We start from the raw sequence: 54,684 nt of genomic DNA, 5'->3' as shown, positions 1-54,684 counted from the left end.
CCCGGGAAGTGGGGGAGGGGGCCCTTCTAGATCCCCGCAGCCACCACGTCGAAGGCCGCACCGAGCGCGTCGAGCAGGGAGACCGACTCGTCGGCCAGCCACTGCCCGTAGGCCGACAGCGCGACCCCGAGCATGGTCCAGGCGATAGTCTGGGGGAACAGGTCAGTGGTCTTGGCGCCGCTGCGCGCCGCCACGAAGTCGGCGATGACCTCCCGCCAGCCCGCATACATGGTCATCGAATAGGCCTGCAGCTCATCGGTTTCCAGAATCACGCGCATGCGCTCTCGGTGGTGCAGCTGCTCGGCGGCGTCGAAGGTGTTGAACGCCAGCAGTGCTGCGCGCAGCGCAGGCCCCAGGGGTGCTGAGGTGTCGACGTCGGCGAGCAGATCGCGGAAATGCCGCAGATGGGTGTCGAAATCCCCCCACAGGATCGCGCTCTTGGACGCGTAGTACCGGAACAGGGTGCGGCGGGCGATGCCCGCCGCGGCCGCGACGTCGTCGACGCTGACGGCGTCGAAGCCGCGGGCGCTGAACAGCTCGATCGCGACCTCCGCGATGTGGTCGCGCGTGGTGGAACGCCGGCGCCCGACGCGGGGAGCGCCGGGTTGATCGTCGTGCATGTCCACCTCCTTTCGGCCGATCTCTAGCGTTTAGGCACCCGATGCCATATTGTGTTCCGCACAGACCCGAGGTGTCGAGTCTCACACAACGAAAGGTGAACACCATGGAACAGGATCAGCAGGTCGCTGCCGGCGAGGCCCTCGTCACGGAGAGCCTGGTCGAAGAGGTCTCCATCGACGGCATGTGCGGCGTCTACTGACATGACGAACTCGCCGGCCGCGATCGCTGACGGCATCGACCGCTCCAGCCGGTTCGATGTCGATCGCGGCTGGCGGCTTCACCCCCAGGTCGCGGTGCGCCCGGAACCCTTCGGTGCGCTGCTCTACCACTTCGGCACCCGCAAGCTGTCCTTTCTGAAGAACCGGACGGTGCTTGAACTGGTCCAGTCCCTGGACGCCCATCCCGACGTGCGCAGCGCGTGCCGCGCCGTCGGTATCGACGATTCGGCCCAACAGCCGTACCTGCACGCCCTTGCGGTACTGGCCGAATCGAAAATGCTTGAACCCCAACCCAAGACTTCGGAGGACCGGTGACGTCAGTCGCGCCCGTGCCCAGACTCGTCGACCAGTTCGAACGCGGTCTGGATGCACCGATCTGCTTGACGTGGGAGCTGACCTACGCCTGCAACCTCGCCTGTGTGCACTGCCTGTCCTCGTCGGGCAAGCGGGATCCCCGCGAGCTGTCCACGCAGCAGTGCAAGGACATCATCGACGAGCTCGAACGCATGCAGGTGTTCTACGTCAACATCGGTGGCGGTGAGCCCACGGTCCGCTCGGACTTCTGGGAACTCGTCGACTACGCCACCGAGCACCACGTCGGCGTCAAGTTCTCCACCAACGGCGTGCGCATCACGCCCGAGGTCGCGGCCAAGCTCGCGGCCAGCGACTATGTCGACGTCCAGATCTCCCTCGACGGCGCCACCGCCGAGGTCAACGACGCGGTGCGCGGCCCGGGGTCGTTCGCGATGGCCATCCGTGCCCTCGAGAACCTCGCCGCCGCAGGGTTTTCCGATGCCAAGATCTCGGTGGTGGTCACCCGGCACAACATCGACCAGCTCGACGAGTTCAAGGCCCTGGCCGACCGGTACGGCGCCACCCTGCGCATCACGCGCCTGCGCCCCTCCGGTCGCGGCGCCGACGTCTGGGACGAACTGCACCCCACCCCCGCGCAGCAGGTCCAGCTCTACGACTGGCTGGTCGCGCACGGGGAGCGCGTCCTGACCGGTGACTCGTTCTTCCACCTGTCCGGCCTCGGTGAGCCCGGGGCCCTGGCGGGCCTGAACCTGTGCGGTGCGGGCCGGGTGGTGTGCCTGATCGACCCGGTCGGTGACGTCTACGCCTGCCCGTTCGCCATCCACGACCGCTTCCTGGCCGGAAACGTGGTGTCCGACGGCGGTTTTGACACCGTCTGGAAGCACGCGCCGCTGTTCCGCGAACTGCGTGAGCCGCAGTCGGCCGGGGCGTGCTCAAGCTGCGGCCACTTCGACGCCTGCCGCGGTGGCTGCATGGCCGCAAAGTTCTTCACGGGCCTGCCGATGGACGGCCCCGATCCGGAGTGCGTCCAGGGTTACGGCGAATCGGCGCTCTCGGCCGACCGCACCGTGCCCAAATCCAGCGTCGACCATTCCCGCACCGGGAACCGGAAGACGCCTGCGGGGCCCATCCCGCTGACGCTGCTCACTGTCCCGCCCAAGAAATTCTGCAACGAAAGTCCCCTCTGATCTCATGGCACGCGATACCTGGTTCGAGACCGTCGCCATCGCCCAGCAACGGGCGAAGAAACGGCTGCCCAAGTCCGTCTACTCGTCGCTGATCTCCGCGAGCGAGAAGGGTCTGACGGTCACCGACAACGTCGAGTCCTTCGGCGAGCTCGGCTTCGCCCCACATGTGGTGGGCGCGTCCGAGAAGCGCGATATGGCGACAACTGTGATGGGGCAGGATATCTCGCTGCCCGTCATCATCTCTCCGACGGGCGTGCAGGCCGTCGACCCGGAGGGGGAGGTCGCTGTCGCTCGGGCAGCGGCCGCGCGTGGTACGGCGATGGGACTGTCGTCGTTCGCCAGCAAGCCGATCGAGGACGTCGTCGCGGTCAACGGCAAGATCTTCTTCCAGATCTACTGGCTCGGCAGCCGTGATGCCATCCTGGCCCGGGCGCAGCGCGCCAAGGACGCCGGGGCCGTCGGGCTGATCGTCACCACCGACTGGAGCTTCTCGCACGGGCGTGACTGGGGCAGCCCCAAGATCCCCGAGGCCATGAACCTCAAGACCATGATCAAGATGTCGCCGGAGGCCATCACCAAGCCGCGCTGGCTGTGGGCGTTCGGCAAACATCTGGCCCCGCCCAACCTGCGGGTGCCGAACCAGGCCGCCAAGGGCGAACCCGGACCGCCGTTCTTCCAGGCGTACGGCGAGTGGATGGGGACCCCGCCGCCGACCTGGGACGACATCGCCTGGCTTCGCGAGCAGTGGGGTGGACCGTTCATGCTCAAGGGCATCGTGCGTGTCGATGACGCCAAACGTGCTGTCGATGCCGGTGTTTCGGCGATCTCGGTGTCCAACCACGGCGGTAACAACCTCGACGGGACGCCGGCGGCCATTCGCTGCCTGCCCGCCGTGGCCGAGGCCGTCGGCGACGAGGTCGAGGTTCTGCTCGACGGCGGTATCCGACGGGGCAGTGACGTGGTCAAGGCCGTGGCGCTCGGAGCGCGCGCGGTCATGATCGGCCGTGCCTACCTGTGGGGCCTGGCCGCCGAAGGGCAGGCCGGTGTCGAGAATGTGCTCGACATCATGCGAGGCGGCATCGACTCGGCGCTCATGGGCCTGGGCAAGTCGTCGATCCACGACCTGACCCCCGACGACATCCTGATCCCGGAGGGGTTCACCCGGGCACTGGGAGTTCCCCGCTCCTGACGCCTGCCTGTTACTGACGTGGCGGACGTGGCGGAGGTGACCGCCGCCCGGGCGGGTCTTCCTGCGGATTGTGGGCTGATCGTTCGCGACGGCGAACAATTGGGGCACGGCAGATGAATTCGGCCTACCATCGGCGAGTGGTCTCGCCTTCGGAGCTGGGGCCCTCGACGTCGAGGGACCTCGTCACTGCCTCACCAGTGGTGGTGATCCCGGTGGGCTCGACCGAGCAGCACGGGCCGCACCTGCCGCTGGACACCGACACCCGCATCGCGACGGCCGTGGCGACCGCGGCCACCCGGGTGGTGTCGGAGGGGACGGCCCAGGACGGTCGAGACGGGGCCGAGACGGGCCCCCGGTACCTCGTGGCGCCGGCCGTCCCCTACGGCGCCAGTGGCGAACATGAGGGGTTCCCCGGCACGGTCTCGATCGGCACCGAGGCCCTGCGGCACCTCCTGGTCGAGTTCGGCCGGTCGGCCACCCACTGGGCCGCGCGGCTGGTGTTCGTCAACGGGCACGGTGGCAACGTCGAGGCGCTGCGGGAGGCGGTGCGTCTGCTCAGGTCAGAGGGCCGCGACGCCGCCTGGTCGTCGTGTACGGTCCGCGGCGGCGACGCGCACGCCGGGCACGCAGAAACGTCTGTATTGCTACATATTTCGCCATCCGAGGTGAGATTCGAGCATTCCCGCCCGGGCAACTGCGCCCCGCTGGTAGACCTGATGCCCAGCATGCGCCGAGGGGGAGTCGCCGCAGTGAGTGAGGTGGGAATCTTGGGGGACCCGACCACAGCAACCGCGGAGGAGGGACGGCGACTGTTCGCCGAGATGGTCGCCGACTGTGCGCAGCGGCTGCGCCGATGGACCCCACGGGACGACGGGATGCTGGTGTGACCCCGCCCCGGCTGCCCGACGGCTTCGCGGTGCAGGTCGACCGGCGGGTGCGGGTGCTCGGGCAGGGGGCGGCCCTGCTCGGCGGTACGCCGACCCGACTGCTGAGGCTGGCCCCCGCGGCGCAGGACATGCTCGAAGGTGGCCGACTCGAGGTGCGCGACGCCGTCAGCGCCCAGTTGGCCCGGACCCTGCTGGACGCGACGGTGGCCCATCCCCGCCCGGCCACCGGGCCCTCGCACCGTGACGTCACCGTGGTCATCCCGGTGCGGGACAACATAACCGGGCTCACCCGGTTGCTCGGCGCGCTCCGCGGGCTGCGGGTCGTGGTCGTCGACGACGGTTCGGCGACACCGGTCAGCGCGGCCGACATCGCGGGTGCGCACTGCGACGTCTCAATCCTTCGGCACCCCGTGAGCCGGGGACCCGCGGCGGCCCGCAACACGGGTCTGCTGGCCTGCTCCACGGACTTCGTGGCCTTCCTGGACTCCGATGTGGTGCCGCGCCGCGGATGGCTCGAAGCGCTGCTCGGCCACTTCTGCGACCCCAGCGTGGCGCTGGTGGCGCCGCGCATCGTGGGCCTGAACGTCGAGGAGAACCTGGTGGCCCGCTACGAGGCGGTCCGGTCCTCGCTGGACCTCGGACACCGGGAGGCTCCGGTGCTGCCGTACGGGACGGTTTCCTATGTCCCGAGTGCCGCGATCATCTGCCGGCGCGCGACGGTGCTCGACATCGGCGGCTTCGATGAGGCCCTGCTGTCCGGCGAGGACGTCGACCTGTGCTGGCGGCTGGTCGAATCGGGGGCGAGGCTGCGCTACGAGCCGGTGGCGCAGGTCGCCCATGACCATCGCACTGACGTGCGGGACTGGTTGGTGCGCAAAGCATTCTATGGAGGCTCGGCGGCCCCGCTGTCCACCAGGCACCCGGACAAGACCGCTCCGATGGTGATCTCGGGATGGATGCTGTTGGCCTGGGTGCTGCTGGGAATGGGATCACGGGTGGGTGTACTGGCTTCGCTGGGCGCCGCCGCGATCTCGGGTCGCCGCATCTCCCGCAGCCTGCGCGGGCCCGAGGCCAACCCCCGCGACGTGGCCTACGTGGCGGCCCGCGGCCTGGGGGCGGCCGCCATGCAGTTGGCCGCGGCGGTCTGCAGGCATTACTGGCCGGTGTCCCTGGTCCTGGCGGTGGTCTCACAACGGTGCCGTCGGGCCGTGCTGGCGGCCGCGATCATCGACGGCGCCGTCGACTGGCTGAACCGACGCCGGCACGTCGGTGAGGACAGCAGGCCGTTGGGCCTGGTGTCGTATGTGCTGATGAAGCGACTCGACGACCTGGCCTATGGCGCGGGCCTGTGGTGCGGTGCGGTCCAGGAACGGACCCTGACGCCACTCATGCCGCAGATCAAGGCGTGAATGCCACAGCCGCCGCACACAGCGATGTCCTGATCGTCGGTGCGGGAAGCGCGGGATCGGTGCTCGCCGAGCGTCTTTCGTCGGATCCGCAGTGTGCCGTCACCGTGGTGGAGACCGGACCCGGGCCTGGCGAGCCTGGGGTGCAGGCGCTCACCGACAGCGGCACGCTGCTGCCCATCGGCTCCGACAGCGAACTGGTGACCCGCTACGCCTCAGCCCTGACGCACGATCCGCCCCGGACCGCCCACCTCGTGCGGGGGAGCACCGTCGGTGGGTCGGGCGCGATCAACGGTGGATACTTCTGTCGTGCGGTGCCCGCCGACATCGCCGAGTGGGGCCTGCCCGGGTGGGACTGGCCCACGGTGCTCGCGCATTACCGGGCCGTGGAGACCGATCTGGACTTCGACGGGCCGCTGCACGGCGACAGCGGACCCATTCATGTCCAGCGGACCTCCGAATATGTCGGGGCCACAGCGCTTTTCCTCGAGGCATGTGAGCGTGCGGGGGTGGCGTGGCTGCCGGACCTCAACGGCGTCGAGAGCGGAGGGCTGCCCTCCGGGGTGGGGCGGGTACCCCTGAACATCGTCAAGGGCAGGCGGGTGGGGCCGGGCGCGGCTTTCCTGGTGCCCGCCATGAGTCGGCCGAACCTCACGGTGCTGACCCGGGCCCGTGTGCTGCGGATCCGGTTCCACCGAGGTCGCGCTGTCGGCGTGGACGTGACCCGGTCCCACGGCCCAGACGGCCCCGACGGCGTGACCACCCTGACGGCTGACCGGATTGTGCTGAGCAGTGGTGCCATCGGCACCGCGCATCTGCTGATGCTCTCGGGGATCGGACCGGAGTCGGTGCTGCGCGGTGCGGGCGTGCCCGTGGTGCAACCGCTTCCGGTCGGTACGCACTGTGTCGACCACCCGGAGTGGGTGCTGCCCACGAACTGGTCGGTGATACCCGACCGGCCGGTGCTGGAGGTTGTCCTAAGTGTCGCCGACGACCTCGAGATCAGGCCCTACACAGGTGGTTTCGTGGCGATGGTGGGCGGAGGCGGTGCTGACCACCCGGACTGGCCGCACCTGGGCGTGGCGCTGATGAAGCCCCAGTCGTACACCAGCGTGGCCCTGGTGTCCGCAGATCCGAGGACACCGCCGGACATCGAGCACCACTACGACCGGGTCGCCGACGACGTCGCGCGCCTGGAGTACGGCACCGATGTGGTCCGCGACATCATCGGCACGGCAGCCGAAGTCGGTGAGCACTCCTGGTCCACCTCGCAGCACCTGGGAGGCAGCGCGCCGATGGGGCGCGCTGACGACCCGCGCGCCGTGCTGGACGAGCAGTGTCGGGTGCGTGGTGTCGAGGCGTTGTGGGTGATCGACGGTTCGGTCCTGCCGTCGGCGCTCAGTCGGGGACCGCACGCCACCACCGTGATGCTGGCCCACCGGGCCGCGGAGTTCGTCAGTCCCGGCGGGTGAGCCTGCGCAGCAGGGCGAGTTGGCGGCCGTCGCGTCCCGGTGCCCACAGTCCGATGAGCACCGCCGCCACCGCGATCAGGACGGCCAGCGAGGTCAGTGACGCGTGGACGCCGTCGACGAACGCGGCCCGGCTCAGATCGAGCAGCACCTGACCCTGCGGGCCGAGTCGCTCCGCGGCGCCCATCGCTTCGCCCAGTGACCGTCCTGCCGCCTCCTGGATCGGTACGGGGAATGTGTTCAACTGCGATGCAATGGATCTGGTGTACTGCGAGGCGAGCATCGAACCGGCCAGCGCGATGCCGAGGGCCGCCCCGATCTCGCGGGTCGCATCGTTGACCGCCGAGGCGACGCCCTGCTTCGCATCGGGCACCGAAGTCATGATGGCCGAGGTGGTGGGAGCCACGCACAGTCCGATGCCGCAGCTGATGATCAGCAGCGGCACCGCCAGATGCCAGTAGGGCGAGTCGGTTTCGAGAATCCGCATGCACAGGTAGCCGGCCGCGACGAGCATCAGGCCGATGAACACCGCAAGCCGCAGCCCCAGCCGGGGCAGGATTCGGTGCGAGAGCCCCGACAGGGCCAGCATGGGCACGCCCAGTGGCGAGATGGCGACCGCCGTCCCCAGCGCGCTGTAGCCCATCACCATCTGCATCTGCTGGACTATCACGAAGAAGAACCCGAACAACGCGAGGAACAGCACAGTGACCGACGCCGCCCCGGTCGCGAAGGCCTCGTCGGCGAACAGTCGGACATCGAGCAGGGGATGGCGCCGGTGCCGTTCGACGGCGGCGAAGGCGCCGGCCAGCAGCGCGCCGCCGGCCAGGCAGCCGTAGACCAGCGGATGGTCCCAACCGCGGATCGGCGCCTCGAGGATGCCGAACACGAAGGTCGCCACCGCCGCACCGATCAGCAGCGCACCGATCCAGTCCAGCGGTTTCGGATCCTCGTCGCGAGAGGTCGGCATGGTGGCGGTGAGCACCGCGAGGGCGGCCGCGCAGATCGCGAACGTCCAGAAGATCGCCGGCCACTCCCAGTAGCGCAGCAGCAGGCCCGAGCCGAGCATGCCGATGAGACCGCCCACGCCGGAGACGCCCGCCCAGATCGAGACCGCTTTGGTGCGCTGGTCTGCGGGATGCGAGGTGGTGATCAGCGACAGGGTGGCCGGCATGATCAGGGCCGCGCCGACGCCGGCGGCGGCGCGTGCCAGGATCAGCGCGTTGGCCGTGGTCCACAGCAGCGGGGCCACCGACGCCAGCGCGAACAGCACCAGGCCGGCGATCAGCGCGCCTCGGCGGCCGAAGCGGTCGCCGAGGGCGCCCGCCGGCAGCAGCAGACAGGCCAGCACCAGCGTGTAGCTGTCGACGATCCAGGTGAGCTGAGTCTGGCTGGCGGCCGTCTCGAGGGCGATGTCGGGAAGGGCCGTGTTGAGCGCCACCATGGACGACATCACCAGCGACAGCGCGCAGCAGGCCAGGAACACCGTCCACACCCTGGCCCGCATGGACATGGTGCTGGGCCGTGCCTCGGTATCCTGATCGGGCTGAGTGGAGGTGAGCACTCCCATGACGGCACCTTCCCTCGGCATGCCGGATACTTTCGAGACTAACAGTCTCGTCTGCGGCCGTCGTCCCCCGATGGGGTCAGGGAAGGGGAGTCATGGCGCAGGGACGGACCGACCCGCGGCCGGCGCGCTCGCGTGCGCGTCTCCTCGAGGCCGCGACCACGCTGCTGCGCTCAGGCGGGCCCAGTGCGGTGACCGTCGACGCCGTACTGCGCGGGGCCAACGTCGCCAGGGCCACGCTGTACCGGCATTTCCCCAGCGGAACCGACCTGCTGGCCGCGGCGTTCCAGGGCTTGATTCCGCCCCCGCCGATGCCGCCCGATGAGGGCACGCTGCGCGAGCGCCTGGTGGCGTTGATGGAGGCGTGGGCCCAGCACATCGCTGATGCGCCCGCGCTGCTGACCGCGATGAACTGGTTGGCGCTGGGCCGTGATCTCGACGAGGTGCCCGAGGCGGGCGACAGCCCCGAAGTGCGCACGCTGCGCGAGCGCATCGCCCAGCAGTACGCCGCCCCGTTCGACGCGGTGTTCGACAGTCCGCAGGCCATGGCCGAACTCGGCGATTTCGACCGCACCACGGCCATGGCGCTGCTGCTGGGCCCGCTGGTCACGGCCAAGCTCAGCACGCTGGTCGAGGCCGATTACCACGAGTGCGTCCGGGTCGCCGTCGAGGGCTTCCTGCACGTCTACGGCGCCAAGCCCGCGACCGGCGCCGTGACCGAGATCAGCGCAGCGAGTACCGAATCGGCAGGTGCTTGAGCCCGCCGACGAAGATCGTCTGGGAGAACTCGGGCTCGCCGGCCAGTTCGATCGACTCCAGGCGCGGCACGAGTTCGGTGAACAGGCTGTTCATCTCCATCCGTGCGAGCGCGGCCCCGAGGCAGAAGTGCACACCGTAGCCGAATGACAGATGCCGGTTGGGGTCGCGGCCGACGTCGAACGCGAACGGATTGTCGAAGATCTCCTCGTCGCGATTGGCCGAGACATACGACAGGTACACCGCTTCGCCCTTGGCGATCGGCACGCCGCGGACCTCGGTGTCGGCCGTGGCGGTGCGCATGAACTCCTTGACCGGAGTGGACCAGCGGATCATCTCCTCGACCGCCGTCGGCATCAGGCCCATGTCGGCCCTCAGGCGCGCCAACTGATCCTGGTTCTCGATCAGTGCGCACATGCCGCCCGAGATCGCGTCCTTGGTGGTGTCGTGGCCGGCGCTGGCGACGATGACGTAATAGGACAGCGTGTCCATGTCGGACATCAGCTCACCGTTGATCCGGCCGTTGGCGATCGCCGATGCCAGGTCGTCGGTCGGGTTGGCCCGACGCGATGCCGTCAGTGCCGAGAAGTAGTTGAAGAAGTCCAGCAGCACGGCCATCAGGTCCTCGGTGGTGCCCTCACCCCTCTTGTGCTCGGCGTCCTCGCCGCCGAACATCTCCTGGGTCAGCTTGAGCATCCGCGGGAAGTCCTCTTCGGGCAGGCCGAGCAGGGACAGGATCACATACAGCGGAAAGTTGATCGCGATCTCGGTGACGAAATCGCACTCCGGTCCGATCTCGGCCATCCGGTCGACATAGCGTTTGGCCAATTCGTCGACCCGCACCTTGAGGTCTCGCATGGCCTTGGGGCGGAACCAGTCCGCGCCGATCTTGCGGATGTCGCGGTGATGCGGGTCATCCATATGGATCAGGGTGCGCAGACCGATTCCGGCCTCCTGGTCGCGCTTGATCACATCCTCAGCCTCGGCGGGCAGCAGAAGCGGGCGCGGTTCGCTGATCCACAGGTCGTTGTCCCGCTCGATGTCCATGATGTCGGCGTGCTTGGTGACACCCCAGAACGGCCGATAGGGCGCGACGTCGACCCAGGTGACGGGCTGGTTGGCGCGCAGCCAGGTCAGCGCGGTGTGCAGGCGATCGTTGTCGGCGTAGGCGGTGGGATCTGCCAACACCCGTCCCTGCTCACTGGTCTGGTGGGCTGTCGTCGGCGTGCTCAAGGTCGAACTCCTCGGTCCGTGCGGGAAACTTGACGGGCGTCAAGATCAGTGTCGGTCATGGTCTGGCGAAGGGAAAGGATTCTGCGAGATCTGGGGACTTTGGTCCCTGTGGTCAACGACGTGGGCCAGCGCGGTCGATCCGGGCTATCGCAGCGCGTAGCGGATCGGCAGATGCTTGAGGCCCCCGACGAACGTGGTCGCCGACAGTTCCGGGCGACCCGTGAGTTCGATCGACTGCAGGCGCGGCAGCAGTTCGGTGAACAGGCTGTTCATCTCCATCCGGGCCAGTGCGGCCCCGAGGCAGAAGTGCACGCCGTAACCGAATGCCAAGTGCTTGTTGGGATCTCGGCTGACATCGAACTGAAACGGCCGGTCGAAGACGTCCTCGTCGCGGTTGCCCGAAACGTAGGCGAGGTAGACCGACTCACCCTTGGCGATCGGCACGCCGCGGACTTCGGTGTCCTCGGCGGCCGTGCGCATGAACTCCTTGACCGGGGTCGACCAGCGGATCATCTCCTCCACCGCCGTCGGCATCAGGTCCGGGTTGTTCTGCAGGCGCGCCAGTTCGCCCGGGTTCTCGATGAGGGCGAGGAGACCACCCGAGATCGCATCCTTGGTGGTGTCATGTCCGGCGCTGGCGACGATGACGTAATAGGACAGCGTGTCCATGTCGGACATCGGTTCGCCGTCGATGAGGCCGTTGGCGATCGCCGAGGCGAGGTCCTCGGTCGGGTTCTGGCGCCGGGAGGCCGTCAGCGCGGAGAAGTAGTTGAAGAAGTCGGTCAGCACCGCGAGCTGTTCCTCGGGCGTGGTGCCGCGCTTGTACTCGTCGTCATCGCCGCCGAACATCTCCTGCGTCAGCATGTGCATGCGGCCGAAGTCGTCCTCGGGCAGGCCGAGCAGCGACAGGATCACATACAGCGGGAAGTTCACCGCGATCTCGGTGACGAAATCGCACTCGGGGCCGATGTCGCCCATGCGGTCGACGTAACGCTTGGCGAGTTCGTCGACGCGGACCTTCAGATCCCGCATGGCCTTCGGGCGGAACCAGTCGGCGCCGATCGCGCGCACCTTGCGGTGGTGCGGATCGTCCATGTGGATGAGCGTGCGCAGGCCCAGGCCGGCCTCGAGTTGGGCCTTGGCGAGATCGTCGGCGTCGGCGGTGACCAGCAGCGGGCGCGGCTCAGACAGCCACACATCGTTGGCGCGCTCGATGGCCATGATGTCGGCGTGCTTGGTGATCGCCCAGAACGGGCGGTACGGCCACTGGTCCACCCATGCCACCGGCGCGTTCGCCCGCAGATGGGCGAGCGCGCCGTGGAGGCGGTCGTCGTCCGCGTAGGCCGTCGGATCGGCGAGGACCTTGGCGGCCTCCTGCGATTCCTCGTTCCGGGTCGGTGTGCTCACAGGACTCCTCACACAACGCTCTCCACGCAGACACTGCGCTTGACGGGTGTCAAGCGCAGTGTATGTGATCGGGGTTACGGAGCGGGGCAGGGGGCGGGACGCGTCACACCGTCGTTCAGCGCACCGAGTAGCGGATCGGCAGGTACTTGAGGCCACCGACGAACGTGGTCGCCATGAACCGGGGGTCCCCGGCCAGCTCGACCGAGTCCAGACGCGGGATCAGCTCAGTGAAGAAGCTGTTGATCTCCATCCGGGCCAGGGCGGCGCCCAGGCAGAAGTGCACGCCGTAGCCGAACGACAGGTGCTTGTTCGGGTCGCGGCCGACGTCGAACTTGTGCGGATTGTCGAAGATGTCCTCGTCGCGGTTGGCCGAGACGTAGGACAGCAGGACCGACTCACCCTCCTTGATCGGCACGCCGCGCACCTCGGTGTCGGCCGTGGCGGTCCGCATGAACTCCTTGACCGGCGCGGACCAGCGGATGATCTCCTCGGTGGCCAGCGGCATCAGGCTCATGTCGGCCTTGAGGCGCGCCAGCTGATCCGGGTTCTCGGCCAGAGCCAGCAGGCCGCCCGAGATCGCGGCGCTGGTGGTGTCGTGGCCGGCGCTGGCGACGATCACGTAGTACGACAGACAGTCGATCTCGTTGAGGTACTCGCCGTTCAGCTTGGCGTTGGCGATCGCCGACGCCAGGTCGTCGGTGGGGTTGGCCCGACGGTCGGCGGTCAGCTTGGTGAAGTAGTTGAAGAAGTCGAGGATGACCGCGCTGAGCTCCTCCGCGGACTTCCCGCCTCGGCCCAGATCCTCGTCGTCGTTGCCGAACATCTCCTGCGTCAGCTTGAGCATCCGGTCGAAGTCCGACTCCGGCAGGCCCAGCAGCGACAGGATCACGTACAGCGGGTAGTTGACCGCGACCTCCTGAACGAAGTCGCACTCCGGACCCTTCTCGACCAGCCTGTCCACGTAGACCTTGGCCAGCTCATCGACGCGCTCCTTGAGCGCACGCATCGCCTTCGGGCGGAACCAGTCGGCACCGATCTTGCGGACGTCGCGGTGATGCGGGTCGTCCATGTGGATCAGGCTGCGGATGCCACCGCCGGCGGCCAGGTTGGCCCTGGCGACGTCGTCCTTCTCCTTGGTGATCAGCATCGGCCGCGGCGCGTTGATCCAGAGCTCGTTGTCGCGCTCGATCGCCATGACGTCGGCGTGCTTGGTGATCGCCCAGAAGGGGTAGTAGCCGGGCACGTCGACGTAGGCCACCGGCGTCTCCCTGCGCAGCTGGGCCAGTGCGGCGTACAGCCGCGCCTCCTCGGCATACGCTCTCGGCTCGGCCAGGACATTGGCGGCGTCGTTGATGACCGGGATGCTCATTGTTCGGACCTCACTCGGGCTGAAACTTGACGGGTGTCAAGTGTAGGTGATCGCGGCCACTCGAGAAATCCGGGAGGCCGTGCTCTGGTTCGGTACGCTCGGTAGCCGTGTCCAGGCGACCATTCGCCCAGGTGGTGGGCGTTCTCGCCGCCATCGTCATGGCGGTCGCGGCGGGCGCCGGATGCTCCAGTCGGACCGACGCGCAGCGCGCCGCTCCCGATCCGGGTCTCGACTCGGGTGTCGTGCACACCCTGACCGGGCCCGTCCGCGGCCTCGTGGCCGCCGATTACCGTCTCTTCCAAGGGATTCCGTATGCCGCGCCACCGACGGGCGGCCTGCGGTGGGCGCCGCCGCAGCCGCCCCAGCCGTGGACTGGCCTCCGCGACGCCAGTACGCCCGGGCCGCGCTGCATCCAGGACACCGCGCTGGACCCGGGGAGCGGACGGCGGGACTCCGAGGACTGCCTGACGGTGAACGTGTGGACTCCGGCCGGGGCTGCCGACCGCCCCGTCATGGTGTGGATCCACGGGGGTGGATTCGCGAACGGCAGCGGCGCCATGTACGACGCGAGCCGACTGGTCGAGCGGGGCGACATCGTGGTCGTGACGTTCAACTACCGCCTTGGGGCGCTCGGGTTCCTCGCGCATCCCTCGCTCGGGCACGGCAACTACGGCCTGCTCGACCAGCAGGCCGCACTGCGTTGGGTGCGCGACAACATCTCGCGGTTCGGCGGCGATCCGGCCAAGGTCACGATCGCGGGGGAGTCGGCGGGCGCGATGTCGGTCTGCGACCACCTGGTCGCCCGCGAGTCCGCGGGCCTGTTCCGGGGCGCGATCCTGCAGAGCGGCCCGTGTCAGGCCCAGGCCGAACTGTCCGAGGCGCGCGACGTCAGCCTGCGCTATGCGGCCGAGGTGGGCTGCCCAGATCCGGCGACCGCCGCGGTCTGCCTGCGCGGTCTGCCGGCCACGGCGCTGGAGGGGTCGCCGGCCTTCTTCTCCATCGGGGCCGACGGCCTGAGCGGACCCGTGACGGGCACGCCGGAACTGCCCACCGATCCGGCCGCCGCCCTCGACGCGACGTCATCGCCGCGCGTGCCGATCCTGATCGGGACCACGCGCGATGAGTTCACCCTGTTCGCCGCGCTGAAGTTCCTGCGGTCGGGCCATGCGCCGACGGCCGCGGAGTACCCGAAGGAACTGTCGGAGACCTTCGGCGCCGACGCGGCGGGCATCGCGCAGCGGTATCCGCTCGAGCGGTACGGCGGCAGCGTCGAACTGGCCTACTCGGCCGCGGTCACCGACGGTGTGTTCGCGTGTCCGGCCGACCGGATGAGCGCCGCGATCGCACCCCATTCCCCGGTCTACGCCTACGAGTTCAACGACCGGACCGCACCGACGCCGCCCCCGCTGCGCGAGGTGCCGTTTCCGGTCGGGGCGAGCCATTCGCTCGAACTGCGGTACCTGTTCGACGTCGTCGGCGCCCCCGCCCTCAACGCCGACCAGCAGCGCCTGTCCGACGAGATGATCGGGTACTGGACCGAGTTCGTGCGGACCGGCGAGCCGGGCGGAGGCTGGCCCGCGTACGGCACCGACCCCGCGTGGATGTCACTGAAACTCGGCGGAAGTGAGGCCTTCACCTCATTCCGCGATGAACATCAGTGCGACTTCTGGGCGGGGCGGCCCGGCTGAGCGCGACCCAGCGAGGGGTCAGGCGCGTGAGACCCAGGTCGTGATGTCGGCGTGCACGACCTCCTGACCGCCCCGGTCGGTGATGCTGACACCCACCACGACCTCGGTGCCCTCGGTGATCGCCGCGAAGTCCGGCGGTTCGAGGCGGGCCGTCGCCCGCAGCGACGTTGTGGCCTTGGCGAGGTAGGTGACCGTCATCCCCTTCGGGATCCACCGATGTGTAGTGGGCACGGTGGCCTCCATGAGCATGCCCATCGCAACCTCGGCGGCGTTGCACGAGGCGATCGCGTGCACGGTGCGCAGGTGGTTGTGGACGAAGAACCATTTGGGGATCGTCACCTGTGCGCACCCCGGTTCCATGCGGTCGATGCGTGGCAGCACCGAGGCGAAATAGGGCACCCGCACCATGGCCGCGGCGGAGAACAGGAGCCTGCCCGCCGGCCGGGGTGAGAGCCGCTGCCACATCCGGTAGGTGCTGGTGGGACTCGTCATGACGGCATCTTACTGAGCAGTAAGATCGGACCGGATCCGGGATCGGGCAGGGATTTGGAGCAGGCCGGGATCTAGGGCATACTGTTCGGGTTGCCTTGAGCCGGATCGGTGCCCTCTGTGGCCCACCGACGCGAGGCATACGGCCTGCGTCCGTACGGACGCGTCCGGCCCCATTCTCGATCGCGATCAGTGAATGCATTGTCGCGGGCGGGAGAGCGTAAGGCGACACGCCCGACCGCGGGGGCCGGTGAACCAGAGACAGGTAAAGAGCGGCGGCACGCGAGCGCGAAGTCTGCGCCTGGGTGCGACGGTTGAACCCGACTGGGTCCCGACATGGGATCCAGTCACTGACAGTGAGGTAGGAGAAGCGTGGCGGGACAGAAGATCCGCATCAGGCTCAAGGCCTACGACCACGAGGCGATTGACGCCTCGGCGCGCAAGATCGTCGAGACGGTCACCCGTACGGGCGCCAGTGTGGTCGGACCGGTGCCGCTGCCGACCGAGAAGAACGTGTATTGCGTCATTCGGTCTCCGCATAAGTACAAGGACTCGCGGGAGCACTTCGAGATGCGGACGCACAAGCGGTTGATCGACATCCTCGACCCGACGCCGAAGACCGTTGACGCTCTCATGCGCATCGATCTGCCGGCCAGCGTCGACGTGAACATCCAGTAGGAGTCCTGAGACACATGGCACGCAAAGGCATTCTGGGCACCAAGCTGGGCATGACGCAGGTGTTCGATGAGAACAACAAGGTCGTTCCCGTGACGGTCGTCAAGGCCGGGCCCAACGTTGTGACGCGCATCCGCACCACGGAGCGCGACGGATACAGCGCAGTGCAGCTCGCCTACGGCGAGATCAGCCCGCGCAAGGTGAACAAGCCGGTCACCGGTCAGTTCAACGCGGCGGGAGTCAACCCGCGCCGGCATCTCGCCGAGCTGCGTCTTGACGACGAGGCCGCCGCCGCTGAGTACGAGGTGGGCCAGGAGCTGACCGCCGAGATCTTCGCCGACGGCGCGTACGTCGACGTGACCGGCACCAGCAAGGGCAAGGGCTTCGCAGGCACCATGAAGCGCCACGGCTTCCGTGGCCAGGGCGCCAGCCACGGCACGCAGGCGGTGCACCGCCGGCCCGGCTCGATCGGTGGCTGCGCCACCCCGGGTCGTGTCTTCAAGGGCACCCGCATGTCGGGCCGCATGGGCAGCGACAAGGTCACCACGCAGAACCTGAAGGTGCACAAGGTCGACGCAGAGAACGGCGTGCTGTTGATCAAGGGCGCCATCCCCGGCCGCAACGGCGGACTCGTCATGGTTCGCACCGCGATCAAACGAGGTGAGAAGTAGTCATGGCAAAAATTGACGTTTTGACGCCGGCAGGCAAGAAGGACGGAGCCGTCGAGCTTCCGGCCGAACTGTTCGACGTTGAGCCCAACATCGCGCTGATGCACCAGGTGGTGACGGCTCAGCTCGCGGCCGCCCGCCAGGGCACGCACTCGACCAAGACCCGCGGTGAGGTCCGGGGCGGCGGCAAGAAGCCGTATCGCCAGAAGGGCACCGGCCGCGCGCGTCAGGGTTCGACCCGCGCTCCGCAGTTCACCGGTGGTGGCGTGGTGCACGGCCCGAAGCCGCGCGACTACAGCCAGCGCACCCCCAAGAAGATGATCGCCGCCGCCCTGCGCGGGGCGCTCTCGGACCGGGCCCGCAACGAGCGCATCCACGCGGTCACGGAACTGGTCAGCGGCCAGACCCCGTCGACCAAGAGCGCACGGACGTTCCTGGAGTCCCTGACCGATCGCAAGAAGGTGCTCGTCGTCATCGGCCGCGCCGATGAGGTCAGCGCCAAGAGCGTGAACAACCTGCCGGGCGTTCACGTGATCGCGCCCGACCAGCTGAACACCTACGACGTGCTCAACGCCGACGACGTGGTGTTCTCGGTGGAGGCGCTGACGGCCTACATCGAGGCCAACACCGCCAACAAAGCCACCGAGGAGGTTTCGGCCTGATGGCAACCGTGACTGACCCCCGCGACATCATCCTGGCTCCGGTCATCTCCGAGAAGTCCTACGGATTGATCGAGAACAACGTGTACACGTTTGTGGTGCACCCGGATTCGAACAAGACGCAGATCAAGATCGCCATCGAGAAGATCTTCAGCGTCAAGGTCGACTCCGTGAACACCGCCAATCGCCAGGGCAAGCGCAAGCGCACCCGCACCGGGTACGGACAGCGCAAGGCCACCAAGCGCGCCATCGTCAAGCTGGCCGAGGGCAGCAAGCCGATCGACCTCTTCGGAGCGCCGGCGTAATCGCCGGGTAAGGGATTAACTGACATGGGAATTCGCAAGTACAAGCCGACGACCCCCGGTCGCCGCGGTGCCAGCGTCTCCGATTTCGCCGAGATCACTCGCGACCATCCGGAGAAGTCGCTGGTTCGCCCGCTGCACGGCAAGGGTGGACGTAACGCCCACGGCCGCATCACCACTCGCCACAAGGGTGGTGGCCACAAGCGCGCCTACCGCGTGATCGACTTCCGTCGCCACGACAAGGACGGCGTCAACGCCAAGGTCGCGCACATCGAGTACGACCCCAACCGCACCGCGAACATCGCGCTGCTGCACTACCTGGACGGCGAGAAGCGCTACATCATCGCGCCCCAGGGCCTCAAGCAGGGCGACGTGATCGAGCAGGGGCCGAACGCCGACATCAAGCCGGGCAACAACCTGCCGCTGCGCAACATCCCCGCGGGCACCGTGATCCACGCTGTGGAACTGCGCCCCGGCGGTGGAGCCAAGCTGGCCCGTTCGGCCGGCGTCAGCATCCAGCTGCTCGGCAAGGAGGGCACCTACGCCTCGCTGCGTATGCCGTCCGGTGAGATCCGCCGTGTCGACGTCCGCTGCCGCGCCACTGTCGGCGAGGTCGGCAACGCCGAGCAGGCGAACATCAACTGGGGCAAGGCCGGCCGTATGCGCTGGAAGGGCAAGCGGCCCACCGTTCGTGGTGTCGTGATGAACCCGGTCGACCACCCGCACGGCGGTGGTGAGGGTAAGACCTCCGGCGGTCGCCATCCGGTCAGCCCGTGGGGCAAGCCCGAGGGCCGCACCCGCAAGCCGAACAAGCCGAGCGACAAGCTCATCGTCCGCCGCCGGCGCACCGGCAAGAAGCGCTAGGCCGGGAAGGAATAAACGATGCCACGCAGCCTCAAGAAGGGCCCGTTCGTCGACGACCATCTGCTCAAGAAGGTCGACGTGCAGAACGAGAAGAACACCAAGCAGGTCATCAAGACCTGGTCCCGTCGGTCGACCATCATCCCCGACTTCATCGGTCACACCTTCGCCGTCCACGACGGTCGCAAGCATGTTCCGGTGTTCGTCACCGAGGCGATGGTGGGACACAAGCTGGGCGAGTTCGCCCCGACGCGGACGTTCAAGGGTCACATCAAGGACGACCGGAAGAGTAAGCGCCGCTGATGACTACCACGACTGAATACCCGTCCGCCACGGCCAAGGCGAAGTTCGTGCGCGTGTCCGCGAGCAAGGCTCGCCGCGTCATCGACCTGGTCCGCGGCAAGTCGGTCGCCGAGGCGCTCGACATCCTCCGGTGGGCGCCGCAGGCGGCCAGTGAGCCGGTGGCCAAGGTCATCGCGAGTGCGGCGGCCAACGCGCAGAACAACGACGGCCTGGATCCGGCCACCCTCGTGGTGGCCACGGTCTACGCCGACGAGGGCCCGACCGCCAAGCGCATCCGTCCGCGTGCCCAGGGGCGTGCGTACCGGATCCGCAAGCGCACGAGCCACATCACCGTGATCGTCGAGAGCCGTCCGGACCGCAAGGCCGGCGCCTCGGCCAGCAGCGCGCGTTCGCGTCGGGCGCAGGCCAGCAAGGCCGCGACCGCCAAGAAGGCTCCTGCCAAGGCTGACACCAAGACCAAGGCTTCTGCAGAAGCGAAGGAGGGCTCGGAGTAGTGGGCCAGAAAATCAACCCCCACGGCTTCCGCCTCGGTATCACCACCGACTGGAAGTCCCGGTGGTACGCCGACAAGCAGTACGCGGACTACGTCAAGGAAGACGTCGCCATCCGCAAGCTGCTGGCCACGGGCCTGGAGCGGGCCGGCATCGCCGACGTGGAGATCGAGCGCACGCGTGACCGCGTGCGAGTCGACATCCACACCGCGCGTCCCGGCATCGTGATCGGTCGCCGCGGCACCGAGGCCGACCGCATCCGCGCCGACCTGGAGAAGCTGACCGGCAAGCAGGTCCAGCTGAACATCCTCGAGGTGAAGAACCCCGAGGCCCAGGCGCAGCTGGTGGCCCAGGGCGTCGCCGAGCAGCTGAGCAACCGTGTGGCGTTCCGCCGCGCGATGCGCAAGGCGATCCAGTCGGCGATGCGTCAGCCCAACGTCAAGGGCATCCGGGTGCAGTGCTCGGGCCGCCTCGGCGGTGCTGAGATGAGCCGCTCGGAGTTCTACCGCGAGGGTCGCGTTCCGCTGCACACGCTGCGGGCCGACATCGACTACGGCCTGTACGAGGCCAAGACCACCTTCGGTCGCATCGGCGTGAAGGTGTGGATCTACAAGGGTGACGTCGTCGGCGGCAAGCGCGAGCTGCCCGCCGCCGCGCCGGCCGGATCCGATCGTCCGCGTCGTGAGCGTCCGTCGGGCAGCCGTCCGCGGCGCAGCGGTGCCTCGGGCACCACGGCGACGAGCACCGACGCAGGCCGCGCCGCCACCGAAGAGGCGCCCGCGGCGGCTGAGGCTGCCTCTGGCGCAGCTGAGAATACGGAGAGCTGATAATGCTGATTCCTCGTAAGGTCAAGCACCGCAAGCAGCATCACCCGAAGCAGCGTGGAATCGCCAGCGGCGGAACCACGGTCAGCTTCGGTGACTACGGCATCCAGGCGCTCGAGCATGCCTACATCACGAACCGGCAGATCGAGTCCGCCCGTATCGCCATCAACCGCCACATCAAGCGTGGCGGCAAGGTCTGGATCAACATCTTCCCGGACCGCCCGCTGACCAAGAAGCCTGCCGAGACCCGCATGGGTTCCGGTAAGGGTTCGCCGGAATGGTGGGTTGCCAATGTGAAGCCCGGACGCGTTCTGTTCGAGCTGAGCTACCCCAATGAAGAGATCGCCCGGGCCGCACTGACCCGCGCGATCCACAAGTTGCCTATCAAGGCACGCATCGTCACCCGAGAGGAGCAGTTCTGATGGCAGTGGGAATCTCCGCTGGCGAACTGCGCGAGCTCACCGATGAAGAGCTGACCGACCGCCTGCGCGAATCGAAGGAAGAACTGTTCAACCTGCGCTTCCAGATGGCCACCGGACAGCTCGACAACAACCGTCGGCTGCGCACGGTGCGTCAGGAAATTGCGCGCGTCTACACGGTGCTGCGCGAACGTGAACTGGGTCTGGCCGCCGGACCCGATGGTGAGGATTCGTAATGGCAGATACCAAGGGGCCGAAGTACACCCCGCGCACCGAGCAGCCTCGTGGCCGTCGTAAGACCGCCATCGGCTACGTCGTGAGCGACAAGATGCAGAAGACCATCGTGGTCGAGCTCGAAGACCGCAAGATGCATCCGCTGTACGGCAAGATCATCCGGACCACCAAGAAGGTCAAGGCCCACGACGAGGACGGGGTCGCCGGCATCGGTGATCGCGTGTCGTTGATGGAGACCCGCCCCCTCTCGGCGACCAAGCGCTGGCGCCTGGTCGAGATCCTTGAGAAGGCCAAGTAACCAGCACGCTGGATTCTGGCGCAGATGCCCACCGCGATCGATTGCGGTGGGCATCTTTGTGTTTGGGCGACGACCTCCCAGTTGCGGCTCCACCGCAGTGATGAACGTGACAGACGTCGGCATCGGTCGTCCCCCGCCTTCGCAGAGGTTAGCTGCCGGCACACCATATGCGATCGCTGTCAGGTTGCCGGCGCTGCTGCCCGGTGATCCCGACATCGGCCGACAGCGCCCTATCCAGGGCCGAGATGCGTAGGGCGCCAATAGGTCGACGCTCCCGTTATTCTTGCAGTCCGCAGGGCGCGCCCCTGGGGCGGGCCGGAGAAGTTTGCTGTCTGCATCCCAGGGCGGGGTGCTAAAGCTTGGTCAGATGACCTAAACCTCAACTACACTGGTCGGCGATGATTCGCCACCGTTCCATTCTTGTCCGACTTCTGCTAGTGCTTGGTCTGTTGACGCTGCCGCTGGCGCCGTCGGCATCCGCTGAGGCACTGCTGGTCGGCTCGCCGACACTGCCGTTGCGTGAGCTGGGCTCTGATCCAGATCTGCTGTTCTACGGCCAGAACGGGACGGTCGTGCTGAACATCCCAGTGCCCCAAGGGATGACACCGGAGTCGCTGAACGTCACCGTGCAGCTTCCGGTGCATGTCGGCAGCGCAAGTGTGACGGTCAGCCAGGACAATCGGCTGCTGACCAGCATCGAACTCCCGCCCGAGGGCGGCCCGCTGGTCATTCCCCTCACCGGCGTTGAAGTGAAGGACAATTCGGCAAGCCTGCTGGTGCGCAGCTACCTCCTGCCGGTCGAAGGCTACTGTCTGGATCCGTCCAATCCGCTGCGGCTTGCGAATTCAGCCGTCACGTTCGCCGGTGCGGAGACGTCGCCGACGACCATAGCCGACTTCCTGCCGCCCGTCCTGCGCAAGCTGGTCATTCACGTCGGTGCGTCTCCGTCACGGGCCGAGGCGGATGCGGTGCTGAAGCTGGCGACGGCCGTCACGGCGCACTACGGGGCGCAGCACCCGCAGGTGGTGGTCGAATCGCTGGCCAGCCCGGCGCCCGTCCCCGGCGAGGAGGCGATGCCGCTGGAGCGCCACATCGTGGTGTCCGAGGGGCCCGACGCCGGCCTCTCACTGATTGGTGCCGAAACCCTGCCCGCGCTGTTGATCTCGGGCCCGCCCGCGGAGTTGACCAACCAGACCCGCCTGCTCACCAGCGGGGTCGGTCGATTCGCCCTGAGCTCCAAGGCCGTCGCGGGGCCGCTGAAGTCGGTGCCCCAACTGGCAAGGAACGAGACCACCATCCGCGACCTGGGGCAGCCCGGTGTCAACGCCATCGCGCTGAACCCTCAGGTGGGTGTCAATCTCGACCAGACCCGGATGGGCCGCTCGGTCAAGGGTGTCCGGGTGCACCTGATCGGCTCCTACACGCCGCTGCCGACGACGATCGGTGGACAGGTCGTGGCGTCGGTGGGCGGCGAGATCGTCGCGCGCTGGCCCGCCGCGCCCAGCGGCACAATCGACCGCTGGGTTGAGGTGCCCGACCGTCTGCTGCAGCGCAGCACCACGCTGGCGGTGCAGGTGAACATCTCCGGAGACACCGGCCGATGCGGTGAGTTCCAGCCGATCACGCTGACCATCGACGGCTCGACCGTGGTCACCAGCGAGGCCGCACACCCGCCGGTGCCGAAGGGCTTCCAGTCCCTGCCACAGGCGATGATGCCGACGGTGCAGGTCGGCCTCGACATGGACCGCGAACCGCTGTCCGACCTGATCCGCGCGGTCAAGATACTGACCGGGCTGCAGCGGGTGTCCGCGCTGCCCTTCGGGATCGAGGTGACTCCGATCGCTGAGGCGGTCTCGTCGCCGCACCCCGCCGTGCTCATCGACGCCGACGGATGGAGCCACCCGCAGATCCAGCTTGCGATCAAGGCACCCGACACGGTCCCGATGACCCTCGACGTGGTTGATGACGAGGGTGAACCGACCACCCTCACGCTCGATCCCAAGGTGCGGTTCGGGTCCCTGCAGACCGTCGTCCAGGATGGCCGCTCGCTTCTGGTGGCGACCTCCAACGGCGGTGCAATCGACGAACTCGACAATCTGCTCAACTGGCTTGACGCCGACGAACGGCGTTGGTCGACGCTCAATGGGGTCGGTCTGGTGTCGGTGCCCGGCCGCGCACCTGTGACGGTGCCCGGCGGGCTGGAGTCCGGCATTGACGCGGCCCCGACGTCGTCCCGGTTGCCCTGGTTGGCCGCCGGCGGTCTGGCTGCCGGTGCGGCCGTCGTCGGCCTAGTCTGGCTGGTGCGGCGCAGGCCTTCGAGCGAGTGACGTGACGGCCCCTGCGAGCGCACCGCCGCAGGTGCAGCGGCCACCCTGGCAAGAGCGCCTGCATCCGGTGTACCGGTTGATCCTGCGGTGGGCCTACATCGCGATCCTGACCGTCTTCGCGTTCCAGGACACCCTGATTCGTTCGGTGCAGACCGTGACCGGCGGCGGCATGGGTGGTTATGTCTTCCTGGTTCCGGTGGCCGGCATCCTGGCCGCGATCGGGGTGGCGCGGCGCCACCGCACGGAACTGCCGATCCACGATCGGCAGACCGACGTGATCGTCGGGGTCATGGGATTGGTGTTCTCGCTTCTGATTCACGCCGTGCTGCTGCCGCGTTATTCGCTGTACTACAACCTGCTCCGGCTGGATCTGGTGGCGCTGTGGATGTTCGTCGCCAGCGCCAGCGTCGCGCTGTTCGGCCTGCGGCCGATGATCCGGTTCGCCTGGGTGTGGTGCCTGCTGTTCATGGTCTTCCCACTGCCCTACTACATCATGGTGTTCCTCCTGGGCGGCAACAAGATCGCCGGGGGCGTGGGAACCATGATCATCGCCGGTGTGGCGATCGGTATCGCGGTCGGGCGGCACTTCACCCGCGGGGTGTACGGCTCGCTCGGGGGTTGGGCGCTGGGTCTGACGATTCTCGGCGGCCTGGCCGTCTTCGCGCCCGACGCACCGCTGGCGGTCTATCAGTACCTGCCGCCGCTGGTGGCGATCTGCGTGGTGGGCATGGGCATGTTCTGGTTCTCCCGCCGCGGCGAACCCAAACGGCTGCTCGACCGCAAGGTCGAACCGGTTGCCGCCAAACAGATCTGGTCGGCAGTCCCGCTCGTGCTCGTGATCGCGGTCGGGCTTTCGCTGGTGCGCCTGCCCCAGGTGGGATTCGCGCCACCACTGCACGTGGACAACCTGCGCTTCGACGCCCCGTTGACCATGCCGGCCGGCTGGCATGTCGCGGACATCCAGACCTACGACTGGGTGAGGCGGTTGTACGGCGGTGACGCGACCCTGGTCCGGCAGAAGGTGGTCGCGGACTCCGGGGACCCCCGGTTCGACAAATTCGCCCGGCCCCGGACCCTGATGGTCGACACGTTGACGACGAATCGTCCATACGCCCTGAACATCTACCCCGCCCGCATGCTCTATCACCTCGAGGGTTCCCGGACCAGTGACATCAAGCCCGTCAGCCTGTCGTTCGGGGTGTCCGCGGGCATGTTCACCGTCGTCGACGACAGCCTGCTGGTGACCTGGGACCGCATTCAGTGGACCTGGACCAATGGCCGTACGTCGCAACGCATCCTGATCATCGCGGTCGACAATCACGAGGACACCGCACACTTCCCCGAACCCACCGGGGACCTCGCGGCCACCCTGAACACGATGCTCACGGTGCTGTTCCGCGGCAACGCGGCCGCGCTCGACTCCGCTCCCGAGTTCAAGGACCAGCTGCTGCTGATCGAGTTCGCGAACGCACTCGTGCGGGCCCAGCTCGAACCGCTGGGGGTCAAGCCATGACCACGACCGCGCGGGACTGGCCGCGGATTGTGGAGACCGCGACCGAGGAGGAGAAGCAGTACGCACTCGACCGGGCGATCAACGGTCTGCGCGAGGAACATCCACTGCAGTCCGCCTCGCAGGCGGTGTATGGCTGGCAGAAGCCGGTCCTGATCGCGCTGCTGCTGACCGTCGTCGCGTTCGCGGTCTGGCAGCCGATGGGCACGGCCGTGGCGCTGATCGGACTGTGCACCTTCGGCTACGTGCTGACGATGGTCGATCGCGTGCTGATCTTCAAGACCGGCCTGGCGTCGCGGCCGATCACGATCTCCGACGAGCAGGCCCGCGCGATCCCCGACGCCGAACTGCCGCGTTACACGATCCTGGTGCCCGCCTACGGCGAGCCCGAGGTGGTGGGGGACCTCATCGGCGCGATGTCCCAACTCGAGTACCCCCGCGACAAGCTGCAGGTGCTGCTCCTGCTGGAGGCCGACGACGACGTCACGATCGCCGCGGCCCGCAGATGCGGTGAGTCCGATGTCATCACCATCGTGCTGGTGCCGCCGGCCGAGCCCAGGACCAAACCGAAAGCGTGCAACTACGGCCTGCACTTCGCCACCGGTGACATCGTCACGATCTACGACGCCGAGGATCTGCCCGAGCCGCTGCAGCTGCGCCGGGTGGCGGCGGCCTTCCGCGGGCTGCCCGACGACATCGCCTGTGTCCAGGCCAAACTCGAGTACCACAACGGCAACCAGAACCTGCTGACCGGTTGGTTCACGGCGGAGTACGGGCTGTGGTTCGGATACCTGCTGCCCGGCATGATGCGCAGCACATCGCCGATTCCCCTGGGCGGCACGTCGAACCACCTGCGCCGCGACATCCTCGACGAGATCGGCGCGTGGGATCCGTTCAACGTCACCGAGGACGCCGATCTGGGCCTGCGCATCGACGCGTCCGGCTACCACACCGCCGTCATCGACTCGGCGACGCTCGAGGAGGCCAACAGCGACCCCATCAACTGGGTTCGGCAGCGGTCGCGCTGGTACAAGGGCTATCTGCAGACCTGGCTCGTGCATGTACGGCAACCGGTGAAGCTGTTCCGCATCCTGGGTCCGCGCAGCTTCCTGCGCTTCACGCTCGTGCTGGCGGGCACTCCGATCATCGCGGTGCTCAACCTGTTGTTCTGGCTCATCACCGTGCTGTGGTTCCTCGGGCAGCCGGAGGTGGTCGGGGCCGTGTTCCCCTGGTACATCTACTTTCCGGCGCTGATCGCGTTGGTGCTCGGCAACGCGGCCACACTGTTCATGAACATGATCGCGCTGCGCGAGGACGATCGGTCCGACCTGCTGATCCCCGTGCTCACCGTGCCCGCGTTCTGGTTGATGATGAGCATCGCGGCGGCCAAGGGCACCTATCAGCTCATCCGCAATCCGTCGTACTGGGAGAAGACCTTCCACGGTCTGTCGACCCGGCCCGACGACGCTGATGCCGACGCTGATGCCGACGCTGATGCCGGGCAGGCGACGTGACGGGACGACTGAGCGATCGGCGCTGCAAGCAGCTGCTCTTCGCTGCGGCGCTGATGCTCTATCTGGCGGTCGGCTGGTGGCTGCAGGTGCGGCAGGGCTTCATCCTCGGTGACGCGCTCTCGCGTGTGCAGTCCGCCGAAAGCGTGCTCTACAGCCGGGATCCGCATCTGGCCGCGATCGGGTTCATCTTCACCCCGCTGACCGCCCTGATGCAGTTGCCCGTGATCGTGTTCGCCCCGGTGTGGCCCGTACTCACCGGCCACGCGTTCGCGGGTTCGATCATGTCGGCAGTGTTCATGGCGGGCACGGTGATCCAGATCTTCTCGATGGGCACCGACCGCGGGCTGCCCCGCGGCTACACGTGGGCGATCACCGCGCTGTTCGCGCTCAACCCGATGATCGTGTTCTACGGCTCCAACGGCATGAGCGAGGCGCTGTTCCTCTTCTTCCTGGTGTGGTCGGTGCGCCGGCTGATCCTGTGGGTCGTCGACGACGACGTGCACCATCTGGTGGCCGCGGGTGGCGTCGCGATGGGCCTGGCGTACCTGACCCGGTATGACGCGGTCGGCACCGTCGCCGCCGCAGGCCTGATCGTCGGCGTCACGACCTATCTTCGGGCCCGCCGCCCACCTCGGGTGCGGCGCGCGATCCTGGACGTGCTGCTGGTCAGCCTGCCCGGGTTGGCGGCGTTCGCCGGCTGGGCCGCGGCGAGCTGGCTGATCACGGGGGACGCCTTCGCGCAGTTCAGCTCCGAGTACGGGAACAAGGCGATCCTGGAGCAGTCCGGCGGTGGGCAGGTGGCCGGTTTCGGCGCGGGCCTGTCCTTCGCCGCGGTCTGCACCACGCTGCTGGCGCCGACACTGCTTCCGATCGCGGCATGGGCGGGTTATCTGCGCTGGCGCAGGCCGCATGCGGCGATGCTCGTGGTGCCACTCCTGATGTACGGCGCGGTGCTGGCGTTCCAGGCCTACACCTATGCCAGCGGTGCCACATTCGGGTTCCTGCGGTTCTACATCGTCGCCATTCCCTTTGCGGCGACCATGGCTCTGCTGGCCGTGCCGGACGGGCAGTTCGCCAAGCCCAAGCGACCGGGCCGCAACGCCCCTGCACCATCGGAGGTCGCCAGCACGCGGCCCACCCGGATCTCCCATGCGGCGGTGGCGTTGGTGTTGGCGGCCGGGATTCCGGTGACGGCGTGGGGCATGACGCTGCCGACGTATGCGCCCCAGGAGTATGCGTTGGGCACGGTGCTCAACCCGGACCCGGACGACACGAGCCCCCGCAAGGCCGTCGAACGCCGCATCGCGGCGACGTTCTCGACCGAACGCCGGATCGCCGAGCACCTCGACGCATTGGATCTGCCCGAGAGTTCGGTGATCACCGACACCGTGTACGGCTTCGCGGTGGTGGCCGCCTCGGAGCGGCCCAAGACCTTTGTGGTGCCGTCTGATCCGGACTTCACGGCGCTGCTCAACAATCCCTCGGCGGGGGGCATCAAGTACCTGCTGGCGGTGCCGCCGACGGGCCGTGGCGTCTCCGACGCGCTGAACCAGCGGTACCCCACTCTGTATGACACCGGGGCGGACATCGCGACGCTGGAGCTGGAGATCCCCAACGACGGCGACAGCCAACCCGACTGGCGGCTCTACCGGGTCACCGAACCGTCGGCAAAGGGTGCGTGACACGGCTCCGATCAGCCGCTCAGCAGCGATTTCTCGGTGTAGTGTCGCCGCGGGTTGACCAACAGATCGGATTGCACCATGGCCACCGAATTCACCGGGCGGATCGAACTCGACATCCGGGACTCCGAACCGGATTGGGGGCCGTTCGCGGCGCCGACCGCACCTGAGAACGCACCGAACGTGCTGTATCTGGTGTGGGATGACACCGGAATCGCGACCTGGGACTGCTTCGGCGGTCTGGTGGACATGCCCAACATGAGCCGTATCGCGCAGCGCGGTATCCGGCTGTCGCAGTTCCACACCACGGCGTTGTGCTCGCCGACCCGAGCGTCGTTGCTGACGGGGCGCAACGCGACCACGGTCGGGATGGCCACCATCGAGGAGTTCACCGACGGCTTCCCGAACTGCAGCGGGCGAATCCCGTTCGAGACGGCGCTGCTGCCGGAGGTGCTCGCCGAGCGCGGCTGGAACACCTACTGCATCGGCAAGTGGCACCTGACCCCGCTGGAGGAGTCCAATCTTGCTGCCACTAAACGACATTGGCCGCTGAACCGCGGGTTCGAGCGGTTCTACGGCTTCATGGGCGGAGAGACCGACCAGTGGTATCCGGACCTGGTCTACGACAACCATCCGGTCGAACCGCCCGCGACGCCGGAGCAGGGGTACCACCTGTCCAAGGACCTCGCGGACCGCACGATCGAGTTCATCCGCGACGCCAAGGTCATCGCGCCCGACAAGCCGTGGTTCAGCTACGTGTGCCCGGGTGCCGGACACGCACCGCATCATGTGGCCGCCGAGTGGGCCGACCGGTACGCCGGTCGGTTCGACATGGGCTACGAGCGGTACCGCGAGATCGTGCTGGAGAACCAGAAGGGGCTCGGCATCGTCCCGCCCGACACCGAACTGTCGCCGATCAACCCGTACGCAGATGCCGTCGGCCCGAGCGGCGAGCCGTGGCCGCTACAGGACACCGTGCGCCCCTGGGACGACCTCGACGACCAGGAGAAGGGCCTGTTCTGCCGGATGGCTGAGGTGTTCGCCGGATTCCTGAGCTACACCGACGCCCAGATCGGGCGCATCCTCGACTATCTCGAGGAGTCGGGGCAGTTGGACAACACCATCATCGTGGTGATCTCCGACAACGGGGCCTCCGGCGAGGGTGGGCCGAACGGTTCGGTCAACGAGGGCAAGTTCTTCAACGGCTACGTCGACACCATCGAGGAGAGCCTGCACCTCAAAGACCAGCTCGGCAGCCCGGACACCTACAACCACTATCCCAACGGTTGGGCGATGGCGTTCAACACGCCCTACAAGCTGTTCAAGCGCTACGCCTCGCACGAGGGCGGCATCGCCGACCCCGCGATCATCTCGTGGCCGGCCGGGCTCGCCGCGCACGGCGAGGTGCGGGACAACTACATCAACGTCGCCGACGTCACCCCCACGGTGTACGAACTGCTCGGCCTCACCCCGCCGGCGACGGTGCGCGGTGTCCCGCAGAAACCCCTGGACGGCACGAGTTTCGCTGCCGCCCTGCGTAATCCGGACCTGCCCACCGGTAAGGAGACCCAGTTCTACTCCATGCTGGGCACCCGAGGGATCTGGCACCGGGGCTGGTTCGCCAACACCGTGCATGCCGCAACCCCTTCGGGCTGGGGACATTTCGAAGACGACCGGTGGGAGCTGTTCCACATCGAAGCCGACCGCAGCCAGTGCCACGACCTGGCCGAGCAGCACCCCGAGCGGCTCGAGGAGCTCAAGGCGCTGTGGTTCGCCGAGGCCGAGAAGTACAACGGACTGCCGCTGGCGGACCTGAACATCTTCGAGGTGTACGCCCGGGAACGGCCGTATCTGTCGGGCGCGCGCACATCCTTCACCTATTACCCGGATGCGGCCGTGGTGGGCATGGGCGCCTCGGTGGAGTTTCGCGGGCAGTCGTTCTCGGTGCTGGTCGACACCGTCGTGACCGACGAGACCGCGGCCGGTGTGCTGTTCAAACACGGTGGCGGGCACGGCGGGACCGTGCTCTATCTCGCCGACGGTGCGCTGCACTTCGTCTACAACTTCATGGGGGAGGACGAGCAGGTCGTCAGCGCCGAGAACGCGGTGACCCTGGGCGCGCACATCTACGGCGTCCGCTGGGAGCGCACCGGCACGGTCGAGGGCAGCCACACTCCGGTGGGCACCGCCACCCTCTACATCGACGACGCGGCGGTCGCGTCCCTGGCGGGCGTGCGGGCCCACCCGGCGAGCTTCGGCCTGGCCGGCACCGGCATCTCGGTCGGCCGCAACGCCGGTCAGCAGGTGTGCGGCCGGTACCGGGCGCCGTTCCCGTTCACCGGCGGCACCATCGCCAAGGCCGTCGTGGACATCTCCGGCACGCCCTACGTCGACGTCGAGCGCGAACTCGCCGCGGCCTTCGCGAAGGACTGAACGGTGTCGAGGGGGAGAGGGGTCGTCGCCGCGGTGTCCGCCGTGCTCGCGGTGTCGGCGTGCTCGCAGCCGTCCGGGGGGACGGCGGTGGCCACCAGCAGCGTTGAGCCGAACGCGGTGACCTCGACGACCGATGCCGTGCCTCCCGCGGCCACGGGGTCGACCACATCTGCGTCGTCTGAGGTTCCGGGCGTGGTGCCCACGTCGCCGGACCGCATCCCGCCCAACGCGCTGATCTGTATGCCGACCCCGGCCGGCGCCGGGGAGGCCACTCGTGCCTCGGTGTCCGATCCCGCGGCGCCCCGGATCACCATCACCGTGCCCGCGGGGTGGTCGTCGGCGCCGGGGCAGGGCGACACCGCGCTGACGCTGACGGGCCCGGAGGGCACCTCGGGTGAGGTGACGATCGTGCGGACCGGACTCGAACCGGCCGAGGCGTTCACCGAGTACAACGACGAACTGTTCGCCCGGTCGGACTTCTCGGTGGTCAACACGCTGCCCGCCCAGTTCTGTGGCTTCAGCGGTCAGCGACTGTTCGGGACGTGGGCCGACGCACCGGGTGAGGGCATCGACTTCGCGAACCGGATCACGCACATCTGGACCAACACCGGCAACTACCTGGTCACCATCCATCTGCAGGGGCCCAACGACTCCGCCGGCCTGGCCGCAGCGAAAGACACGCTGCTGGCCGACTTCCCGATCGTCATACCCTGAACCCGATGCTGTCTGAGTTGGTCCACCTGCCCGGCGCCACCTTCCGGATGGGGTCGACGAGCTTCTACCCGGACGAGGCGCCGATCCACACCGTGACCGTGGGCCCGTTGGCCGTCGAACGGCATCCGGTGACCAACGCGCAGTTCGCCGAGTTCGTCGCTGCCACCGGGTACCTCACGCTCGCCGAGCGTCCGCTCGACCCCGTCGACTACCCGGGCGTGGCAGAGGCCGACCTGGCGCCCGGGGCGCTCGTGTTCACCCCCACCGAGGGCCCTGTCGACCTGCGCGATTGGCGGCAGTGGTGGCGTTGGGTGCCCGGCGCGAGCTGGCGTCACCCGTTCGGTCCGCACAGTTCGCTCGACGGCCGCGACGATCACCCGGTGGTGCAGGTCGCCTACCCGGACGCGTGCGCCTATGCGGCCTGGGCGGGCCGGCGGCTGCCCACCGAGGCCGAATGGGAGTACGCCGCGCGCGCCGGCTCGACCGGCACCTACGCATGGGGCGACGACGCGGCACCCGGCGGGATGCTGATGGCCAACACCTGGCAGGGCCGGTTCCCGTACCGCAACGACGGCGCGCTGGGCTGGGTGGGCACGTCCCCCGTCGGTGCCTTCCCGGCCAACGCATTCGGCCTGGTCGACATGATCGGGAATGTGTGGGAGTGGACGACGACGGTGTATTCGGCGCACCACCGGGTGGGGGTGGGCGGGAAGGGCTGCTGCACCCCGTCCGCCGACCCGCAGCAGCAGCGCGCGGATCCGGCCGTCAACCAGGCACTCAAGGGCGGTTCGCATCTGTGCGCACCCGAGTACTGCCATCGCTATCGACCCGCGGCCCGCTCGCCGCAGTCGCAGGACAGCGCGACGACGCACATCGGCTTCCGCTGCGTGGTGTGACGCCCGCCGGCGGCCCGGCACGGGCCCGAACTGCGGCGATTTGGTGCTGACCGGCTCGTCACCTAGACTCTAGGGGTTGCCGTGGGCAGACCTCGGCTGACAGATGTGCCTATGTCTGTTGGCCCCGCGTGCCCTTCGGTGACAGAGACCGCGCATGTCAGGTTATTTCGCCTGCCCGAGTAACGATTATCGGACAGGCAGGTCCTCTGTCGTGCACACGAACAATTCAGGTCTGAGGAGATCGAGTGATTCAGCAGGAATCGCGGCTGAAGGTCGCCGACAACACGGGCGCCAAGGAGATCTTGTGCATCCGCGTGCTCGGCGGCTCGTCGCGGCGCTACGCCGGCATCGGTGATGTCATCGTGGCCACCGTCAAGGACGCCATCCCCGGCGGCAACGTGAAGCGGGGTGACGTCGTGAAGGCCGTCATCGTGCGCACGGTCAAGGAGCGTCGTCGGGCCGACGGCAGCTACATCAAGTTCGATGAGAACGCGGCCGTGATCATCAAGGCCGACAACGATCCGCGCGGCACCCGCATCTTCGGGCCGGTCGGTCGCGAGCTGCGTGAGAAGCGCTTCATGAAGATCGTCTCGCTGGCTCCGGAGGTTTTGTAAATGAAGATCCACAAGGGCGACACCGTCCTCGTCGTCTCCGGCAAGGACAAGGGTGCCAAGGGCAAGGTCCTGCAGGCGTACCCGACCCGCAACCGGGTCCTGGTCGAGGGCGTCAACCGCATCAAGAAGCACACCCCTGTGTCGGCGAATGAGCGCGGCGCATCGTCGGGCGGCATCGTCACCCAGGAGGCGCCGATTCACGTCTCCAACGTGATGGTCGTCGACTCGGACGGTAAGCCCACCCGCGTCGGCTACCGCACCGATGAGGAGAGCGGCAAGCGCGTCCGCATCGCCAAGACCAACGGCAAGGATATTTAGTCAGATGACCACGGCAGAAAAGGTTCAGCCCCGGCTGAAGCAGCGCTACCGCGAAGAGATCAAGGACGCGCTCAACAAAGAGTTCAACTACGCCAACGTGATGCAGATCCCGGGCGTGGTGAAGGTCGTCGTCAACATGGGTGTCGGTGACGCCGCCCGCGACGCCAAGCTGATCAACGGCGCCGTCAACGACCTGACCCTGATCACGGGCCAGAAGCCGGAGATCCGCAAGGCCCGCAAGTCCATCGCGCAGTTCAAGCTCCGCGAGGGCATGCCGATCGGCGCGCGCGTCACGCTGCGCGGCGACCGGATGTGGGAGTTCCTCGACCGGCTGATCTCGATCTCGCTGCCCCGTATCCGCGACTTCCGTGGGCTGAGCCCCAAGCAGTTCGACGGCACCGGCAACTACACCTTCGGCCTCACCGAGCAGTCGGTGTTCCACGAGATCGACGTGGACTCCATCGACCGCCCGCGCGGTATGGACATCACCGTCGTCACCTCGGCGACCAACGACGACGAAGGTCGCGCGCTGCTGCGGGCCCTCGGCTTCCCGTTCAAGGAGAACTGAGCAGATGGCAAAGAAGGCTCTGATCAACAAGGCCAACAAGAAGCCGAAGTTCGCGGTGCGTGCCTACACCCGCTGCAACAAGTGCGGCCGGCCCCACGCGGTCTACCGCAAGTTCGGGCTGTGCCGCATCTGCCTGCGCGAGATGGCGCACGCAGGTGAGCTGCCCGGCGTGCAGAAGTCCAGCTGGTAAGCGACCAGGCCGAACAGACCAACTTTTAGAAGGGCGCGGTAGGCCTGCCCGGGTTCAACTCGGACCGGGAACCGCCGCGAGGAAGGTGACACACCTGTCATGACAATGACGGATCCGATCGCAGACTTCTTGACGCGTCTGCGCAACGCCAACTCGGCGTACCACGACGAGGTGACCCTGCCGCACTCGAAGATCAAGGCCAACATCGCCGAGATCCTCAAGAGCGAGGGTTACATCAACGACTACCGGACCGAGGATGCCCGCGTGGGCAAGTCGCTGGTCGTCTCACTCAAGTACGGCCCCAGCCGCGAGCGCAGCATCGCCGGCCTCCGCCGGGTGTCCAAGCCCGGTCTGCGGGTGTACGCGAAATCCACCAACCTGCCTCGGGTGCTCGGCGGCCTGGGCGTGGCGATCATCTCCACGTCCTCGGGTCTGCTCACCGACCGCCAGGCAGCACGACAGGGCGTGGGCGGCGAAGTCCTCGCTTACGTCTGGTAGCGGAAGGCGGATTAAGACATGTCTCGAATTGGTAAGCAGCCGGTTCCGGTTCCCGCCGGAGTCGACATCTCGATCGACGGACAGAACCTGTCCGTCAAGGGCCCGAAGGGCACGCTGTCGCTTGAGGTCGCCGAGCCCATCGCGGTTTCGCGCGACGACGACGGTGCCATCGTGGTCACCCGTCCGGACGACGACCGGCGTAACCGCAGCCTGCACGGGCTCTCGCGGACGCTGATCGCCAACCTGGTCACCGGTGTCACCGAGGGCTACACCACGAAGATGGAGATCTTCGGTGTCGGTTACCGCGTGGTGGCCAAGGGCAGCGACCTCGAGTTCGCCCTGGGCTACAGCCATCCGGTGCTGATCACCGCTCCAGAGGGTGTGACCTTCGCGGTCGAGACCCCGACGAAGTTCTCGATCTCCGGCATCGACAAGCAGAAAGTCGGCCAGATCGCGGCCAACATTCGCCGCCTGCGGAAGAGCGACCCCTACAAGGGCAAGGGCATCCGCTACGAGGGTGAGCAGATCCGCCGCAAGGTCGGAAAGACAGGTAAGTAGCTATGGCTCAAGCAACGCAGACTGAGAAGAAGCATCAGCCCGTCGGGCAGAACATCTCTGCCACGCGGCGCACCGCGCGGATCCGTCGGCACGCCCGGCTGCGCAAGAAGGTGCACGGCACCGCCGAGCGTCCCCGCCTGGTGGTCAACCGGTCGTCGCGGCACATCCACGTGCAGCTCGTGAACGACCTGACCGGCACCACGCTGGCCGCCGCGTCCTCGATCGAGGCCGACGTGCGTTCGGTCGAGGGCGACAAGAAGGCCCAGAGTGTGCGGGTCGGTCAGCTGATCGCCGAGCGCGCCAAGGCCGCCGGCATCGACACCGTCGTGTTCGACCGTGGTGGATACACCTACGGCGGCCGGATCGCGGCACTGGCCGACGCCGCCCGTGAGGGAGGGCTGGAGTTCTGATGACTGACTTTTTCAACAACGGAAGGACCGCATGATGGCGGAGCAGACTTCGGGCACCCCGGAGACCGGCGCCCCCACTGCCGGCAGCCGTAATGACGAGCGCGACAACCGCGGCTCGGGCCGCGACGACCGTCGGGGTCGTCGTGACGACCGTGGCGGCCGTGGCCGCGACGACCGTGGCGACAAGAGCAACTACCTCGAGCGCGTGGTCACGATCAATCGCGTGTCCAAGGTGGTCAAGGGCGGTCGCCGGTTCAGCTTCACGGCGCTGGTGATCGTCGGCGACGGCAAGGGCATGGTCGGTGTCGGCTACGGCAAGGCCAAAGAGGTGCCTGCCGCGATCGCCAAGGGCGTCGAAGAGGCTCGTAAGAACTTCTTCCGCGTCCCGCTGATCGGCGGCACGGTGACCCACCCGGTGCAGGGTGAGGCGGCCGCGGGCGTGGTCATGCTGCGTCCGGCCAGCCCCGGTACCGGTGTCATCGCCGGTGGCGCGTGCCGCGCGGTGCTGGAATGCGCCGGCGTGCACGACGTGCTGGCCAAGTCGCTGGGCAGCGACAACGCGATCAACGTGGTGCACGCCACCGTTGCCGCGCTGAAGCTGCTGCAGCGGCCCGAAGAGGTGGCGGCCCGTCGTGGCCTGCCCATCGAGGACGTCGCGCCGGCTTCCATGCTGCGTGCACGTCGCGAGAGCGAGGCGCTGGCCGCGGCCGCAGCGCGTGAAGGAAGCAACTAGTCATGGCTGAACTGAAGATCACCCAGGTGCGCGGCATCATCGGCGCACGCTGGAAGCAGCGGGAGAGCCTGCGTACTCTCGGCTTGCGGAAGATCCGCCAGTCGGTGGTCCGTGAGGACAACGAGCAGACGCGCGGTCTGATCCGCGTCGTTCACCATCTCGTCGAGGTGGAGGAAGTCAAATGAGCGAAGTCATCAAGCTCCACGATCTGAGGCCGGCCCCCGGCTCCAAGAAGGCCAAGACCCGCGTGGGTCGCGGTGAGGGCTCCAAGGGCAAGACCGCTGGTCGCGGCACCAAGGGCACCAAGGCGCGGAAGAACGTGCCGGTGACCTTCGAGGGTGGCCAGATGCCCATCCACATGCGGCTGCCGAAGCTCAAGGGCTTCCGCAACCGGTTCCGCACCGAGTACGCCGTCGTCAACGTGGGCGACCTGAACAAGGCGTTCCCCGAGGGCGGCACGGTGGGTGTCGACGAACTGGTGGCCAAGGGCCTGGTTCGCAAGAACACCCTGGTGAAGGTGCTGGGCGACGGCAAGCTGACCACCAAGGTCGACGTGTCGGCGCACAAGTTCAGCGGCTCCGCCCGCGAGGCCATCACGGCCGCCGGCGGCAGCGCCACCGAACTGGCCTAGAACACGCTCTGTCAGCCCCCGCACCCTCGTGGTGTCGGGGGCTGACTGCGTTCCAGGGGCAGGGACCGGGGACCGCGGGCAGGTCGCAACCACGATGCGATGTAACGCTTCCGGTCGAGATTTCGGTGTACACCCGTAGAGCCGCACTCGCACGGCGGAACTCCGGGCGACGTGGTTAGACTGCCTATCGAGAAATCCAAGGAGGAGCCATGTTTCGCCGCCGACGCACCGCAGCCGCGCTGGCGGCCGTGGTGATGGCCGCCGGGGTTGTGGCGGCGGGGCCTGCCGCGGCCGACACCCAGGACGAGCAGTTCGCCGCCGCCGTGAAGTCACTCAACATCCCGTTCGGCCCGAATGTGGACGTGCCCGAGGTCGGGCGCGGTGTCTGCGACCTGCTCGACAAGGGTCTGGCCAGCAACGTCAATCCCGTGCCGACCGTGCGCGGCGTGATCACCACCCTGCGCAACAGCGGCCTCGAGCGTGGCCAGGCAGTCGGCCTGATGCGTGCCTCGGTCGTGGTCTACTGCCCCCAGCACGGGTCGGTCATCGGCCGCTGAGTCAACTCTGCGGGCGGGCGCCCAGCACATCGCGGAACAACACCTGGCGCAGTGCCAGTTCGCGAGGATCGCTGACGAGGTGGAAACCGAGTCGGTTCATCACGTATCCGTAGCCGATTCCGGTGTCGGGGTCGGCGAACCCGAATGACCCGCCGAGTCCGGGCGTGCCGAATGCGCGATCCGAGGAGCCGAACACCAGCGCCGAATTGGGCCTGCTGAATCCCAGCGAGTACGCGGTGTGGATGCCCAGCACCTTGTCGCGGGTGCCTCCCGACGGCGGCTGCGGCGGTTCCTGCAGGGCCGCCAGCGTGTCGACGCTGATGCCGGCCTGATGTCCGCCCGTGGCCGCGGTGCCGTACAGGCGTGCGACGGCGCGTGCGGTGCCGGTGCCGTTGACCGAGGGGATCTCGACGCCGCGGACGTCGTCGCGGTTGTAGTCGCTGCGGTAGGGGTTGACCCCGGCCGGTATGCCCGCCGTGCGGGCGAAGAGCCCGAACGGGTTCATCGAGTTCAGCAGTGTGGCCGCGGGCAGGCTGCGGGCGTTGAGCAGCGCCTCGCTGCGCGGCCAGCCGTGGATGAAGGCGATGCGGTCGCGGTCGACGTCGCTGCCGAGCCCGATGTGGTAATCCACGCCGAGGGGCGCGGCGACCTCGTCGGCGAAGTAGCGGCCCAGGGTCCGGCCCTGCGGATCGGTGCGGCGAATCAGTTCTGACTCAAACCATCCCAGCGTCACGGCGTGGTACCCGTGCCGGGTGCCCGGAGTCCAGGCCGGGCGCTGCGCCGCCAGGATGGGTTCGAGGCGTTCGGGATCGGCGACGTCGGCGAGGGTGGGTACGGGTCGCAGGGCGCACAGCCCGGCCTGATGTGCCAGCAGCTGGCGCACCGTCGTGGTGTCCTTGCCGTTGCGGCCGAACGCGGGCCAGTATCGGCTCATCGGTGCGTCGTACTCGAGCAGCCCGTGTGAGACCGCGTGCGCCATCGTCAGCGCCGCAATCCCTTTCGTCGTCGAGAAGGTGTTCACCATGGTGTCCGGGCGCCACCGCGACTTCGCCACGCCGTCGCGGTATCCGCCCCACAGGTCGACGACCTTGGCCCCGTCGCGGTAGACCGTCAACGCGGCGCCCACTTCTCGGCCCGCGGCGAAATTCGCGCGGAAGGCATCGGCCACCCGGCCGTACCCCTCGTCGGCGTCCCCGCCGATCAGCTCCGGTGAGACCTGCACCGTGAACCCCATGGTCACCTCCTGAGCCGGGATTATGTCCCGTGGCGGCGATGCGCAGCGTCGGTACGCTCGAATTCATGTTCTCCTTCCTGCCCGGCGTGCCCGGTCCCGACGACGTCCGCGCCCTGGTGCGCCGGGTCGACACCGCCCGTCATCACGGTGTGCCCGACAAGTGCGTCCTGGAACTGGACCTCCAGCACGCGCCGCCGGAGACCCTGGGCTTCGACCCGTTGGCGATGCTCTCGGCGATCACCGGGGCGGATCGGCCGCTGACCCTGCGCGAGACCGTCGCCGCGATCCACCGTGCCGCCGACGACGATCGGGTGGCCGGGTTGATCGCCCGTGTGCAGATGACCGCCGCACCGCCCGGGGCGGTCCAGGAGCTGCGGGAGGCCATCATCGAGTTCACCGCCAAGAAGCCCTCGCTGGCGTGGGCGGAGACGTACCCCGGCACGCTGTCCTACCACCTGGCTTCGGCCTTCGGTGAGGTGTGGATGCAACCGTCGGGCACCGTCGGACTGATCGGCTTCGCGACCAGTCCGCTGTTCCTTCGTGACGCGTTCGACAAGGCCGGCATCGAGGCGCAGTTCATCGCGCGCGGCGAATACAAGTCGGCGGCCAACATCTTCACCGAGGACGGCTACACCGAGGCGCACCGCGAAGCCGACGCGCGGATGGTCGAGAGCCTGGCCGCCCAGGTGTGGGAGGCCGTGGCGGCGGCACGCGGACTGGACGTCGCCACGGTGAATGCGCTGGCCGACCGGGCTCCGCTGCTGCGGGACGACGCGGTGGCCGCGGGCCTGGTCGACCGGATCGGCTTCCGGGACGAGGCCTACGCGCGAATCGCCGAACTGGTTGGAGCCGAAGGGGTTCCGCCGGACGGCGAGGACGCGCCGCCGCGGCTCTACCTCGCCCGGTACGCCAGGACCGGTCGACCCGAGCTGCCGAAGGTCCCGGTGCCGGGTCGGCGGAGTCCGGCTGCGGTGGCGGTGGTGACGGTGGCCGGGCAGATCGTGAGCGGTCGCGGTGGCCGCCAGATGTTTCCGATCGGCAGCGCCAGTGCCGGCGGTGACACGATTGCCGCGGCCCTGCGCGAGGCGGTCGCCGACGACCGAATCGCCGCCATCGTCCTGCGAGTCGACAGCCCCGGCGGTTCGGTGAGCGGGTCCGAGACCATCTGGCGTGAGGTGGTCCGCGCCCGCGAGGCGGGCAAGCCCGTGGTGGCGTCGATGGGATCGGTGGCCGCGTCCGGCGGCTACTACGTCTCGATGGCCGCCGACGAGATCGTCGCCAACCCCGGCACGATCACCGGGTCGATCGGGGTGATCACCGGCAAGCTCATCGCGCGAGATCTCAAGGACCGGTTGGGTGTCGGCTTCGATGTCGTGCGGACCAACGACAACGCCGACGCGTGGTCGGTGAACGCCCCGTTCACCGATCAGCAGCGGGAGCGCGTGGAGGCCGAGACGGATCTGCTGTACTCCGACTTCATCGACCGGGTGGCCGAGGGCCGCGGTATGACCGTGGAGTCCGTGCACGAGGTGGCCCGCGGGCGGGTCTGGACGGGCGCCGACGCGCACGAGCACGGTCTGGTCGACGAGCTGGGGGGACTGCGCACCGCGGTCCGCCGGGCCAAGATCCTCGCCGGGCTGGATCCCGACGTGAAGGCCAAAGTCGTCAGCTTCCCAGGTTCATCGGTGCGGGAGATGCTGCGCCCCAAGCCGTCCTCACGACCCGCGGCGTCGCTGTCGGAGGCGGCCGCTGCGGTGGTGGTTCGCGGGCTGGCTGCGGGTGTGGACTCCGCGCAGCGTCAGCTGACCGGGGTGAACGCGCTGTGGCTGGGCGAGCGCCGGTACTGACCGGGGCTAGCCGAACTGCGCGCTGACGTAGACGATCTCGCCGAGCGCGTCGTTGTCGTCGACCGGGGGCAGCGGTCGTCCGGCCCGGGTGAGCAGGTCGTTGCGCGGTGTTCCCGTGACGTGCCAGCCGAGGCTGCCGAGATACTCCATCACGTGGCTGCGCTGCCCGGCGTAGACCAACGAGGACATGTCGAGGTCGAGGCCCTGGGCGCGCAGCGATTCCGACATCTCGCGCGCCTTCTCGGCATCGAAATCCATGATGCCCGGCGCGTATTCGGTGGCGACCGCACTTCCCGGCACGGACTGCGCGGTGATCTGGTCGAACAGCCGATCCTGGGCCTCGGCCGGAAGGTAGATCAGCAGTCCCTCGGCCAGCCATGCGGTCGGGACGCCCGCGTCGAAACCGGCGGCCCGCAGCGCCGACGGCCAGTCGTCGCGCAGGTCGATCGCCACAGTGCGGCGGTCGGCGGTGGGCTGCGCACCGAGGTCGGCCAGGGCGCGGGACTTGAACTCGATCACGTCGGGTTGGTCGATCTCGTAGACCACTGTGCCGTCCGGCCAGTCGAGCCGGTAGGCCCGTGAGTCCAGTCCCGACGCCAGGATGACGAACTGGCGCACGCCGGACTCGGCGGCCGAGGTGCAGCAGTCGTCGAAGAACCTGGTGCGCACGGCCATCGAGTCGATCAGCGCCTGGACACGCTCCGGGGATCCGTTCGGGAACGCGGTCAGGTCCAGGTCGCCGTCGATCATGCGCGTGAAGAACTCGATTCCGACCGCGCGCACCAGGGGAGCGGCGAACGGGTCGTGGATCAGCGCATCGGGTGCGGCACTGGCCAGTGCGCGTGCGGCGGCCACCATCGTGGCGGTGGCCCCCACACTGGAGGCCAGGTCCCAGGAGTCGTCGGGGGTGCGGGTCATGAGCGCTCCAGTGTCGCGGTGAGATAGCCGGAATCGCCGATCATGCCGAGCAGTTCCTCGGCCGGCGGGTTGAAGCCGTTGGCGCGGTAGGCCTCGCGCGTCGTCTCGATCGTGGTGTGCCAGCCGAGGGCGGCCAGATGGTCGGCGGCCGACACGCGTTCGCCGGTGTAGAAGAGTTCGTCGAGCCTGATGTCGCTGCCGTGCCTGCGGCTGCGCTCGGTCAGTGCCTTGGCCCAGTCGCCGTTGAGTGCGCGCGCATCCATGTGCTCGGTGGCCAGCCGACTCCCGGGTGCCGACAGTGCCGAGACGGCGTCAAGCAGCCGGTCCTGAGCGTCGGGCGGCAGGTAGATGAGCAGTCCCTCGGCGATCCACGCGGTCGGGCGGTCCGGGTCGAAACCCGCCTCGCGCAACGCCCTCGGCCAGTCGTGGCGCAGGTCGACGCCCACGGTGCGGCGCTCGGCGGCCGGCGTGGCTCCGGCGTCGTCGAGAACGCGGGTCTTGAAGTCGATGACGGGTGGCTGGTCGATCTCGAAGACCACCGTGCCCGCGGGCCACGGCAGTCGGTAGGCGCGGGTGTCCAGTCCCGAGGCCAGAATCACCACCTGCCGAATGCCGGGTCCGTCGTCGGCCTGCGTCGCACTGGTGAGGAAGTCGTCGAAGAACCGGGTGCGCACCGCGATCTGCTCGCACATCGTCCGGCCGTCGAACAGCGGATCGCTGTCGAAGTCGATGTCACCGTCGGCGACGCGGGTGAAATGCGGAATGCCGACGGCCTTGACCAGCACCTGCGCGTAGGGATCGGTGATCAGCGGCTCGGGCTGCCGGGTGGCGAACGCGCGGGAGGCCGCCACCGACGTCGCGGTGGCACCCACGCTGGAGGCCAAGTCCCAGGTGTCGTCGTCGGTGCGGGCCATCACCTCTCCTGGTCGCGGATCGCGGTCACTGCCACCGAGTTGCGCAGTGGGGCCATGAGCTCGTCGGTGGAGAACTGTTTTCCGTAGTCGCGGTAGACGTCGGCACGATCACGGGTGCGCACCTGCCAACCTCGCTCCCGAAGGTAGTCCACGACGTTGCTGCGCTCCCCGGGGTACATCAGGTTGCCCAGGTCGAGGTCGAAGCCGTCGGCCTGCCAGGCCCCGGTGAGCCCCTGCGTGCGTTCGGCCAGGCTCGCGCCGAAGTCACCGCCGTGGAACTCGGTGGCGATGCGACTGCCGGCTGCCGACAATGCGGTGATGTCGTCGAACAGCCGGTCCTGGGCGTCCGGCGGCAGGTACATCAGCAGACCCTCGGCGCTGAACGCCGCGGCTGCGCTGGCGTCGAACCCGCTGTCACACAGGGCCGCCGGCCAGTCGTCGCGCAGGTCGACCGCCACCGCACGGTGCGCGGCGGCAGGCGTGGCGCCCAACTCGGACATGGCGGCGGCCTTGGCCGCCAGGACCTGCGGTTGGTCGATCTCGTACACGACGGTGCCGGGGGCCCAGTCCAACCGGTACGGCCGCGAGTCCAGTCCGGAGGCCAGGATGACGGCCTGCCGGACCTGCGGGCCGTCCCCGGCCCAACCGGCGCCGAGGAAGAAGTCGTCGAAGAAACGCGTGCGCACCGCCATGGCGTCGACCATGAGCCGCACCGCCGCGGCACTGCGCTCGTCTCCGAAGTCCAGGGTGCCGTCGACGAGTCTGGTGAAGAAGTCGATGCCGACCGCGCGCACCAGATCGGCGGCGTACGGATCGTCGATGAGCGGATCGGGATCCGCGGACGCCAGGGCGCGCGCCGCGGCGACCATCGTGGCCGTGGCGCCCACACTCGACGCCAGATCCCAACTGTCGGCGTCGGACCGCGACACCGGGCTCACCGTGCTCTCACCGGGCGGCGCTGACGTAGGTGATCTCGCCGAAGGGCTCGTCGGGTTCCAGCGGGGCCAATCCGTACCGGGGCAGCAGGTCCTTGGCCTTGGTGGCAGTGGTGGCCCACCCGTGGGTCCGCAGATACTCCGAGACCTCGGCTCGCTCGCCGAGGAACACCAACTCCGAGAAGTCGATGTCGAAGCCGTGTTCGCGCCAGCGATCGGTCGAGGCCTTCATCCGATCCTGAGTCTCGTCGTCGTCACCGGAATGACTGGGGACGCTCTCGGCGGCGAAGCGACTCCCCGGCGCGCTGAGCGCGGTGATCTGATCCAGCAGCCGGTCCTGGGCGTCCGGAGGCAGGTAGCCCAGCAGTCCCTCGGCGATCCAGGCGGTCGGGGCGCTGGTGTCGAACCCCGCCTCCCGCAGGGCCGTGGGCCAGTCGGCGCGCAGGTCCACGGCGACGGGCCGCAGCTGGGCGGTCGGTGCGGCGTTCAGTCCCGTCAGCGTCTCGGTCTTGAAGGCGATGACTTCGGGCTGGTCGATCTCGAAGACCACGGTCCCCGCGGGCCACGCGAGGCGGAAACTGCGGGCGTCCAGGCCCGAGGCCAGGATCACGGCCTGGCGAATGCCCGCCTGCCCGGCGTCGATGAAGAAGTCGTCGAAGAAGCGGGTGCGGGCGGCCATCGCATCGGCGAATCGGCGCATGCCGGCCGGTGACTCCTCGGTGTCGAGGTCGGCGGGAGCGAGTTCACCGCTGGCCAGGCGCGTGAAGAAGTCGACGCCCACGGCACGGACCAGGGGTTCGGCGAACGGATCGTCGATCACCGCATGTTCTCCGCGGCTGGCCACCGCGCGGGCCGCGGCCACCATGGTGGCGGTGGCCCCCACGCTGGAGGCCAGATCCCAGGTGTCGTTCTCAGTGCGTGGCATGTGGGGGAGTCCTTTGAACCGAATATCATTAGGCTGTTTAACGAGCTGATTCGAGCCTACGCCCGCCGAACTGAGGGAATGCTGTGGAACCCGACGCGCGCGGCGCGGTGACACGTGCGCGATGCGGGCCGTACCAAGACCAACTGTTACTCTCGTAGACTGCTGGACGCCGCCGGATTCGGCGCGTCTGAAATGGACAAACCCGTCGCTGGCTTAGCCGGATACAAGTCAGCCCCATCGGCACGCCGTCGGCACCCGTCGGCTGCCCAGGAGGAAGAGTGCTCTCAGCTTTCATCTCGTCGCTGCGGACACCCGACCTGAGGCGCAAGATCCTTTTCACGCTGGGCATCGTGATCCTTTATCGCGCCGGTGCCTCGCTGCCCTCACCCGGTGTCAACTACAGCAATGTCCAGCAGTGCATCGAGCAGGTCAGCGGTGGCGACTCGGGCCAGATCTACTCGCTGATCAACCTCTTTTCGGGCGGCGCTCTGCTCCAGTTGGCGGTCTTCGCGGTCGGCGTCATGCCCTACATCACCGCGAGCATCATCGTTCAGCTGTTGACGGTGGTCATCCCGCGTTTCGAGCAGCTTCGCAAGGAGGGGCAGGCCGGTCAGGCCAAGATGACGCAGTACACGCGTTATCTGTCGATCGCGCTGGCCATCCTGCAGGCCACCTCGATCGTCGCGCTGGCGGCCAACGGCGGCCTGCTGCAGGGCTGCACGCTCGACATCATCCCTGACCAGAGCATCTTCAACCTGGTCGTGATCGTCATCGTCATGACCGCGGGTGCGGCCCTGGTGATGTGGATGGGCGAGCTGGTCACCGAGCGCGGCATCGGCAACGGCATGTCGCTGCTGATCTTCGCCGGCATCGCGGCCCGGATCCCCGCCGAGGGCAAGTCGATCCTCGACGGCCGCGGCGGCATGGTCTTCACGCTCGTGTGTGTCGCGGCGTTCATCATCATCGTCGGCGTGGTCTTCGTCGAGCAGGGCCAGCGCCGGATCCCGGTGCAGTACGCCAAGCGCATGGTCGGTCGGCGCATGTACGGCGGCACCTCGACCTACCTGCCTTTGAAGGTCAATCAGGCCGGCGTCATCCCGGTGATCTTCGCGTCCTCGCTGATCTACATCCCCAACCTGATCACGCAGCTGATCCAGAGCGGGCGGACCGAGGCCAGCAACGGGTGGTGGAACAAGTTCATCGCCGAGCACCTGACCAACCCGGCCGATCCCATCTACATCGCCGTCTACTTCGGTCTGATCATCTTCTTCACGTACTTCTACGTGTCGATCACGTTCAACGCCGACGAGCAGTCCGACAACATGAAGAAGTTCGGCGGCTTCATCCCCGGCATCCGACCCGGCCGGCCCACCGCGGACTACCTGCGGTACGTCCTGAGCCGGATCACCCTGCCGGGATCGATCTACCTCGGTGTCATCGCGGTCCTGCCCAACCTGTTCCTCGAGATGGGCAGCGGCGGCGGCGTCCAGAACCTGCCGTTCGGCGGTACCGCGGTGCTCATCATGATCGGTGTCGGCCTCGACACCGTGAAGCAGATCGAAAGCCAGCTGATGCAGCGCAACTATGAAGGGTTCCTGAAGTGAGAATCGTTTTGCTCGGTCCGCCCGGTGCGGGCAAGGGGACCCAGGCGGTCAAGCTCGCGGAGAAGCTCGGCGTCCCGCAGATCTCGACCGGCGACCTGTTCCGGCACAACATCAGCAACGAGACCGAACTGGGTCTGGAAGCCAAGAAGTACCTGGACGCAGGCAACCTCGTACCCGCGGCGCTGACCAACGCGCTGGTGGACGATCGGCTCGACGACGCGGATGCGGCCAACGGCTTCATCCTCGACGGCTACCCCCGTTCGGTGGAGCAGGCCGAGGCGCTGGCCGAGATGCTGGCCAAGCGTGGCCTGGCGCTCGACGCCGTGCTGGAGTTCCGGGTCCCCGAGGACGAACTGGTGGCTCGGCTCAAGGGCCGCGGTCGCGCCGACGACACCGAGGACGTCATCCGCAACCGGATGCGGGTCTACCGCGATGAGACCGCACCGCTGCTCGATCACTACGGCGACGCCGTCAAGACGGTCGACGCCGTCGGCGCGCTGGACGAGGTCTTCGCGCGCGCCCTCACGGCGCTCGGCATCTAGGCGGTTCTTCATGGTTTCGCTCCCGGGCCTGCGGGGTCGCAAGGTGGTCCCGCAGCGGAGCGCGGCCGAGCTCGACGCCATGGCCGTGGCGGGTGGTCTGGTCGCTGCGGCGCTGAACGCCGTGCGCGGCGCCGCGGCTGCCGGCATGACCACCAAGGACCTCGACGAGATCGCCGAGCAGGTGATCCGCGACGGTGGTGGCACCCCCTCGTTCCTCGGATATCACGGCTTCCCGGCGACCATCTGCTCGTCGGTCAACGACCGCGTCGTCCACGGGATCCCGTCGTCGTCGGAGGTGCTTGCCCCGGGTGACCTGGTGTCGATCGACTGCGGAGCGATCGTCGACGGCTGGCATGGCGACTCCGCGGTCACGTTCGGGATCGGTGAGCTGATCCCGGCCGACGAGGCGCTCTCGGCGGCGACCCGTGACTCGATGGAGGCCGGTATCGCGGCCATGCTGCCCGGCAACCGGCTGACCGACGTCTCGCACGCCATCGAGCGGGGCACACGCGCCGCCGAGGTCAAGTACGGCCGCAGATACGGCATCGTCGAGGGCTACGGCGGGCACGGCATCGGCCGCAGCATGCACATGGATCCGTTCCTGCCCAACGAGGGCCGCCCCGGTCGCGGGCCGTACCTGGAGCCCGGCTCGGTGCTGGCCATCGAACCGATGCTCACACTCGGCACCGTCCACACCGAGGTTCTCGATGACGACTGGACCGTCGTCACCACCGACGGATCGCGGGCCGCGCACTGGGAGCACACCGTCGCGGTCACCGAGGACGGGCCGAGGATCCTCACTTTGCCGCTGGGTTGATCACCTGAGCAGGCGCACACTTGAACCGATAGCTCACCGGTCTCGTTTCACCGGCGAGAGGTTGGTGACACGGTGTATGACCAGGATGATCCCGAGCCTGAGCTCATGCGGGTGCTCTACGACGAGCACGCCGCCGCGCTGTGGCGTTATGCCGTGCACCTGACCGGCGACCGGTCCCGGGCCGAGGACGTCGTGCAGGAGACGCTGCTGCGGGCCTGGCAGCATCCCGAGGTGACCCAGGACGGGGAGCGGTCGGCGCGGGCCTGGTTGTTCACCGTGGCCAGGAACATGATCATCGACGAACGACGCAGCGCCCGATTCCGCCGCGAGGTCACCTCGCTGGAGTCGGCGCCCGAACCGGAGGGTCCCGGTGCCGCGGAGGTGAACGCCGCGCTGGATCGGCTGCTGGTGGGCGATGCGCTCGCGCGGTTGTCCGACGAGCATCGCGCGGTGATCCGGCGGTCCTACTTCCAGGGCTGGACCACGGCGCAGATCGCCGCCGATCTCGACATCGCTGAGGGGACTGTGAAATCGCGACTGCACTACGCGGTGCGGGCGCTTCGCCTGACACTGCAGGAGATGGGGGTGACTCGATGACCGCCGACGCCGGCGCGCACGGGACCGGTGCCGATCCGTACGAACTGTGGGACGCCGCCTACGTCCTGGGTTCGTTGTCGAGTGCGCAACGCCACGAGTACGAACGCCACCTTGCGGTTTGTGGGGGCTGCCGGGACGCGGTGTCGGCCATCAGCGGCATGCCGGCGCTGCTGGCGCTGCTGGATCGCGAGGCGGTGGCCGCGGCCGGCGACTGCGGCACGCTCATGGCGGCCCCAGCGCCTCCCGAACGGCTCCTGGACAACCTGCTGGCGAAGGTGGGGGCGCGCCGGCGTCGGATCCGGCTGGCCACGGCCGCGGTGGCCACAGTCGCGGCCGTCGCGCTGCTGTTGGCGGTGTTCGTGACGCTGCGCTCGGATGTCTTCGGCTCCGGCGACTCCGGGGCCGTCGACACGGCCGAAGCCATGCCGATGACGCCTGTGGTGGCCTCGGAGTTCGAGGCCACGGTCGCGTTGTCGAGCCGAGACTGGGGCACGCACATTCAGCTCGAATGCACCTATCACGACTGGACCGCCGAGTCGAAGGGGCACGACGCCGACGACACCGGTGACACCCTGGCGGTGGTGGCGGTCGGGCGCGACGGCAGCAGGACGCGGTTGGCGACCTGGCGGGCCCTGCCGGCCGCGACGGCGCTGCCGAGTGCCAGCACGTCGATGCCGATGGACCAGATCGCCTCGGTGCAGATCGTCGCGGCCGACACCGGGGACGTGTTGTTGCAGCGCACCCTGTGACATGGGGTATGAATGTGCGGATGGCCGAGACCGCCGAGCCGCCCGATCCGATCGCGCAGGCCCGCTTCAATTGGGAGCGGGCCGGCTGGGGTGATGTCGCCGACGGCATGGTGGCGGTCACCTCGGTCATGCGCGCCCATCAGATCCTGCTGGCCCGGGTCGAGAACGCGCTGCGCCCATACGATCTGAGCTTCTCTCGGTTCGAACTGCTGAGGCTGCTGGCCTTCAGCCGCAACGGCGCGCTGCCGATCACCAAGGCCTCGGACCGCCTTCAGGTGCACGTCACGAGCGTCACGCATGCCATCCGGCGGTTGGAGGCCGGCGGGCTGGTGCGGCGGGTGCCGCATCCGACCGACGGTCGCACCACGCTGGTGGAGATCACAGACCTCGGCCGCTCCACCGTGGAGGACGCGACCGTGACGTTGAACGAGAAGGTGTTCGCCGACATCGGAATCTCGCCCGAGGAGACCGCCGCGCTGTCGGGTTCGATCGAGACGTTGCGCCGGCATGCGGGCGACTTCTGACGACCCGTTCGTGAACTGCGGATGAACGCTTCGCGAACAGGTAGCTGAGCACACTGCCAGATCCTGGTTCTACGGGTGAGTGGCCGGTCACATTATTCGCCAATGGCTGGAAAAAACCCGTTGGTTTGCATAAAGTCCTGTGACGTCACGTTGCTGGCTCCGGCTGCGGTTCCGCAGGGAGCTACGTAGAGGGGTTCGCTAGATGTCTGGGGTTCGTGGGGTGAGACGACCGTTGTTCACGGGTCTGAGGCTGCTCGGCGCGGCCGCGGTGCTCGGGGCACTGCTGGCGCTGTGTCTGCCGTTGCAGCTCGGTGCGGTGGACCGTGGCGGATTCCGGATCGCCTGCGGCACCGGGTGGAACGAGGACACCTCGGCCGCGCAGCGCATGGATGCCCTCAACGCCCAGCAGCGGGCGTTGTCGGGGCCGGCGTTCGTCGCAAGCGACTATGCGGGGGAGTGCGCCACGCTGGTGGCCGACCGTCGCGTCGCGGCGCTGACCGTCGCGGCCGTCGGACTCGTGGTCCTGCTGTCGACGGTCGTCGAACCGGTGGCCGCAGCGGCCAATCGGGTCGGCCGACGCGAAGGCCGACCCGACTGGGTGAGCACCGGGGTGATCCGGTCTAGCCCCGCCTGAGCAGTTCGATGACGGCGCTGAAGTCCAAGTCGGCGTGCTCCTCGTTGAACGCGGCGTAGATCTCTGCGGCATGGGTGCCCAGCGGCGCGGTCGATCCGCTTGACTTCACGGCATCCATCGCCAGGCCCAGGTCCTTGTTCATCAACGCCGTGGCGAAGCCGGGCTTGAAATCGTTGTTGGCCGGTGACGTCGGAACGGGGCCGGGGACAGGGCAGTTGGTGTGCACGGCCCAGCAGTTGCCGGTCGCGCCGGTGATGACATCGAACAGGGACTGTGCGGGCAGGCCGAGCTTCTCGGCGAGGACGAACGCCTCGCCCACCGCGATCTGCTGCACCGCGAGCACCATGTTGTTGCACAGTTTCGCGGCCTGGCCGGCGCCCGAGGCGCCGCAGTGGATGATCTTGCCCGCCATGGGATCCAGGATCGGGCGAGCCCGATCGACGTCGGCGGAGTCGCCGCCGACCATGAACGCCAGCGTGCCCGCCGTCGCGCCCTTGATGCCACCCGAGACGGGCGCGTCGATCTGCGCGAGGCCGGCCGAGGTGGCCTGCTGATGGATCTCGCGGGCGTCGTCGACCGAGATGGTCGACGTGTCGATCAGCAGCGCACCCGACTTGGCCGCGGGCAGGATCTCGGCGTAGACCGACTTGACCACCGCGCCGTTGGGCAGTGAGGTGATCACGACGTCGGCGTCGGCCACGGCGGCCGCGCCGCTGTCGAACACCGACGCGCCGTTGGCGGCGGCCGCGTCCTTGAGCGCGGCCACGGGGTCGAAGCCGTGCACGGCGAGGCCGGCGCCGGTCAGGTTGGCGGCCATCGGGCCGCCCATATGCCCGAGTCCCAGGAAAGCGACAGTGGTCACGATGGATCCCTTCTATGCACTGGCGCGGGCCCGGGCCGCGGCGGCCCGTCCGATGACCACACGCATGATTTCGTTGGTGCCCTCCAGGATTCGGTGCACCCGCAGATCCCGGACGATCTTCTCCAGCCCGTATTCCTTGAGGTATCCGTATCCGCCGTGCAGCTGGAGTGCGGAGTCGGCGACGTCGTAACACGAGTCGGTGACGTAACGCTTGGCCATGGCGCACAGCTCGACCTTGTCGGCCGCCCCGGCATCGAGCGCGGATGCGGCGCGCCACAACATGATCCGGGATGTCTCCAGGGCCGTCGCCATATCGGCGAGGGTGAACCTGATGGTGGGCTCGTCGATCAGCGAACCGCCGAACGCCTCCCTGTCCCGCACGTAGGCCGCGGCCTTCTCGAACGCGGTGCGGGCACCGCCGAGGGAGCAGGCCGCGATGTTGATGCGACCACCGTTGAGCCCGTTCATCGCGATGCCGAAGCCGGTTCCCTCGCCCTCGGGGCCACCCAGCAGGGCGTCGGCAGGAACCCGCACCTTCTCGAAGATGACCTGGGCGGTGGGCTGCGCGTTCCACCCCATCTTGGCCTCGTTGGGTCCGAAACTGAGTCCGGGCGTGTCCTTTTCGACGACGAACGCCGAGATGCCGCGCGGGCCTTCGCCTCCGGTGCGGGCCATCACCACGTAGAGATCGGAGGTCCCGGCACCCGAGATGAACTGCTTGACGCCGTCGAGTACGTAGGAGTCACCGTCGCGGACGGCGCGCGTGCGCAGCGCCGAGGCGTCCGATCCGGCGCCCGGTTCGGTCAGGCAGTAGCTGGCGATGCTCTCCATCGACGCCAGTTTCGGCACCCACTGCTTGCGCTGTTCCAGCGTGCCGTAGGTGTCCACCATCCAGGCGCACATGTTGTGGATGGAGATGAAGGACGCGATGGCCGGATCGGCCGCCGCGAGCTCCTCGAAGATGCGGACCGCGTCCAGGCGACGCAGCCCGCTTCCTCCGACGTCCTCGGAACAGTAGATGGCGCCCATGCCCAGTTCCGCCGCCTCGCGCAGCGCGTCGACCGGGAAGTGCTTCTCGGCATCCCAGTCCAACGCGTGCGGCGCAAGGCGTTTGGCGGCGAACGCGGCCGCCGTCTCGGCGATCACGCGCTCGTCGTCGTCCAGCTCGAACACGATTCCCGACCTACTTCATCGTCGGGATGACGAACTCCGCGCCATCCTTGATGCCCGACGGCCACCGCTCGGTGACGGTCTTGACCTTGGTGTAGAACTGGATCGACGCGGGGCCGTGCTGGTTGAGATCGCCGAAGCCGGACCGCTTCCAGCCGCCGAAGGTGTGGTAGGCCACCGGAACTGGGATCGGGACGTTGACGCCCACCATGCCGACCTGCACCCGTGAGACGAAGTCACGGGCGGTGTCGCCGTCGCGGGTGAAGATCGCCACGCCGTTGCCGTACTCATGCTCGGTGGGCAGGCTCAGGGCCTCCTCGTAGGTCTCCGCCCTGACGATGCACAGCACCGGCCCGAAGATCTCGTCGGTGTAGATCGACATGTCGGTGGTGACGTGGTCGAACAGGGTGGGGCCGATGAAATAGCCGCCCTCGAGACTCTGGTCGTCGAAGGTCAGCTCGTCGGTGGCGCGCTCGCGGCCGTCCACGACGAGGTCGGCACCGGCCTCGACGCCCTGCCCGATGTAGTCCCGGACGCGTTCCAGCGCGGCGCCGGTGACCAGCGGGCCGTAGTCGGCCTTGGGGTCCAGGCTGTGGCCCACCCGCAGCTGGTTCACGCGCTCGACGAGGCGCGCACGCAGGCGGTCCGCAGTCTCCTTGCCCACCGGCACGGCGACGCTGATGGCCATGCAGCGCTCACCGGCGCTGCCGTAGCCGGCGCCGATCAGGGCGTCGACCGCCTGGTCGAGGTCGGCGTCGGGCATGACGATCATGTGGTTCTTGGCGCCGCCGAAGCACTGCGAGCGCTTTCCGTGGGCCGCGGCCGTGGAGTAGATGTACTGCGCGATGTCCGAGCTGCCGACGAAGCCGACGGCCTGGATGTCGGGGTGCGTCAGGATGGCGTCGACGGCCTCCTTGTCGCCCTGGACCACCTGGAACACGCCGGCGGGCAGGCCGGCCTCGAGGAACAACTCGGCCAGCCGCACCGGGACCGAGGGGTCGCGCTCCGAGGGCTTGAGGATGAAGGCGTTACCGCATGCCAGCGCGGGGCCGGCCTTCCACAGCGGGATCATCGCCGGGAAGTTGAACGGCGTGATGCCCGCGACGACGCCCAGCGGCTGGCGGATCGAGTAGACGTCGATGCCGGTGCCGGCGCCCTCGGTGAACTCACCCTTGAGCAGGTGCGGGATGCCGATGGCGAACTCGATGACCTCGATGCCGCGCTGGATGTCGCCCAGCGAGTCGGCGACGGTCTTGCCGTGTTCGATGGAGAGCAGTTCGGCCAGTTCCTGGGAGTTCTGGTTGACCAGGTCGATGAACTTCATCATCACGCGGGCGCGACGCTGAGGGTTCCAGGCGGCCCACTCCTTCTGCGCCTCGACGGCCGAGGCCACTGCGGTGTCGACGTCGGCGGCCGACGCCAGCAGCACCTGTGCCTGCACCTCACCGGTGCTGGGGTTGAACACGTCGGCGGTGCGCGTCGAGGCGAGCGCGCTGCGGCGACCGTCGATGAAATGCGGAATCTGTGTGGTCATGAGAAGTCCCAGGGAAGTCGGTGACGGAGGAGATACTTGGATATCCTAGTAAATCGGTTCGGGCCGATGCAAGAGTCCGATCGCGGCAACGTCGTGCGGTGGCGCGCCAGCCCAATAAGCTGAACGTCGATGGCATTCAGCGAAGGCACCCTGGTGTCGGGGTATCGCATCCTGCGGGTTCTCGGCGCCGGCGGAATGGGCACGGTCTACCTGGCCGCCAACCCGGTGCTGCCACGCCAGGACGCGCTCAAGGTGCTCGGCGGCGAGCTGTCCAGCGACCCCGCCTTCCGCACCCGTTTCCAGCGCGAGGCCGACCTGGCCGCCACGCTGGACCACCCGAACATCGTCACCGTCTACACCCGCGGTGAGAGCGACGACGGCCACCTGTGGATCGCCATGCAGTACGTCGCGGGCAGCGACGCGCTCAAGGAACTGCAGGAGAACCGCATGACGGTGACCCGGGCCGTGGCGATCATCGGCGACGTGGCCAAGGCCCTCGACTACGCGCACCGGCGCAACCTGGTGCACCGCGACGTCAAACCCGCCAACTTCCTGCTCGACCCCGACGGTGAGCGCGCGCTGCTCGCCGACTTCGGCATCGCCCGCGCGCTCGATGACAGCGAGAACCTGACGATGACCGGGACGGTCATGGCGACCGTCGCCTACGCCGCGCCCGAGTCGCTGTCAGGCGGTCGCATCGACGGCCGCGCCGACATCTACGCCCTGGCGTGCTCGCTGTTCATGCTGCTGGCGGGAAAGACGCCGTACGCCTCGGCCGGCGGCATGCACGCCGTGATGGCCGCGCACCTCTATCAGCCCATCCCGAGGCTGACCGACCACGTGCCACATCTGCCACCCGCGATCGACGCGGTCTTCGCCCGGGGAATGGCGAAGAACCCCGACGAGCGCTTCCAGACCGCCCGCGAGTTCACCGATGCGGTCGCGGCAGTGCTGCAGGGCGGGGCGGCGGCGATGGGCTCGGGGCCGGGTCCCGGGTCAGGGACCGTGCCACCCCCGGTCGCGCCCACGGCGCCCTGGAACACCCCACCACCGCCTCCCGGCCCACCCCCGGCCCCGGGGCCCGCGCCCCCCGCCCCGCGCCCGCGCGGGGGGGGGGGGGGCCCCCCCCCCGGGGGGGGGGGGGGCGGGGGGGGGGGCCCCCCCCGGCGGGGGGCGGGCCGGGCGGGGGGGGGGGG

The 54,684-nt window shown here is 68.2% G+C and carries 61 protein-coding genes; 47 read left to right on the top strand and 14 right to left on the bottom strand.

All coding sequences use genetic code 11. The features are described from left to right. Window positions 1–26: 26 nt before the first annotated feature. Complete coding sequence (gene mftR, locus A5727_RS06565; RefSeq protein ID WP_068246473.1) at window positions 27–620, bottom strand: mycofactocin system transcriptional regulator MftR; 594 nt, start codon at window positions 618–620, stop codon at window positions 27–29. Window positions 621–724: 104 nt separating this feature from the next. Here mftR and mftA point away from each other — a divergent pair, with 104 nt between their 5' ends. The 7 genes from mftA (at window position 725) to mftG (ending at window position 7,295) form a co-directional block, all read left to right on the top strand. Next, the gene (mftA, locus tag A5727_RS27355; RefSeq protein WP_157521251.1) at window positions 725–820 is read left to right on the top strand and encodes a mycofactocin precursor MftA; all 96 of its coding nucleotides are present in this window, start codon (window positions 725–727) and stop codon (window positions 818–820) included. Window position 821: 1 nt separating this feature from the next. Then, window positions 822–1,154: a mycofactocin biosynthesis chaperone MftB gene (gene mftB, locus A5727_RS06555; protein ID WP_068246441.1), complete on the top strand. Its 333-nt coding sequence runs from the start codon at window positions 822–824 to the stop codon at window positions 1,152–1,154. After that, window positions 1,151–2,341 (top strand): mycofactocin radical SAM maturase, encoded by a 1,191-nt coding sequence (gene mftC, locus A5727_RS06550; RefSeq protein WP_068246438.1) that lies wholly within the window; start codon window positions 1,151–1,153, stop codon window positions 2,339–2,341. The genes mftB and mftC overlap by 4 nt, the downstream gene beginning before the upstream one ends. Window positions 2,342–2,345: 4 nt before the next feature. Next, window positions 2,346–3,530 (top strand): pre-mycofactocin synthase MftD, encoded by a 1,185-nt coding sequence (gene mftD, locus A5727_RS06545; protein WP_068246435.1) that lies wholly within the window; start codon window positions 2,346–2,348, stop codon window positions 3,528–3,530. Window positions 3,531–3,643: 113 nt separating this feature from the next. After that, window positions 3,644–4,417 carry a mycofactocin biosynthesis peptidyl-dipeptidase MftE gene (gene mftE, locus A5727_RS06540; RefSeq protein WP_068246432.1) on the top strand — a complete coding sequence of 258 codons (774 nt, stop codon included), beginning with the start codon at window positions 3,644–3,646 and terminating at the stop codon, window positions 4,415–4,417. Next, the gene (mftF, locus tag A5727_RS06535; protein WP_068246428.1) at window positions 4,414–5,826 is read left to right on the top strand and encodes a mycofactocin biosynthesis glycosyltransferase MftF; all 1,413 of its coding nucleotides are present in this window, start codon (window positions 4,414–4,416) and stop codon (window positions 5,824–5,826) included. The genes mftE and mftF overlap by 4 nt, the downstream gene beginning before the upstream one ends. Then, entirely contained in the window at window positions 5,823–7,295 is a 1,473-nt protein-coding gene (gene mftG / locus A5727_RS06530; protein ID WP_068246423.1) for a mycofactocin dehydrogenase MftG, read from the top strand. Before mftF ends, mftG begins: the two co-directional genes overlap by 4 nt. Here mftG and A5727_RS06525 read toward each other — a convergent pair. Further along, window positions 7,279–8,859, bottom strand: coding sequence for an MFS transporter (locus tag A5727_RS06525; RefSeq protein WP_068246418.1), 1,581 nt, complete (start codon window positions 8,857–8,859; stop codon window positions 7,279–7,281). The genes mftG and A5727_RS06525 overlap by 17 nt on opposite strands. Before the next feature lie 92 nt (window positions 8,860–8,951). Here A5727_RS06525 and A5727_RS06520 point away from each other — a divergent pair, with 92 nt between their 5' ends. Next, a complete protein-coding gene (locus A5727_RS06520; RefSeq protein ID WP_068246414.1) occupies window positions 8,952–9,614 on the top strand; it encodes a TetR/AcrR family transcriptional regulator in 663 nt (220 codons plus the stop codon). On the opposite strand, the gene A5727_RS06515 is transcribed toward A5727_RS06520, so the two are convergent. The 3 genes from A5727_RS06515 to A5727_RS06505 all read right to left on the bottom strand — a co-directional run bounded on the left by A5727_RS06515 (window position 9,580) and on the right by A5727_RS06505 (window position 13,621). After that, entirely contained in the window at window positions 9,580–10,845 is a 1,266-nt protein-coding gene (locus tag A5727_RS06515) for a cytochrome P450 (RefSeq protein ID WP_068246407.1), read from the bottom strand. The genes A5727_RS06520 and A5727_RS06515 overlap by 35 nt on opposite strands. Before the next feature lie 144 nt (window positions 10,846–10,989). Further along, complete coding sequence (locus A5727_RS06510; protein ID WP_068246404.1) at window positions 10,990–12,252, bottom strand: cytochrome P450; 1,263 nt, start codon at window positions 12,250–12,252, stop codon at window positions 10,990–10,992. A 115-nt stretch (window positions 12,253–12,367) separates the two neighbouring features. Next, window positions 12,368–13,621 (bottom strand): cytochrome P450, encoded by a 1,254-nt coding sequence (locus A5727_RS06505; RefSeq protein WP_068246402.1) that lies wholly within the window; start codon window positions 13,619–13,621, stop codon window positions 12,368–12,370. A gap of 158 nt (window positions 13,622–13,779) precedes the next feature. Between A5727_RS06505 and A5727_RS06500 the strand changes: the two genes are divergently transcribed. Then, window positions 13,780–15,309 carry a carboxylesterase/lipase family protein gene (locus A5727_RS06500; RefSeq protein WP_068246470.1) on the top strand — a complete coding sequence of 510 codons (1,530 nt, stop codon included), beginning with the start codon at window positions 13,780–13,782 and terminating at the stop codon, window positions 15,307–15,309. Window positions 15,310–15,327: 18 nt separating this feature from the next. On the opposite strand, the gene A5727_RS06495 is transcribed toward A5727_RS06500, so the two are convergent. After that, entirely contained in the window at window positions 15,328–15,801 is a 474-nt protein-coding gene (locus A5727_RS06495) for a hotdog fold domain-containing protein (protein ID WP_068246399.1), read from the bottom strand. A 369-nt stretch (window positions 15,802–16,170) separates the two neighbouring features. Between A5727_RS06495 and rpsJ the strand changes: the two genes are divergently transcribed. From rpsJ to A5727_RS06350, 29 genes are all read left to right on the top strand, one after another. Next, on the top strand, window positions 16,171–16,476 hold the full coding sequence (gene rpsJ, locus A5727_RS06490; protein ID WP_003883485.1) for a 30S ribosomal protein S10: 306 nt from the start codon (window positions 16,171–16,173) through the stop codon (window positions 16,474–16,476). Between the two features lie 14 nt (window positions 16,477–16,490). Continuing rightward, on the top strand, window positions 16,491–17,144 hold the full coding sequence (rplC, locus tag A5727_RS06485) for a 50S ribosomal protein L3 (protein ID WP_068246394.1): 654 nt from the start codon (window positions 16,491–16,493) through the stop codon (window positions 17,142–17,144). 2 nt (window positions 17,145–17,146) lie between these two features. Continuing rightward, window positions 17,147–17,803, top strand: coding sequence for a 50S ribosomal protein L4 (gene rplD, locus A5727_RS06480; RefSeq protein ID WP_068246391.1), 657 nt, complete (start codon window positions 17,147–17,149; stop codon window positions 17,801–17,803). Further along, the gene (gene rplW, locus A5727_RS06475; RefSeq protein WP_068246388.1) at window positions 17,803–18,105 is read left to right on the top strand and encodes a 50S ribosomal protein L23; all 303 of its coding nucleotides are present in this window, start codon (window positions 17,803–17,805) and stop codon (window positions 18,103–18,105) included. Before rplD ends, rplW begins: the two co-directional genes overlap by 1 nt. Window positions 18,106–18,129: 24 nt before the next feature. Continuing rightward, window positions 18,130–18,966 (top strand): 50S ribosomal protein L2, encoded by an 837-nt coding sequence (gene rplB, locus A5727_RS06470; protein ID WP_068246385.1) that lies wholly within the window; start codon window positions 18,130–18,132, stop codon window positions 18,964–18,966. Between the two features lie 18 nt (window positions 18,967–18,984). After that, window positions 18,985–19,266 carry a 30S ribosomal protein S19 gene (rpsS, locus tag A5727_RS06465; protein ID WP_003892827.1) on the top strand — a complete coding sequence of 94 codons (282 nt, stop codon included), beginning with the start codon at window positions 18,985–18,987 and terminating at the stop codon, window positions 19,264–19,266. Continuing rightward, window positions 19,266–19,760 (top strand): 50S ribosomal protein L22, encoded by a 495-nt coding sequence (rplV, locus tag A5727_RS06460; protein ID WP_068246382.1) that lies wholly within the window; start codon window positions 19,266–19,268, stop codon window positions 19,758–19,760. Before rpsS ends, rplV begins: the two co-directional genes overlap by 1 nt. Then, entirely contained in the window at window positions 19,760–20,584 is an 825-nt protein-coding gene (gene rpsC, locus A5727_RS06455; protein WP_068246374.1) for a 30S ribosomal protein S3, read from the top strand. Before rplV ends, rpsC begins: the two co-directional genes overlap by 1 nt. A gap of 2 nt (window positions 20,585–20,586) precedes the next feature. Then, entirely contained in the window at window positions 20,587–21,003 is a 417-nt protein-coding gene (gene rplP / locus A5727_RS06450) for a 50S ribosomal protein L16 (protein ID WP_068246372.1), read from the top strand. After that, window positions 21,003–21,236 (top strand): 50S ribosomal protein L29, encoded by a 234-nt coding sequence (rpmC, locus tag A5727_RS06445; protein ID WP_068246371.1) that lies wholly within the window; start codon window positions 21,003–21,005, stop codon window positions 21,234–21,236. The genes rplP and rpmC overlap by 1 nt, the downstream gene beginning before the upstream one ends. After that, a complete protein-coding gene (rpsQ, locus tag A5727_RS06440; RefSeq protein ID WP_068246369.1) occupies window positions 21,236–21,532 on the top strand; it encodes a 30S ribosomal protein S17 in 297 nt (98 codons plus the stop codon). Before rpmC ends, rpsQ begins: the two co-directional genes overlap by 1 nt. A 449-nt stretch (window positions 21,533–21,981) precedes the next feature. Beyond that, a complete protein-coding gene (locus tag A5727_RS06435; RefSeq protein WP_231991974.1) occupies window positions 21,982–23,859 on the top strand; it encodes a hypothetical protein in 1,878 nt (625 codons plus the stop codon). Window position 23,860: 1 nt separating this feature from the next. Next, entirely contained in the window at window positions 23,861–25,372 is a 1,512-nt protein-coding gene (locus A5727_RS06430; RefSeq protein ID WP_068246362.1) for a hypothetical protein, read from the top strand. Beyond that, window positions 25,369–26,883, top strand: a complete 1,515-nt coding sequence (locus A5727_RS06425; protein WP_068246359.1) for a glycosyltransferase — start codon at window positions 25,369–25,371, stop codon at window positions 26,881–26,883. The genes A5727_RS06430 and A5727_RS06425 overlap by 4 nt, the downstream gene beginning before the upstream one ends. A gap of 53 nt (window positions 26,884–26,936) precedes the next feature. Further along, the gene (locus tag A5727_RS06420) at window positions 26,937–28,565 is read left to right on the top strand and encodes a glycosyltransferase family protein (protein ID WP_068246467.1); all 1,629 of its coding nucleotides are present in this window, start codon (window positions 26,937–26,939) and stop codon (window positions 28,563–28,565) included. A 78-nt stretch (window positions 28,566–28,643) separates the two neighbouring features. Next, window positions 28,644–30,995, top strand: coding sequence for an arylsulfatase (locus A5727_RS06415; RefSeq protein ID WP_068246354.1), 2,352 nt, complete (start codon window positions 28,644–28,646; stop codon window positions 30,993–30,995). Between the two features lie 3 nt (window positions 30,996–30,998). Further along, on the top strand, window positions 30,999–31,709 hold the full coding sequence (locus A5727_RS06410; protein ID WP_068246352.1) for a DcrB/PsbP domain-containing protein: 711 nt from the start codon (window positions 30,999–31,001) through the stop codon (window positions 31,707–31,709). Window positions 31,710–31,714: 5 nt separating this feature from the next. Continuing rightward, window positions 31,715–32,605, top strand: a complete 891-nt coding sequence (locus tag A5727_RS06405) for a formylglycine-generating enzyme family protein (protein ID WP_068246350.1) — start codon at window positions 31,715–31,717, stop codon at window positions 32,603–32,605. A 245-nt stretch (window positions 32,606–32,850) separates the two neighbouring features. Further along, on the top strand, window positions 32,851–33,219 hold the full coding sequence (gene rplN / locus A5727_RS06400; RefSeq protein WP_068246349.1) for a 50S ribosomal protein L14: 369 nt from the start codon (window positions 32,851–32,853) through the stop codon (window positions 33,217–33,219). After that, window positions 33,220–33,537 carry a 50S ribosomal protein L24 gene (gene rplX / locus A5727_RS06395; RefSeq protein WP_068246347.1) on the top strand — a complete coding sequence of 106 codons (318 nt, stop codon included), beginning with the start codon at window positions 33,220–33,222 and terminating at the stop codon, window positions 33,535–33,537. A gap of 4 nt (window positions 33,538–33,541) precedes the next feature. Then, entirely contained in the window at window positions 33,542–34,105 is a 564-nt protein-coding gene (rplE, locus tag A5727_RS06390; protein WP_068246345.1) for a 50S ribosomal protein L5, read from the top strand. A gap of 4 nt (window positions 34,106–34,109) precedes the next feature. Then, window positions 34,110–34,295: a type Z 30S ribosomal protein S14 gene (locus A5727_RS06385; RefSeq protein ID WP_068246342.1), complete on the top strand. Its 186-nt coding sequence runs from the start codon at window positions 34,110–34,112 to the stop codon at window positions 34,293–34,295. A 99-nt stretch (window positions 34,296–34,394) separates the two neighbouring features. Continuing rightward, complete coding sequence (gene rpsH / locus A5727_RS06380) at window positions 34,395–34,793, top strand: 30S ribosomal protein S8 (protein WP_068246339.1); 399 nt, start codon at window positions 34,395–34,397, stop codon at window positions 34,791–34,793. Between the two features lie 18 nt (window positions 34,794–34,811). Further along, complete coding sequence (rplF, locus tag A5727_RS06375) at window positions 34,812–35,351, top strand: 50S ribosomal protein L6 (RefSeq protein WP_068246337.1); 540 nt, start codon at window positions 34,812–34,814, stop codon at window positions 35,349–35,351. Between the two features lie 2 nt (window positions 35,352–35,353). Further along, complete coding sequence (gene rplR, locus A5727_RS06370; RefSeq protein WP_068246335.1) at window positions 35,354–35,761, top strand: 50S ribosomal protein L18; 408 nt, start codon at window positions 35,354–35,356, stop codon at window positions 35,759–35,761. 34 nt (window positions 35,762–35,795) lie between these two features. Next, entirely contained in the window at window positions 35,796–36,494 is a 699-nt protein-coding gene (rpsE, locus tag A5727_RS06365) for a 30S ribosomal protein S5 (protein ID WP_157521250.1), read from the top strand. Between the two features lie 2 nt (window positions 36,495–36,496). Continuing rightward, window positions 36,497–36,679, top strand: coding sequence for a 50S ribosomal protein L30 (gene rpmD / locus A5727_RS06360; protein ID WP_068246330.1), 183 nt, complete (start codon window positions 36,497–36,499; stop codon window positions 36,677–36,679). Continuing rightward, window positions 36,676–37,125: a 50S ribosomal protein L15 gene (rplO, locus tag A5727_RS06355; protein WP_068246328.1), complete on the top strand. Its 450-nt coding sequence runs from the start codon at window positions 36,676–36,678 to the stop codon at window positions 37,123–37,125. Before rpmD ends, rplO begins: the two co-directional genes overlap by 4 nt. 209 nt (window positions 37,126–37,334) lie before the next feature. After that, window positions 37,335–37,682, top strand: coding sequence for a DUF732 domain-containing protein (locus tag A5727_RS06350; protein ID WP_068246323.1), 348 nt, complete (start codon window positions 37,335–37,337; stop codon window positions 37,680–37,682). Window position 37,683: 1 nt separating this feature from the next. On the opposite strand, the gene A5727_RS06345 is transcribed toward A5727_RS06350, so the two are convergent. Beyond that, window positions 37,684–38,916 carry a serine hydrolase domain-containing protein gene (locus A5727_RS06345; RefSeq protein WP_068246461.1) on the bottom strand — a complete coding sequence of 411 codons (1,233 nt, stop codon included), beginning with the start codon at window positions 38,914–38,916 and terminating at the stop codon, window positions 37,684–37,686. Between the two features lie 65 nt (window positions 38,917–38,981). Between A5727_RS06345 and sppA the strand changes: the two genes are divergently transcribed. Further along, window positions 38,982–40,763, top strand: coding sequence for a signal peptide peptidase SppA (gene sppA, locus A5727_RS06340; RefSeq protein ID WP_068246457.1), 1,782 nt, complete (start codon window positions 38,982–38,984; stop codon window positions 40,761–40,763). A 6-nt stretch (window positions 40,764–40,769) separates the two neighbouring features. Here sppA and A5727_RS06335 read toward each other — a convergent pair whose 3' ends face one another. The 4 genes from A5727_RS06335 to A5727_RS06320 are packed head-to-tail and all read right to left on the bottom strand — an operon-like array spanning window position 40,770 to window position 44,455. Next, window positions 40,770–41,681, bottom strand: coding sequence for a class I SAM-dependent methyltransferase (locus A5727_RS06335; protein WP_068246321.1), 912 nt, complete (start codon window positions 41,679–41,681; stop codon window positions 40,770–40,772). Further along, complete coding sequence (locus A5727_RS06330; protein ID WP_068246316.1) at window positions 41,678–42,595, bottom strand: class I SAM-dependent methyltransferase; 918 nt, start codon at window positions 42,593–42,595, stop codon at window positions 41,678–41,680. The genes A5727_RS06335 and A5727_RS06330 overlap by 4 nt, the downstream gene beginning before the upstream one ends. Then, window positions 42,595–43,524: an SAM-dependent methyltransferase gene (locus A5727_RS06325; RefSeq protein WP_068246454.1), complete on the bottom strand. Its 930-nt coding sequence runs from the start codon at window positions 43,522–43,524 to the stop codon at window positions 42,595–42,597. Before A5727_RS06325 ends, A5727_RS06330 begins: the two co-directional genes overlap by 1 nt. A gap of 16 nt (window positions 43,525–43,540) precedes the next feature. Next, a complete protein-coding gene (locus tag A5727_RS06320; protein ID WP_068246314.1) occupies window positions 43,541–44,455 on the bottom strand; it encodes a class I SAM-dependent methyltransferase in 915 nt (304 codons plus the stop codon). A 278-nt stretch (window positions 44,456–44,733) separates the two neighbouring features. Here A5727_RS06320 and secY point away from each other — a divergent pair, with 278 nt between their 5' ends. From secY to A5727_RS06285, 7 genes are all read left to right on the top strand, one after another. Further along, window positions 44,734–46,059, top strand: coding sequence for a preprotein translocase subunit SecY (gene secY, locus A5727_RS06315; protein ID WP_068246312.1), 1,326 nt, complete (start codon window positions 44,734–44,736; stop codon window positions 46,057–46,059). Next, window positions 46,056–46,601, top strand: a complete 546-nt coding sequence (locus A5727_RS06310; RefSeq protein ID WP_068246310.1) for an adenylate kinase — start codon at window positions 46,056–46,058, stop codon at window positions 46,599–46,601. Before secY ends, A5727_RS06310 begins: the two co-directional genes overlap by 4 nt. 10 nt (window positions 46,602–46,611) lie before the next feature. Continuing rightward, window positions 46,612–47,418, top strand: a complete 807-nt coding sequence (gene map, locus A5727_RS06305) for a type I methionyl aminopeptidase (protein WP_068246307.1) — start codon at window positions 46,612–46,614, stop codon at window positions 47,416–47,418. A 105-nt stretch (window positions 47,419–47,523) separates the two neighbouring features. Next, complete coding sequence (locus A5727_RS06300; protein ID WP_068246451.1) at window positions 47,524–48,015, top strand: sigma-70 family RNA polymerase sigma factor; 492 nt, start codon at window positions 47,524–47,526, stop codon at window positions 48,013–48,015. Then, window positions 48,012–48,764, top strand: coding sequence for an anti-sigma factor family protein (locus A5727_RS06295; protein WP_068246304.1), 753 nt, complete (start codon window positions 48,012–48,014; stop codon window positions 48,762–48,764). The genes A5727_RS06300 and A5727_RS06295 overlap by 4 nt, the downstream gene beginning before the upstream one ends. Window positions 48,765–48,784: 20 nt before the next feature. Further along, window positions 48,785–49,288: a MarR family winged helix-turn-helix transcriptional regulator gene (locus tag A5727_RS06290; protein ID WP_068246448.1), complete on the top strand. Its 504-nt coding sequence runs from the start codon at window positions 48,785–48,787 to the stop codon at window positions 49,286–49,288. A 220-nt stretch (window positions 49,289–49,508) separates the two neighbouring features. After that, window positions 49,509–49,922 (top strand): hypothetical protein, encoded by a 414-nt coding sequence (locus A5727_RS06285; protein WP_157521249.1) that lies wholly within the window; start codon window positions 49,509–49,511, stop codon window positions 49,920–49,922. Here the strand turns inward: A5727_RS06285 and mmsB are convergent. Genes mmsB through A5727_RS06270 form a run of 3 tightly spaced genes read right to left on the bottom strand, consistent with a single transcriptional unit; the run spans window position 49,909 to window position 53,488 of the window. Continuing rightward, a complete protein-coding gene (gene mmsB / locus A5727_RS06280; protein WP_068246298.1) occupies window positions 49,909–50,784 on the bottom strand; it encodes a 3-hydroxyisobutyrate dehydrogenase in 876 nt (291 codons plus the stop codon). The two genes, A5727_RS06285 and mmsB, sit on opposite strands and share 14 nt — an antisense overlap. A 12-nt stretch (window positions 50,785–50,796) precedes the next feature. Next, window positions 50,797–51,957 carry an acyl-CoA dehydrogenase family protein gene (locus tag A5727_RS06275; RefSeq protein WP_068246296.1) on the bottom strand — a complete coding sequence of 387 codons (1,161 nt, stop codon included), beginning with the start codon at window positions 51,955–51,957 and terminating at the stop codon, window positions 50,797–50,799. 10 nt (window positions 51,958–51,967) lie between these two features. Further along, a complete protein-coding gene (locus A5727_RS06270; RefSeq protein WP_068246292.1) occupies window positions 51,968–53,488 on the bottom strand; it encodes a CoA-acylating methylmalonate-semialdehyde dehydrogenase in 1,521 nt (506 codons plus the stop codon). Between the two features lie 129 nt (window positions 53,489–53,617). On the opposite strand from A5727_RS06270, the gene A5727_RS06265 reads away from it, so the two are divergent. Then, window positions 53,618–54,684: serine/threonine-protein kinase (locus A5727_RS06265; protein ID WP_157521248.1), on the top strand; the 1,067-nt coding region annotated here is incomplete at its 3' end.

The sequence above is a fragment of the Mycobacterium sp. ACS4331 genome, from assembly GCF_001667265.1.
GTDB lineage: Bacteria > Actinomycetota > Actinomycetes > Mycobacteriales > Mycobacteriaceae > Mycobacterium.
The sequence above is the reverse complement of the archived record's forward strand: the minus strand, read 5'-3'. Positions and strand labels throughout refer to the sequence as shown.

Coding starts and splice junctions, on each gene's coding strand:
- mftR (WP_068246473.1), bottom strand. CDS start 620: ATGCACGACGATCAACCCGGCGCTCCCCGCGTCGGGCGCCGGCGTTCC.
- mftA (WP_157521251.1), top strand. CDS start 725: ATGGAACAGGATCAGCAGGTCGCTGCCGGCGAGGCCCTCGTCACGGAG.
- mftB (WP_068246441.1), top strand. CDS start 822: ATGACGAACTCGCCGGCCGCGATCGCTGACGGCATCGACCGCTCCAGC.
- mftD (WP_068246435.1), top strand. CDS start 2,346: ATGGCACGCGATACCTGGTTCGAGACCGTCGCCATCGCCCAGCAACGG.
- mftE (WP_068246432.1), top strand. CDS start 3,644: ATGAATTCGGCCTACCATCGGCGAGTGGTCTCGCCTTCGGAGCTGGGG.
- A5727_RS06525 (WP_068246418.1), bottom strand. CDS start 8,859: ATGGGAGTGCTCACCTCCACTCAGCCCGATCAGGATACCGAGGCACGG.
- A5727_RS06520 (WP_068246414.1), top strand. CDS start 8,952: ATGGCGCAGGGACGGACCGACCCGCGGCCGGCGCGCTCGCGTGCGCGT.
- A5727_RS06505 (WP_068246402.1), bottom strand. CDS start 13,621: ATGAGCATCCCGGTCATCAACGACGCCGCCAATGTCCTGGCCGAGCCG.
- A5727_RS06500 (WP_068246470.1), top strand. CDS start 13,780: ATGGCGGTCGCGGCGGGCGCCGGATGCTCCAGTCGGACCGACGCGCAG.
- A5727_RS06495 (WP_068246399.1), bottom strand. CDS start 15,801: ATGACGAGTCCCACCAGCACCTACCGGATGTGGCAGCGGCTCTCACCC.
- rplC (WP_068246394.1), top strand. CDS start 16,491: ATGGCACGCAAAGGCATTCTGGGCACCAAGCTGGGCATGACGCAGGTG.
- rplD (WP_068246391.1), top strand. CDS start 17,147: ATGGCAAAAATTGACGTTTTGACGCCGGCAGGCAAGAAGGACGGAGCC.
- rplW (WP_068246388.1), top strand. CDS start 17,803: ATGGCAACCGTGACTGACCCCCGCGACATCATCCTGGCTCCGGTCATC.
- rplB (WP_068246385.1), top strand. CDS start 18,130: ATGGGAATTCGCAAGTACAAGCCGACGACCCCCGGTCGCCGCGGTGCC.
- rpsS (WP_003892827.1), top strand. CDS start 18,985: ATGCCACGCAGCCTCAAGAAGGGCCCGTTCGTCGACGACCATCTGCTC.
- rplV (WP_068246382.1), top strand. CDS start 19,266: ATGACTACCACGACTGAATACCCGTCCGCCACGGCCAAGGCGAAGTTC.
- rplP (WP_068246372.1), top strand. CDS start 20,587: ATGCTGATTCCTCGTAAGGTCAAGCACCGCAAGCAGCATCACCCGAAG.
- rpmC (WP_068246371.1), top strand. CDS start 21,003: ATGGCAGTGGGAATCTCCGCTGGCGAACTGCGCGAGCTCACCGATGAA.
- rpsQ (WP_068246369.1), top strand. CDS start 21,236: ATGGCAGATACCAAGGGGCCGAAGTACACCCCGCGCACCGAGCAGCCT.
- A5727_RS06425 (WP_068246359.1), top strand. CDS start 25,369: ATGACCACGACCGCGCGGGACTGGCCGCGGATTGTGGAGACCGCGACC.
- A5727_RS06420 (WP_068246467.1), top strand. CDS start 26,937: ATGCTCTATCTGGCGGTCGGCTGGTGGCTGCAGGTGCGGCAGGGCTTC.
- A5727_RS06415 (WP_068246354.1), top strand. CDS start 28,644: ATGGCCACCGAATTCACCGGGCGGATCGAACTCGACATCCGGGACTCC.
- A5727_RS06405 (WP_068246350.1), top strand. CDS start 31,715: ATGCTGTCTGAGTTGGTCCACCTGCCCGGCGCCACCTTCCGGATGGGG.
- rplX (WP_068246347.1), top strand. CDS start 33,220: ATGAAGATCCACAAGGGCGACACCGTCCTCGTCGTCTCCGGCAAGGAC.
- rplE (WP_068246345.1), top strand. CDS start 33,542: ATGACCACGGCAGAAAAGGTTCAGCCCCGGCTGAAGCAGCGCTACCGC.
- A5727_RS06385 (WP_068246342.1), top strand. CDS start 34,110: ATGGCAAAGAAGGCTCTGATCAACAAGGCCAACAAGAAGCCGAAGTTC.
- rpsH (WP_068246339.1), top strand. CDS start 34,395: ATGACAATGACGGATCCGATCGCAGACTTCTTGACGCGTCTGCGCAAC.
- rplF (WP_068246337.1), top strand. CDS start 34,812: ATGTCTCGAATTGGTAAGCAGCCGGTTCCGGTTCCCGCCGGAGTCGAC.
- rplR (WP_068246335.1), top strand. CDS start 35,354: ATGGCTCAAGCAACGCAGACTGAGAAGAAGCATCAGCCCGTCGGGCAG.
- rpsE (WP_157521250.1), top strand. CDS start 35,796: ATGGCGGAGCAGACTTCGGGCACCCCGGAGACCGGCGCCCCCACTGCC.
- rpmD (WP_068246330.1), top strand. CDS start 36,497: ATGGCTGAACTGAAGATCACCCAGGTGCGCGGCATCATCGGCGCACGC.
- rplO (WP_068246328.1), top strand. CDS start 36,676: ATGAGCGAAGTCATCAAGCTCCACGATCTGAGGCCGGCCCCCGGCTCC.
- A5727_RS06350 (WP_068246323.1), top strand. CDS start 37,335: ATGTTTCGCCGCCGACGCACCGCAGCCGCGCTGGCGGCCGTGGTGATG.
- A5727_RS06345 (WP_068246461.1), bottom strand. CDS start 38,916: ATGGGGTTCACGGTGCAGGTCTCACCGGAGCTGATCGGCGGGGACGCC.
- sppA (WP_068246457.1), top strand. CDS start 38,982: ATGTTCTCCTTCCTGCCCGGCGTGCCCGGTCCCGACGACGTCCGCGCC.
- A5727_RS06335 (WP_068246321.1), bottom strand. CDS start 41,681: ATGACCCGCACCCCCGACGACTCCTGGGACCTGGCCTCCAGTGTGGGG.
- A5727_RS06330 (WP_068246316.1), bottom strand. CDS start 42,595: ATGGCCCGCACCGACGACGACACCTGGGACTTGGCCTCCAGCGTGGGT.
- A5727_RS06320 (WP_068246314.1), bottom strand. CDS start 44,455: ATGCCACGCACTGAGAACGACACCTGGGATCTGGCCTCCAGCGTGGGG.
- map (WP_068246307.1), top strand. CDS start 46,612: ATGGTTTCGCTCCCGGGCCTGCGGGGTCGCAAGGTGGTCCCGCAGCGG.
- A5727_RS06300 (WP_068246451.1), top strand. CDS start 47,524: ATGCGGGTGCTCTACGACGAGCACGCCGCCGCGCTGTGGCGTTATGCC.
- A5727_RS06295 (WP_068246304.1), top strand. CDS start 48,012: ATGACCGCCGACGCCGGCGCGCACGGGACCGGTGCCGATCCGTACGAA.
- A5727_RS06290 (WP_068246448.1), top strand. CDS start 48,785: ATGGCCGAGACCGCCGAGCCGCCCGATCCGATCGCGCAGGCCCGCTTC.
- A5727_RS06270 (WP_068246292.1), bottom strand. CDS start 53,488: ATGACCACACAGATTCCGCATTTCATCGACGGTCGCCGCAGCGCGCTC.